This is a genomic window from Streptomyces sp. S6 (assembly GCF_054880855.1).
This window is the reverse complement of record NZ_JBTYMC010000006.1, coordinates 1-54,621: the sequence shown is the minus strand read 5'-3', so window position 1 is coordinate 54,621 and position 54,621 is coordinate 1. Positions and strand designations below refer to the sequence as shown.

At 69.4% G+C, this 54,621-nt stretch carries 58 protein-coding genes and 2 pseudogenes (1 of these 60 only partly in view); 26 read left to right on the top strand and 34 right to left on the bottom strand.

Annotated elements, in window-relative coordinates:
- On the bottom strand, positions 1 to 227 hold the beginning of the coding sequence (locus ACVNF4_RS01880) for an LURP-one-related/scramblase family protein (RefSeq protein WP_461800844.1). It extends 268 nt beyond the left edge of the window; the window shows 227 of its 495 coding nt (coding positions 1–227); its start codon is at positions 225 to 227; the stop codon falls past the left edge of the window.
- Positions 224 to 1,231, bottom strand: a complete 1,008-nt coding sequence (locus ACVNF4_RS01875) for a GlxA family transcriptional regulator (RefSeq protein WP_461800843.1) — start codon at positions 1,229 to 1,231, stop codon at positions 224 to 226. Before ACVNF4_RS01875 ends, ACVNF4_RS01880 begins: the two co-directional genes overlap by 4 nt.
- Before the next feature lie 53 nt (positions 1,232 to 1,284).
- On the opposite strand from ACVNF4_RS01875, the gene ACVNF4_RS01870 reads away from it, so the two are divergent.
- Entirely contained in the window at positions 1,285 to 1,677 is a 393-nt protein-coding gene (locus tag ACVNF4_RS01870) for a cupin domain-containing protein (protein WP_461800842.1), read from the top strand.
- 251 nt (positions 1,678 to 1,928) lie between these two features.
- Here the strand turns inward: ACVNF4_RS01870 and ACVNF4_RS01865 are convergent, their stop codons facing one another.
- On the bottom strand, positions 1,929 to 3,263 hold the full coding sequence (locus tag ACVNF4_RS01865; protein ID WP_461800841.1) for a sugar efflux transporter: 1,335 nt from the start codon (positions 3,261 to 3,263) through the stop codon (positions 1,929 to 1,931).
- A gap of 350 nt (positions 3,264 to 3,613) precedes the next feature.
- On the opposite strand from ACVNF4_RS01865, the gene ACVNF4_RS01860 reads away from it, so the two are divergent.
- The gene (locus ACVNF4_RS01860; protein WP_461800840.1) at positions 3,614 to 4,996 is read left to right on the top strand and encodes a GH1 family beta-glucosidase; all 1,383 of its coding nucleotides are present in this window, start codon (positions 3,614 to 3,616) and stop codon (positions 4,994 to 4,996) included.
- Positions 4,997 to 5,060: 64 nt separating this feature from the next.
- Here the strand turns inward: ACVNF4_RS01860 and ACVNF4_RS01855 are convergent, their stop codons facing one another.
- Positions 5,061 to 6,359, bottom strand: coding sequence for a M18 family aminopeptidase (locus ACVNF4_RS01855; RefSeq protein ID WP_461800839.1), 1,299 nt, complete (start codon positions 6,357 to 6,359; stop codon positions 5,061 to 5,063).
- A gap of 86 nt (positions 6,360 to 6,445) precedes the next feature.
- Positions 6,446 to 6,592, bottom strand: a complete 147-nt coding sequence (locus ACVNF4_RS01850; RefSeq protein ID WP_461800838.1) for a hypothetical protein — start codon at positions 6,590 to 6,592, stop codon at positions 6,446 to 6,448.
- 192 nt (positions 6,593 to 6,784) lie between these two features.
- Between ACVNF4_RS01850 and ACVNF4_RS01845 the strand changes: the two genes are divergently transcribed.
- Entirely contained in the window at positions 6,785 to 7,228 is a 444-nt protein-coding gene (locus tag ACVNF4_RS01845; RefSeq protein WP_461800837.1) for an NUDIX hydrolase, read from the top strand.
- Between the two features lie 213 nt (positions 7,229 to 7,441).
- Entirely contained in the window at positions 7,442 to 8,332 is an 891-nt protein-coding gene (locus ACVNF4_RS01840; RefSeq protein ID WP_461800836.1) for a hypothetical protein, read from the top strand.
- Between the two features lie 54 nt (positions 8,333 to 8,386).
- On the opposite strand, the gene ACVNF4_RS01835 is transcribed toward ACVNF4_RS01840, so the two are convergent.
- The 5 genes from ACVNF4_RS01835 to ACVNF4_RS01815 form a co-directional block, all read right to left on the bottom strand.
- A complete protein-coding gene (locus tag ACVNF4_RS01835) occupies positions 8,387 to 8,698 on the bottom strand; it encodes a hypothetical protein (RefSeq protein ID WP_461800835.1) in 312 nt (103 codons plus the stop codon).
- A gap of 172 nt (positions 8,699 to 8,870) precedes the next feature.
- On the bottom strand, positions 8,871 to 9,998 hold the full coding sequence (tgmC, locus tag ACVNF4_RS01830; protein WP_461800834.1) for an ATP-grasp peptide maturase system methyltransferase: 1,128 nt from the start codon (positions 9,996 to 9,998) through the stop codon (positions 8,871 to 8,873).
- The gene (locus ACVNF4_RS01825; protein ID WP_461800833.1) at positions 9,995 to 10,183 is read right to left on the bottom strand and encodes a hypothetical protein; all 189 of its coding nucleotides are present in this window, start codon (positions 10,181 to 10,183) and stop codon (positions 9,995 to 9,997) included. Before ACVNF4_RS01825 ends, tgmC begins: the two co-directional genes overlap by 4 nt.
- Before the next feature lie 26 nt (positions 10,184 to 10,209).
- Entirely contained in the window at positions 10,210 to 11,334 is a 1,125-nt protein-coding gene (locus tag ACVNF4_RS01820) for a methyltransferase domain-containing protein (protein WP_461800832.1), read from the bottom strand.
- Positions 11,335 to 11,339: 5 nt separating this feature from the next.
- Positions 11,340 to 11,525 carry a hypothetical protein gene (locus ACVNF4_RS01815; RefSeq protein WP_461800831.1) on the bottom strand — a complete coding sequence of 62 codons (186 nt, stop codon included), beginning with the start codon at positions 11,523 to 11,525 and terminating at the stop codon, positions 11,340 to 11,342.
- A 95-nt stretch (positions 11,526 to 11,620) separates the two neighbouring features.
- Here ACVNF4_RS01815 and ACVNF4_RS01810 point away from each other — a divergent pair, with 95 nt between their 5' ends.
- The 6 genes and pseudogenes from ACVNF4_RS01810 (at position 11,621) to ACVNF4_RS01785 (ending at position 13,747) form a co-directional block, all read left to right on the top strand.
- Complete coding sequence (locus ACVNF4_RS01810; RefSeq protein WP_461800830.1) at positions 11,621 to 12,451, top strand: helix-turn-helix domain-containing protein; 831 nt, start codon at positions 11,621 to 11,623, stop codon at positions 12,449 to 12,451.
- Positions 12,448 to 12,702 carry a DUF397 domain-containing protein gene (locus ACVNF4_RS01805; RefSeq protein ID WP_461800829.1) on the top strand — a complete coding sequence of 85 codons (255 nt, stop codon included), beginning with the start codon at positions 12,448 to 12,450 and terminating at the stop codon, positions 12,700 to 12,702. The genes ACVNF4_RS01810 and ACVNF4_RS01805 overlap by 4 nt, the downstream gene beginning before the upstream one ends.
- Before the next feature lie 117 nt (positions 12,703 to 12,819).
- A complete protein-coding gene (locus ACVNF4_RS01800; RefSeq protein ID WP_461800828.1) occupies positions 12,820 to 13,074 on the top strand; it encodes a DUF397 domain-containing protein in 255 nt (84 codons plus the stop codon).
- Positions 13,075 to 13,087: 13 nt separating this feature from the next.
- Positions 13,088 to 13,183: pseudogene (locus tag ACVNF4_RS01795) on the top strand (transcriptional regulator); the annotation flags it as partial.
- Complete coding sequence (locus tag ACVNF4_RS01790) at positions 13,180 to 13,440, top strand: DUF397 domain-containing protein (RefSeq protein ID WP_461800827.1); 261 nt, start codon at positions 13,180 to 13,182, stop codon at positions 13,438 to 13,440. The pseudogene ACVNF4_RS01795 and the gene ACVNF4_RS01790, both read left to right, overlap by 4 nt.
- 58 nt (positions 13,441 to 13,498) lie before the next feature.
- Positions 13,499 to 13,747, top strand: a complete 249-nt coding sequence (locus ACVNF4_RS01785; RefSeq protein ID WP_461800826.1) for a DUF397 domain-containing protein — start codon at positions 13,499 to 13,501, stop codon at positions 13,745 to 13,747.
- 74 nt (positions 13,748 to 13,821) lie between these two features.
- Here the strand turns inward: ACVNF4_RS01785 and ACVNF4_RS01780 are convergent, their stop codons facing one another.
- The 5 genes from ACVNF4_RS01780 to ACVNF4_RS01760 form a co-directional block, all read right to left on the bottom strand.
- The gene (locus tag ACVNF4_RS01780; protein ID WP_461800825.1) at positions 13,822 to 14,304 is read right to left on the bottom strand and encodes an SAM-dependent methyltransferase; all 483 of its coding nucleotides are present in this window, start codon (positions 14,302 to 14,304) and stop codon (positions 13,822 to 13,824) included.
- Between the two features lie 170 nt (positions 14,305 to 14,474).
- Positions 14,475 to 15,005 carry a hypothetical protein gene (locus tag ACVNF4_RS01775; RefSeq protein WP_461800824.1) on the bottom strand — a complete coding sequence of 177 codons (531 nt, stop codon included), beginning with the start codon at positions 15,003 to 15,005 and terminating at the stop codon, positions 14,475 to 14,477.
- Between the two features lie 170 nt (positions 15,006 to 15,175).
- Positions 15,176 to 15,874 carry a WbqC family protein gene (locus tag ACVNF4_RS01770; protein WP_461800855.1) on the bottom strand — a complete coding sequence of 233 codons (699 nt, stop codon included), beginning with the start codon at positions 15,872 to 15,874 and terminating at the stop codon, positions 15,176 to 15,178.
- A gap of 1 nt (position 15,875) precedes the next feature.
- Positions 15,876 to 16,544 (bottom strand): YdcF family protein, encoded by a 669-nt coding sequence (locus ACVNF4_RS01765; protein ID WP_461800823.1) that lies wholly within the window; start codon positions 16,542 to 16,544, stop codon positions 15,876 to 15,878.
- A gap of 15 nt (positions 16,545 to 16,559) precedes the next feature.
- Positions 16,560 to 17,660: a helix-turn-helix domain-containing protein gene (locus tag ACVNF4_RS01760; RefSeq protein ID WP_461800822.1), complete on the bottom strand. Its 1,101-nt coding sequence runs from the start codon at positions 17,658 to 17,660 to the stop codon at positions 16,560 to 16,562.
- 153 nt (positions 17,661 to 17,813) lie between these two features.
- On the opposite strand from ACVNF4_RS01760, the gene ACVNF4_RS01755 reads away from it, so the two are divergent.
- From ACVNF4_RS01755 to ACVNF4_RS01735, 5 genes are all read left to right on the top strand, one after another.
- Positions 17,814 to 18,167 (top strand): recombinase family protein, encoded by a 354-nt coding sequence (locus ACVNF4_RS01755; RefSeq protein ID WP_461800821.1) that lies wholly within the window; start codon positions 17,814 to 17,816, stop codon positions 18,165 to 18,167.
- Positions 18,168 to 18,205: 38 nt separating this feature from the next.
- Positions 18,206 to 19,327 (top strand): adenosylhomocysteinase, encoded by a 1,122-nt coding sequence (locus tag ACVNF4_RS01750; RefSeq protein ID WP_461800820.1) that lies wholly within the window; start codon positions 18,206 to 18,208, stop codon positions 19,325 to 19,327.
- Positions 19,328 to 19,332: 5 nt separating this feature from the next.
- Positions 19,333 to 19,869, top strand: coding sequence for an NUDIX hydrolase (locus tag ACVNF4_RS01745; RefSeq protein WP_461800819.1), 537 nt, complete (start codon positions 19,333 to 19,335; stop codon positions 19,867 to 19,869).
- A 70-nt stretch (positions 19,870 to 19,939) separates the two neighbouring features.
- Positions 19,940 to 20,362, top strand: coding sequence for an NUDIX domain-containing protein (locus ACVNF4_RS01740; RefSeq protein ID WP_461800818.1), 423 nt, complete (start codon positions 19,940 to 19,942; stop codon positions 20,360 to 20,362).
- Between the two features lie 62 nt (positions 20,363 to 20,424).
- On the top strand, positions 20,425 to 20,694 hold the full coding sequence (locus ACVNF4_RS01735) for a hypothetical protein (protein WP_461800817.1): 270 nt from the start codon (positions 20,425 to 20,427) through the stop codon (positions 20,692 to 20,694).
- Here the strand turns inward: ACVNF4_RS01735 and ACVNF4_RS01730 are convergent.
- On the bottom strand, positions 20,660 to 20,797 hold the full coding sequence (locus ACVNF4_RS01730) for a hypothetical protein (RefSeq protein WP_461800816.1): 138 nt from the start codon (positions 20,795 to 20,797) through the stop codon (positions 20,660 to 20,662). The two genes, ACVNF4_RS01735 and ACVNF4_RS01730, sit on opposite strands and share 35 nt — an antisense overlap.
- 198 nt (positions 20,798 to 20,995) lie before the next feature.
- A complete protein-coding gene (locus tag ACVNF4_RS01725) occupies positions 20,996 to 21,382 on the bottom strand; it encodes a VOC family protein (RefSeq protein WP_461800815.1) in 387 nt (128 codons plus the stop codon).
- A 63-nt stretch (positions 21,383 to 21,445) separates the two neighbouring features.
- Between ACVNF4_RS01725 and ACVNF4_RS01720 the strand changes: the two genes are divergently transcribed.
- Positions 21,446 to 22,411: a helix-turn-helix transcriptional regulator gene (locus tag ACVNF4_RS01720; RefSeq protein ID WP_461800814.1), complete on the top strand. Its 966-nt coding sequence runs from the start codon at positions 21,446 to 21,448 to the stop codon at positions 22,409 to 22,411.
- 1,046 nt (positions 22,412 to 23,457) lie between these two features.
- Here the strand turns inward: ACVNF4_RS01720 and ACVNF4_RS01715 are convergent.
- Complete coding sequence (locus ACVNF4_RS01715; protein ID WP_461800813.1) at positions 23,458 to 25,284, bottom strand: acyl-CoA dehydrogenase; 1,827 nt, start codon at positions 25,282 to 25,284, stop codon at positions 23,458 to 23,460.
- A 180-nt stretch (positions 25,285 to 25,464) separates the two neighbouring features.
- Between ACVNF4_RS01715 and ACVNF4_RS01710 the strand changes: the two genes are divergently transcribed.
- Positions 25,465 to 25,941, top strand: a complete 477-nt coding sequence (locus ACVNF4_RS01710) for an SseB family protein (RefSeq protein WP_050371310.1) — start codon at positions 25,465 to 25,467, stop codon at positions 25,939 to 25,941.
- Positions 25,942 to 26,130: 189 nt separating this feature from the next.
- On the opposite strand, the gene ACVNF4_RS01705 is transcribed toward ACVNF4_RS01710, so the two are convergent.
- Both ACVNF4_RS01705 and ACVNF4_RS01700 read right to left on the bottom strand, forming a co-directional pair.
- The gene (locus ACVNF4_RS01705) at positions 26,131 to 27,840 is read right to left on the bottom strand and encodes a DEAD/DEAH box helicase (protein ID WP_461800812.1); all 1,710 of its coding nucleotides are present in this window, start codon (positions 27,838 to 27,840) and stop codon (positions 26,131 to 26,133) included.
- A gap of 90 nt (positions 27,841 to 27,930) precedes the next feature.
- On the bottom strand, positions 27,931 to 28,134 hold the full coding sequence (locus tag ACVNF4_RS01700; RefSeq protein WP_187748369.1) for a cold-shock protein: 204 nt from the start codon (positions 28,132 to 28,134) through the stop codon (positions 27,931 to 27,933).
- A gap of 321 nt (positions 28,135 to 28,455) precedes the next feature.
- On the opposite strand from ACVNF4_RS01700, the gene ACVNF4_RS01695 reads away from it, so the two are divergent.
- Entirely contained in the window at positions 28,456 to 29,427 is a 972-nt protein-coding gene (locus ACVNF4_RS01695) for a pirin family protein (protein WP_461800811.1), read from the top strand.
- Between the two features lie 78 nt (positions 29,428 to 29,505).
- Here the strand turns inward: ACVNF4_RS01695 and ACVNF4_RS01690 are convergent, their stop codons facing one another.
- The 4 genes from ACVNF4_RS01690 to ACVNF4_RS01675 are packed head-to-tail and all read right to left on the bottom strand — an operon-like array spanning position 29,506 to position 34,907.
- The gene (locus ACVNF4_RS01690) at positions 29,506 to 30,474 is read right to left on the bottom strand and encodes a hypothetical protein (RefSeq protein WP_461800810.1); all 969 of its coding nucleotides are present in this window, start codon (positions 30,472 to 30,474) and stop codon (positions 29,506 to 29,508) included.
- Positions 30,475 to 30,494: 20 nt separating this feature from the next.
- Complete coding sequence (locus tag ACVNF4_RS01685) at positions 30,495 to 31,610, bottom strand: AAA family ATPase (RefSeq protein WP_461800809.1); 1,116 nt, start codon at positions 31,608 to 31,610, stop codon at positions 30,495 to 30,497.
- The gene (locus tag ACVNF4_RS01680) at positions 31,607 to 32,791 is read right to left on the bottom strand and encodes a GmrSD restriction endonuclease domain-containing protein (RefSeq protein ID WP_461800808.1); all 1,185 of its coding nucleotides are present in this window, start codon (positions 32,789 to 32,791) and stop codon (positions 31,607 to 31,609) included. The genes ACVNF4_RS01685 and ACVNF4_RS01680 overlap by 4 nt, the downstream gene beginning before the upstream one ends.
- A gap of 13 nt (positions 32,792 to 32,804) precedes the next feature.
- Entirely contained in the window at positions 32,805 to 34,907 is a 2,103-nt protein-coding gene (locus ACVNF4_RS01675; RefSeq protein ID WP_461800807.1) for an ATP-binding SpoIIE family protein phosphatase, read from the bottom strand.
- A gap of 186 nt (positions 34,908 to 35,093) precedes the next feature.
- Between ACVNF4_RS01675 and aspS the strand changes: the two genes are divergently transcribed.
- On the top strand, positions 35,094 to 36,857 hold the full coding sequence (gene aspS / locus ACVNF4_RS01670) for an aspartate--tRNA ligase (protein ID WP_461800806.1): 1,764 nt from the start codon (positions 35,094 to 35,096) through the stop codon (positions 36,855 to 36,857).
- On the opposite strand, the gene ACVNF4_RS01665 is transcribed toward aspS, so the two are convergent.
- From ACVNF4_RS01665 to ACVNF4_RS01655, 3 genes are all read right to left on the bottom strand, one after another.
- Positions 36,835 to 37,122: a hypothetical protein gene (locus ACVNF4_RS01665; RefSeq protein WP_461800805.1), complete on the bottom strand. Its 288-nt coding sequence runs from the start codon at positions 37,120 to 37,122 to the stop codon at positions 36,835 to 36,837. The two genes, aspS and ACVNF4_RS01665, sit on opposite strands and share 23 nt — an antisense overlap.
- A 113-nt stretch (positions 37,123 to 37,235) precedes the next feature.
- Positions 37,236 to 38,951 carry a methionine--tRNA ligase gene (gene metG / locus ACVNF4_RS01660; RefSeq protein WP_461800804.1) on the bottom strand — a complete coding sequence of 572 codons (1,716 nt, stop codon included), beginning with the start codon at positions 38,949 to 38,951 and terminating at the stop codon, positions 37,236 to 37,238.
- Between the two features lie 129 nt (positions 38,952 to 39,080).
- On the bottom strand, positions 39,081 to 41,639 hold the full coding sequence (locus ACVNF4_RS01655; protein WP_461800803.1) for a VWA domain-containing protein: 2,559 nt from the start codon (positions 41,637 to 41,639) through the stop codon (positions 39,081 to 39,083).
- Positions 41,640 to 41,950: 311 nt separating this feature from the next.
- Here ACVNF4_RS01655 and ACVNF4_RS01650 point away from each other — a divergent pair, with 311 nt between their 5' ends.
- From ACVNF4_RS01650 to ACVNF4_RS01640, 3 genes are all read left to right on the top strand, one after another.
- Positions 41,951 to 44,038, top strand: a complete 2,088-nt coding sequence (locus ACVNF4_RS01650) for a PhoX family protein (protein ID WP_461800802.1) — start codon at positions 41,951 to 41,953, stop codon at positions 44,036 to 44,038.
- A 186-nt stretch (positions 44,039 to 44,224) separates the two neighbouring features.
- A complete protein-coding gene (locus ACVNF4_RS01645) occupies positions 44,225 to 44,578 on the top strand; it encodes a hypothetical protein (RefSeq protein WP_461800801.1) in 354 nt (117 codons plus the stop codon).
- Positions 44,523 to 45,536, top strand: coding sequence for an endonuclease/exonuclease/phosphatase family protein (locus ACVNF4_RS01640; RefSeq protein ID WP_461800800.1), 1,014 nt, complete (start codon positions 44,523 to 44,525; stop codon positions 45,534 to 45,536). The genes ACVNF4_RS01645 and ACVNF4_RS01640 overlap by 56 nt, the downstream gene beginning before the upstream one ends.
- Before the next feature lie 52 nt (positions 45,537 to 45,588).
- On the opposite strand, the gene ACVNF4_RS01635 is transcribed toward ACVNF4_RS01640, so the two are convergent.
- Entirely contained in the window at positions 45,589 to 46,446 is an 858-nt protein-coding gene (locus tag ACVNF4_RS01635; RefSeq protein WP_461800799.1) for a hypothetical protein, read from the bottom strand.
- 247 nt (positions 46,447 to 46,693) lie between these two features.
- Here ACVNF4_RS01635 and ACVNF4_RS01630 point away from each other — a divergent pair, with 247 nt between their 5' ends.
- Positions 46,694 to 47,263, top strand: a complete 570-nt coding sequence (locus ACVNF4_RS01630; RefSeq protein ID WP_461800798.1) for an SH3 domain-containing protein — start codon at positions 46,694 to 46,696, stop codon at positions 47,261 to 47,263.
- A 110-nt stretch (positions 47,264 to 47,373) separates the two neighbouring features.
- Here the strand turns inward: ACVNF4_RS01630 and ACVNF4_RS01625 are convergent, their stop codons facing one another.
- On the bottom strand, positions 47,374 to 47,799 hold the full coding sequence (locus ACVNF4_RS01625) for a hypothetical protein (protein ID WP_461800797.1): 426 nt from the start codon (positions 47,797 to 47,799) through the stop codon (positions 47,374 to 47,376).
- Positions 47,800 to 47,918: 119 nt separating this feature from the next.
- Here ACVNF4_RS01625 and ACVNF4_RS01620 point away from each other — a divergent pair, with 119 nt between their 5' ends.
- The 3 genes from ACVNF4_RS01620 (at position 47,919) to ACVNF4_RS01610 (ending at position 51,617) form a co-directional block, all read left to right on the top strand.
- On the top strand, positions 47,919 to 49,067 hold the full coding sequence (locus ACVNF4_RS01620) for a PP2C family protein-serine/threonine phosphatase (RefSeq protein ID WP_461800796.1): 1,149 nt from the start codon (positions 47,919 to 47,921) through the stop codon (positions 49,065 to 49,067).
- A gap of 125 nt (positions 49,068 to 49,192) precedes the next feature.
- Positions 49,193 to 50,659, top strand: a complete 1,467-nt coding sequence (locus ACVNF4_RS01615) for a hypothetical protein (RefSeq protein ID WP_461800795.1) — start codon at positions 49,193 to 49,195, stop codon at positions 50,657 to 50,659.
- Between the two features lie 190 nt (positions 50,660 to 50,849).
- Complete coding sequence (locus ACVNF4_RS01610; RefSeq protein WP_461800794.1) at positions 50,850 to 51,617, top strand: mechanosensitive ion channel family protein; 768 nt, start codon at positions 50,850 to 50,852, stop codon at positions 51,615 to 51,617.
- Between the two features lie 76 nt (positions 51,618 to 51,693).
- Here ACVNF4_RS01610 and ACVNF4_RS01605 read toward each other — a convergent pair whose 3' ends face one another.
- The 5 genes and pseudogenes from ACVNF4_RS01605 to ACVNF4_RS01585 all read right to left on the bottom strand — a co-directional run.
- Positions 51,694 to 52,500: an NPP1 family protein gene (locus ACVNF4_RS01605; RefSeq protein WP_461800793.1), complete on the bottom strand. Its 807-nt coding sequence runs from the start codon at positions 52,498 to 52,500 to the stop codon at positions 51,694 to 51,696.
- Positions 52,501 to 52,614: 114 nt separating this feature from the next.
- A complete protein-coding gene (locus tag ACVNF4_RS01600) occupies positions 52,615 to 52,923 on the bottom strand; it encodes a DUF6401 family natural product biosynthesis protein (RefSeq protein WP_461800792.1) in 309 nt (102 codons plus the stop codon).
- 89 nt (positions 52,924 to 53,012) lie between these two features.
- Positions 53,013 to 53,231 carry a hypothetical protein gene (locus ACVNF4_RS01595; protein ID WP_461800791.1) on the bottom strand — a complete coding sequence of 73 codons (219 nt, stop codon included), beginning with the start codon at positions 53,229 to 53,231 and terminating at the stop codon, positions 53,013 to 53,015.
- A 150-nt stretch (positions 53,232 to 53,381) separates the two neighbouring features.
- A complete protein-coding gene (locus tag ACVNF4_RS01590; protein ID WP_461800790.1) occupies positions 53,382 to 54,146 on the bottom strand; it encodes a hypothetical protein in 765 nt (254 codons plus the stop codon).
- Positions 54,147 to 54,393: 247 nt separating this feature from the next.
- Positions 54,394 to 54,621 (bottom strand): annotated as a pseudogene (locus ACVNF4_RS01585) (IS982 family transposase); the annotation flags it as partial.

The following is a 54,621-nucleotide window of genomic DNA, read 5'->3' as shown; positions in this document are numbered from 1 at the left end:
ATGCGGGCGAGGGGTTCGCCGTCGCGCTCGATGACCATCGTGTCCCGCAGGGCGAACATCTTCTGGTGGATGTCGATGAGGACGCGCCCGCGCGTGTCCTTCAGCTCGAACGTGTCCCGTAGGCGCATCGCCTTGCCGTCGACCAGGAACACCTTCTGGCCACGGTCGTCCTCGATCCAGTAGTCCTCGCCGAAGCCGAGGAGCCGGTCGCGTACCTGGAATCTCATGCCGATACGGCTTCCCCGCCGGCCGGCCCGAAACGCCGCCTGTACGCCGAGGGGCTGAGTCCGGTCGTCCGGCGCACGCGTGCGCGTAGGTTCGCCGCCGTCCCCAGCCCCGCGCGCGCGGCGACGACGTCCAGCCGCATCTCCCCCCGCTCGATCAACCGGCACGCGAGCGCCACCCGCTCCCCCGTCAGCCACGCGAGCGGCGTCGTCCCGAGCTGCGCGCGGAACCGGCGGTGCAGGGTCGCGGGGGACACGGACGCGTGCGCGGCGAGGTCGGCGACCGTCAGAGGGGCGTCCAGGCGCTCCTGGGCCCACTCCAGGAGCGGCGCGAGGGACTCGTCGGGGATGTCGGGGACGGGGCGCTCGACGAACTGGCGTTGACCGCCGTCGCGGTGGGCGGCGAACAGGAGCCTGCGGGACACGGCGTTGGCGATCTCCGCGCCGTAGTCCCGGCGGACGATGTACAGGCCGAGGTCCAGCGCGGCGGCGCTCCCGGCGGCGGTGAGGACGTCGCCCTCGTCGACGAACAGGACGTCCGGTTCGAGCAGCACCTGGGGGTGGAGCTTCCGGAAGGTGTCCGCCCACATCCAGTGAGTGGTGGCCCGGCGGCCGTTCAGGAGGCCCGCCTCGGCGAGCGCGAAGCTGCCGGTGCACAGGCTCACGATGCGCGCCCCGCGCGCGTGCGCGTCGCGGATCGCTTCCAGAACGTCCGCCCCGCGCGGGACGACGTTGTCGGGGCGGCCCGGTACGACGACGGTGTCGGCGCCGTCCACGGCCTCCAGGCCGGCCGCGCCGGTCAGCGTGAAGAACCCGTGGTTCATCCGCACCGCGCGCGTGGGTGCGCACAGGGTCACCTCGTAGAGCCGCTCCGGGAGTCCGAGTTCGGGACGGGGGAGGCCGAAGATCTCGGTGGCGATGCCGACCTCGAAGGGGTTGGTGCCCTCGTCGACGACGACGGTCACCCGGTGCGGCCACTTCTTCGCTTGCGAGGATTCTTGCGGCATGTGCGATTCCTAGCACTCGTGCGCCTTGCCGACCACCCGCCAGCATGATCGTCATGAGCAACGAACCCGTCTCCCTCCCCGCCGCCCTCGCCTCCTTCACCCAGCAGTGGAGCCCCCGGATCGTCACGACCGTCAACGACTACGACATCCGGATCGCCCACGTCGAGGGCGAACACCTCTGGCACGCGCACGACGACACCGACGAGTTCTTCCTCGTCGTGGACGGCGAACTCCACATCGGCCTGCGCGAACCGGAGGGCGAGCGGACGGTCGTCCTCAAGAAGGGCTCCGTGTTCACCGTCCCGCGCGGGGTGGAGCACAAGCCGTACGCTCCCGTCCCGACGGACATCCTGGTCTTCGAGCCGTCCGGCACGCTGACTGTCGGGGACCGGCATGAGGAGGTCCCGGAGTACGTGGACGTGACGACGGGGCACGCGCTGGCGTGACGGTAGCGCTCCGGGGGTAGCTCGCGCGGGGTAGGTCTCCGGGGGTAGCGCTCGGGAGGTAGCTCCTCCGGGGTAGCTCTCCTGGGGTAACTCCTGGGAGGTAGCTCTCCCGGGGTAGCTCTCGGGGGGTAGCCCTCAGCGGGTAGCTCCTCCGAGGTAGCCCTCTGGGGGTAGCTCCCGAGAGGTAGCCCCCCGGAGGTAGCTCTCAGGTCCCCACTGCCCACCACCCACCACGCGAGCGGACCGCATCATCACTCGCCGGCGTCATGGTCACTCGACACCCCCTCGGCGGCAGGGGCGCTCTCGCGCGGAGCCGGAGAACCGACCCCGCTCGATCCCGAACCCCCCTCGCCGCCAGCAGGATTGAGCTTCGGCCCCGCCGGATCCGACTCCCCCGCCCACCCCGGCAGCACCAACACCCCCGCGATCGCGGTGAGTCCGGCGCACAGCCAGAAGACCTGGGCGTAACCCGTCCACGTCGCGACCGTGCCGACCGCGAGGCCGCCGAGGAACATGCCCGCCTTGAACGCGCCGGAGTACAGCGCGGACGCGGTGCCGAAGCGGCCGGGCAGGCTGTCCTGGAGCATGACGACGGGGATGTTCAACGCGACTGCCGCCCAGGCCGAGTTGAGGGGCTGGAGAGCCAGCAGCGCGACCCGGCTGGTGTCGGCGACCGGCAGCAACGCGAAGAACGCGGTCGCACACACCGTCGCCGCGATCAGCAGCCGCCGCTTGCCCAGCCGGTCCGCCCACACGCCGACCAGCACCATCAGCGGGATCTCCAGCGCCGCGCTCACCCCGAGCAGCAGACCCGCGAACTGGCCGCTCATCCCCAACTCGTCGGTGATGTAGAGCGGCAGGTTGATCTGGTACATCGCGTTCGCGCCGAGCAGCAGGACGACCGAGCCCAGCACGAGCAGCGTGCGCGGGCCGACGCCGGTGAACAGGCCCTGTTTGTTGGGGAGTTGATCAGCGCCGGATGTCGTCGGCACCGCCCCCGGATACGGCAGCCCCCACCGGCACAGCACCGCCGCGACCAGCGAGAGCCCCGCCGTCACCCCGTACAGCACCGCGAACGACCACTGCGCGACGACCCAGAACGCCAGCGGCGGCCCGATCACCCAGGCCAACGAGGTCACGGACCGCAGGAACCCGTTGAAGAACGGGGCGTCGACCCCACGATCGTCAGCCAACTCCCGCGTATAGGCGAAGAGTTGCCCGAAACACGCGCCCCCGAGACCGAACAGCACCATCCCGGTGACCAGCAGCAGCGAATAGTCCCGCAGAAACGTGTAGCACAACGCCCCCGCCGCGTTGAGCAGCGCCGTCAGGACGAGGATCGCCCGCCGGTCCCGCAGCCGGTCGGAGACCGCGCCGACGACGACGTCCGTGCCGATCTCCGCGACCGAGCGCGCCGCGAAGAACAGCCCGACCATCAGCGGTGTTGCCGCAACCGCTTCCGTCAGGAAGAGGCTGGTGGTCGGCACGACGAACGCCCCCGCCACCCCGACGGCGCCGGTGGCCGCGATCAGGTTCCGGACGGCCGGGTCGGCGACGAGCCGCCACCGTCCCGCCTTGCTCGTCATTCGGCCACCCCCCGAACAAGCCGACCGTGATGCGACACCCGTGAGCGGACCCGCCCGGCGCAGGCTGAATCACACAGGGTCTCCGGCGATGATCTGGGTGAAACAGGGCTGCGATCTGGCATGTATGTGGTCACTTTCCGGTGAGAAGGCCGAAGGAACCAGCCACTTGGGAGCGCTCCCATGACCCTCCTGGCGGCGACCCGATCTTGTCAACGCCTCCGTGGCGAGAGATCGCCCGGCACTCTCGATTGGCTGGAAAACGGCGACGCTTGACAGGTGTGAGGGATTGAGCAAGCCTGCTTGGGAGCGCTCCCACGAGGGGGTGCGTACGTCGTGGGGAGGCGGAACGGATGACCGCTACGAGCGCGGAGACCGCGGGGAGCGAAGCGGTACGAGGGCTGCCGGCCGACTTCGTCTGGGGGGCGGCCACGGCCGCGTACCAGATCGAGGGGGCCGTCGCTGAGGACGGGCGGGGGCCGTCCGTCTGGGACACGTTCAGCCACACCCCTGGGAAGGTGACGGGGGGCGACACCGGGGACGTGGCCTGCGACCACTACCACCGGATGCCCGAGGATGTGGCGCTCATGTCCCAACTCGGCCTGGACGCCTACCGGTTCTCGGTCTCCTGGCCGCGTGTCCAGCCCGGCGGCAGCGGTCCGGCGAACGCGGCGGGGATCGCGTTCTACGACCGTCTCGTGGACGAGCTGCTCGCCAAGGGCATCACGCCGTGGGCGACGCTGTACCACTGGGACCTGCCGCAGCCGTTGGAGGACGCGGGCGGTTGGCCGGAGCGGGAGACGGCTTACCGGTTCGCCGAGTACGCGGGGCTCATCGCGGGGGCGCTCGGCGACCGGGTGAAGCACTGGATCACCCTCAACGAGCCTTTCTGTTCAGCCATGTTGGGCTACTACTTCGGTAACCACGCGCCGGGCAGGCAGAGTTTCCCGGACTTCACCAAGGCGGCCCACCATCTTCTGCTGGGCCACGGTCTTGCCGTCCAGCAGCTCCGCGCGGCCGTGACGGACGCCCAAGTCGGTATCACGCTCAACCCTGTTGTGGCCCACCCCGCCTCGGACGCGCCGGAGGACGTCGACGCGGCGCGGCGTGCGGATGCGATCGGCACGCGGATCTACCTGGACCCGGTGCTGCTGGGCCGCTATCCGGCCGACCTGCTCACGGACTTGGCCCGGCAGGATGCGCAACTTCCGGTGCTGGACGGTGACTTGAAGGCCATCGCGCAGCCGCTGGACTTCCTCGGGGTGAACTACTACTTCCGCGAGGTGGTCCGCGCGAGCGACGAGCCGCACGGCTATGAGGGTGTCCCGCAGATCGGGCGGCCCGCCACCGCGATGCCCTGGGAGATCTACCCGGAGGGGCTGACGGCCCTCCTCACCCGGATCAGCCACGAGTACCCCGCGCTGCCGCTGTACATCACCGAGAACGGGGCGGCCTTCGACGACAGCAAGTCCCCTGTGGACGCGTCGGGGAGCATCCAGGACGCCGACCGCACGGCCTATCTCGCCGACCACCTCACCGCGGTGGGGCTCGCGCGGGCCGCCGGGGCGGATGTGCGGGGGTACTTCTGCTGGTCGCTGATGGACAACTTCGAGTGGGCGTACGGGTACGAGAAGCGGTTCGGGCTGGTGCACGTGGACTACGAGACGCAGCGGCGGACGCCGAAGGCGAGCGCGTTGTGGCTGAGGGATGCTGCGCGGGCTTGCCGGAAGCAATAAGGCAGTGAAGAGGTAAGGGGACTACGGGTACCCCCCCGTAGTCCCCTTACCTCTGAAGTACGCCCTACCCCTCCAGGAATGCCACCAGCGAGTTCGCCAGCAGATACGGGTCGTCCGCGCCGCACATCTCCCGCGCGCTGTGCATGGAGAGGATCGCCGCGCCGATGTCGACGGTCTGGATTCCGTGCCGGGCGGCGGTGATCGGGCCGATCGTCGTGCCGCACGGCATCGAGTTGTTGGACACGAACGACTGGAACGGAACGCCGGCCTTCTCGCAGGCCGCGGCGAACACCGCGCGCCCCGAACCGTCCGTGGCGTAGCGGTTGTTGACGTTCACCTTGAGGATCGGGCCGCCGTTGATCCGGGGGTGGTGCGTCGGGTCGTGCCGCTCCGCGTAGTTGGGGTGCACGGCGTGCCCGGTGTCGGAGGAGAGGCAGACGGTCCCGGCGAACGCCCGCGCGCGGTCCTCGTACGTCCCGCCCCGCGCGAACACCGAGCGCTCCAGGACGCCGCCGAGCAGCGGGCCGTCCGCGCCGGTGTCGGACTGGGAGCCGTTCTCCTCGTGGTCGAACGCCACGAAGACCGGGATATAGGGGAGTTCGTCGCCGACGTGGGTCGCGACGGCGACGAGTGCGGCGGTCGCCGAGTGGACGGAGAGGAGGTTGTCCATCCGGGGGCCGGCGAGGAACTCCTCGTCCCGGCCGAGGTAGGCGGGCGGCTCCACGGAGTGCGTCATCAGGTCCCACCCGGTGACCTCACCCGCCGCGAGCCCCGCCTCTTCCTCCAGGAACGAGATCAAGTCCCCTTCCCGGGCCTCCCCGAGACCCCACACCGGCTGCAAGTGCCGCTGCTTGTCCAGCTTCAGACCCTCGGAGCTGACGGATCTGTCGAGGTGGATGGCGAGTTGGGGAACCCGCAGCAGCGGACGGCTCACATTCACGAGCCGCGCCGACCCGTCCCGCAGCGTCAGCCGTCCCGCGATCCCCAGATCCCGGTCCAGCCACGAGTTCAGCAGCGGCCCCCCGTAGATCTCGACAGCCACCTGGCGCCACCCGTGCGCCCCCGTGTCCGGCAGCGGCTTCACCCGCAGGTTCGGCGAGTCCGTGTGCGCGCCGACGATCCGGAACGGCGTGTGCGCGCTCGCCCCCTCCGGCACGTACCAGGCGACGATCGCCCCGCCCCGCAGCACGTACACCCCGCCCCGCGCGTCGTCCCACGCGTCGGTCTCCGACAGCTGCCTGAACCCCGCCTTCTCCAACCGGTCCGCCGCGGTGGCCACGGCGTGATACGGCGTGGGGCTCGCGGTCAGGAATGACTTGAGATCGTCGGTGTGGCCGCGGTCGAAGCGGGGGGCTTGGGTCATGGGGTCACTCTAACTAGGGCCGGGACGGGGAGGCGGGGCCAGTATTACGGGTGAGTACCCCCGGAGTACTACGGGGCAGACCCTGTTCAGCGGCACCCGAGCGCCTGACGCATCACAGCGATCACATCCAGCTCCGGGAACCGCTGCCGGATCTGCCGCTGAGCTTGAGCGACCAGTTCGTCGAGCAGGATCGGCGCGGCGCTCCACAGCACGCTGTGCAGGTACGGCACCACCTGCGAAGGATCGGACGGCAGCTCCAGTGCGACGGACAGCGGAACACCCCCGCTCCTGTAGCGCCCGGCAGGCAGCCCGACCTTCTCGGGGTGGACACAGACAGGCGTCCCGTCGCTCAGGTACCGATGTTGGGAGCGTAGTTGTCGCGAATGCCCGCGAACCGGGACGATTCACGCGTAGCCTCGCGACCCGTGCACCCCACCCCCCTGCAAAACGCCTCGATCACCGTCGCCCTCGATAACCGCAAGCACGTAGCCCTGATCACGACCGGCGACGACCACCACCTGTTCCTCCCCGGCGGCCGTCAGGAACCCGGCGAGGACCCCGAGGACTGCGCGCGCCGTGAGGCGAGGGAGGAGGCGGGGGTCACCGCGAGGTCGTGGGTCCATCTGGGGACGTACGTGATCGCTCCGCACTCCACGGCACGGGTGTCCCTGTACCTCGCCCGGGATGTGGACCTGGGACCGCAGGAGCTCACGGGCACGGAGGTGGGATACAAGGTCGAGTGGTGGCCCCTCGGGGAGGCGATCGACGCGGCGGTCGCGGGTCGGTTCCGGCTTCCGGCCGGTCCGCTCGCGCTTCTCCTCGCGGAACGTCTGGTGGGACGTCTGGTGGGACCTCTGGCGGGATCTTGAACAAATCCACGCCGCGTGACGTATGTAGCCGAGTAAAGCCTCCACCCGCATTCCGTGAGAGGCCTATTCGGCGTTCTTTTCGGAATTCCGACTCCCGTCGAGGGTAAATTCTTGGACAGGGATATTTGACCCTGTCGGGATACTGGGACTCCTTGTCAAAGTGGCGGTCAAGCAAAGCTCCCCGCACCGCTGCTCGAAAAGGAGGGCACACCCATGCCCAAAGGTCACGCTCGCAGCAAGAAGCGTTCCAGGACGCTCGTCATCGGTCTCGGCTCGGTGGTCGCCGTGGCGGGCGGCGTGATCGCCGTCCCCGCCGCGATGGCGGCCCTCGTGCCCCCGGCCGCCTCCACGCCGTTCCAGCTGAAGGGCGCGGAGACGTTCGACACGGACAAGATGATGGCGTCCCTGTGCCCGGGTCCGACCTCGGACAAGCCGTTTCAGGATGTGGGGAACTTCTTTATCAATCTGAATACCGGTGAGGTCGGCCCGGATCGGACGAACGGGATCGGGGATATCGGGAACACGACGGCGGGTGCGCCGCCGGTCGCTCGGGTGTCTGTGCACTGCGAGTACCCGGCGACCGATGTGAAGGACTCGGTGGGCGCCCCCACGGACGCGTCGGATCAGATCATCAACTGCGGTAACGCGGTCCAGACCGGCCAGGACATCAGCCACGGCCTGTCGACGAGCAGCAGCGTCACGCACAGCGTCTCCGTCAGCGCCAGCTTCGACCTCGGCATCATCAAGGACGTCTTCTCGCTGGGCGGCGGCGCCGAGGTGACCACGGAGTGGTCGTTCGGCGAGGAGGTCAGCAAGAGCAAGACGGACAAGATCGACGTCCCGCCGCGCACCGCCGCGTTCCTGGAGCGGGTGCCGAGACTGCGTACGGTGACGACGACCCCGATCGCGGTGCTGGAGAACTTCACGCTGGTCACCCCGGACGAGGTCACCGACCAGGACAGTTGGCGGGGCAACGGCAGCATCCGCATCACCTCGTCCGGCTACACGATCTCCGCGACCGGCGACATCCTGGACAAGAACGGGTTCCCGGCGGGAGCGATCCGCGCGAAGGACCGTCCGGTCACGGACGCGGACTGCGCGTAAGCCAAAAGACGGGGGTCCCCGCAACCAGCGAGGACCCCCAAAGGCGCAGCCGGCTCAGCCGTCGTACACCCCCCAGTTCCGTACCGTCCCATGCCCGGCGCAGTTGCCGACGAAGTGCCAGTAGCCGACACCCACCAGCGGACCCCAGATCGTGGTGAGGTCCGAACACTGGGTGTACGAACCGGACCGTCCGTAGTCGACGTTGCAGTCCGCCTCCCACCAACTGCCGTGGTTGACGAAGTTGTTGCAGTAGTTGACGTGCTTGACCGAGGGAGCCGCGCCGCTGCCGCTCGGCGCGGCCACGGCGGAGGTGGCCCCCGCCGCGAACAGCAGCGTGCTGGCTGCCAGTACCAAGTAGCGTTTCACTTTCCCTCCTGAGGGAACGCGTACGTTCCCGTGAGCGGTGGACGAGTCACTTGCTGAACTTGGTTCAGGCATGAAGCTAGGGGCGAAAGTGGGTGGAAGGCATAGTTCCGTCGCGGCATTCCGAAAACGTCTGAAAACGACCCATGAGTGGATGAAATAGGCCCCGGCTCACTCAGTTGGACGGCCAAGTGACGGTCTGGCGCGCGTCCGCGACGGTGATGCCGAAGCGCTCCAGCGGCGGGGCGCCATCAGCTCTCCACCGGCTGACCTGCGCTTCGACGGCGTCCCAGAGCCGCTCGGAACCGCCCTGGCGGACGATCCATGCGGGACCGTCCTGGCAGAGGAGTGCCCACGCTCCGACGGCCACGTCGATCAGCAGATGCTCGGTGCGGCCGTCGCGCCGCAGTGTGACGCTCTGCGCGCGGGGTGCGGCGAGTTGGGCGACGAAGCGGGTGTTCCAGTCGTCCAGGATCCCGGGCGCGTGGTGTGCGCGGCGTTCGTCGCCGTTGTCGAGGTCGGGCAGCAGGCCGAGGGGTGGTGGCTGGTGGGGGCGGGCCAACATGAAGGAGACGCCGCCGCCGAGGAACCGTCCGTGTGCGGTGCCGTCGCCGGTGACGGTGAGGCGGGCGAGTTCGGAGGAGTACATCCAGCCGCTCAGGGTGGCGAGGACGACGCCGCCGGGCCGGGTCTGTTCGAGCCACGCGGCGGGGATGCCGAGGACTCCGCAGGTGGCGACGGTCCGGTCGTAGGGTGCGCCGTCCGGGTGTCCGTCCAGTCCGTCGCCGACGACGAGGCGCGGTGCGTATCCGCAGGCCGCGAGCGCGGCGGTGGCGGCGCCGGAGACCTCGGGGTCGACCTCCACCGAGGTGACGGCGTCGTCGCCGAGCCGATGGCAGGCGAGGGCGGTCGAGTAGCCGGTTCCGGTGCCGATCTCCAGCAGCCGGTGGCCGTCCTCGACCCGGAGGGCCTCCAGCATCCGCACCACCAGGCCGGGCATGGTGCTGGAGGACGTGGGAGCGCGCAGGACCGCGCCACGGATGTCATGGGGGACGATCGTCCCCGCGACCTGCGTGACGAGCGACTCGTCGGCGTAGCAGCGTCGCATCCACTGTTCGGCGTCCGGCATGACAGGCCGCCACCGCGTGGGACCGCCGGCGTCGACGCGCTCGAAGAACCCTCCGCGCAGGAACTCGTGCCGAGGCACGGCTTCGACCGCCGCGCGCCACGGGGTGGTGCTCAAGTACCCGTTGGCGGACAGCTCTTCGGCGAGGCGAAGGCGGTGAGCCTTGTCATCCGTCACTTGGGATGCGCCTGCTTCAGATGCCGCCGCATCAGGACGTTGACGTCCGTCTCCCGGCTGCCGTCGTACGCGGCCCGCGCGGCCCTGCGCTGGTCGATGAACTCGGTGCAGACGGAGCAGCCGGGGACGGGGGAGGGTGGGGTGAGGCCGAACAAGGCGGTGAGGTGGTCGGGGACTTGGGGCATTGCGGGGCTCCTTGAGGTGTGGGGGTTCAGTGGTTGCCCAGGGAGGCTCGCCACCGCCCCCGGGACAGGTGGCACACGCCGTCCGGGGTGATGCGGAGGTCCGCGCCGAGGAGGGGGAGGCTGCCCTCGGTGTTGAGGCGGTTGCGGATGCGGTCGAGGGATTGCCAGAGGCGGCGGGGGCCGCCTTCGTGGATGTCGGGGGCGCCGAGGCCTTCGGCGGTGGCGCGGGCCCAGGAGCCGTCGGGGTGGACGAGGTAGGCGGTGCGGGTCAAGTCCTCGGCTCTGTAGGCGAGTTCGACTCCCGGAGTCGTGACCTCCAGCATCGAGCGGAGCTCCCACGCCTCCGAGACATCGACGACGGGATAGCGGCCGATGCTGCGGTGCTCCCCCTCCGCGTCGAGCGCGTGAGCGAGCAACTCCTCTTGTCCACAGGGGTAGTTGTCACCCGATCGGGTAGACATGAACCCGGCCATACCGCGCTCGACCCGCCCGACGACGTCCCCGGCGAGGTTCTTCCACCCGGTGACGACGAGACACGTCCCCGCAAGGGTCGTGACGAGCCGCCCACCCGGCTCCAACGCCCGCAGCACAGGCCGCAGTTGAGCCCCCGGCGAGAGCGCGACGGTCGACACGATCCGGTCGTACGCGCCAGGCACATGCTCGGTCGCGTCCGCTGTCAGCATCGCCGGATGGTGCCCCAACTCCGCGAGCCGCTCCCCGGCGACGCGGACGACATAGGGGTCGACGTCGAGACTGGTCACGCACCTCGCGCCGAGCCGCCGACAGGCGTACGCGGCGAGTCCGCCGGCGCCGGTGCCGAGGTCGAGTAACGACAGCCCCTGTCCGAGCCGCCCGTGCCGCAGCATCTGGACGACGAGGCTCGGCATGGTGGACGACGAGGTGGGCAACCCCTCAGCCCGAGCCCCGACTTCAGCGTGATCGGCGTGCACCGCACCCACCCGGGTGACCAGCGACCGATCCTCGTACGCGGCGTCCAGGGAACCCACCCGCAGCACCCACTCCTCCCCCGCCAACTCCCACCAACGCGGCACGAGTTGATGCCGAGGCGTCCGAGCGATCGGTGCGAGCCAGCGGGAGTCCGGATCGGTGACCCGGTCCGCGAGGGCGATGGCCCTGTCCTCCCAGTCCACCCCCGTCACCGCCCCGCACTCACCGGCTCGGCGGACCCGGGTTCCACGGTCCACTCGACCCCACCACCCACCGGCCGCAACCACCACAACCCATAGGCGACGGCCCGGAGTTCACCGACATGACCTTGCCGGTCGACCAGCACCGAGCCGACGGCCGGAACAGGAGGTGGGGGGACTCTCTGATCGGACATGATCGTTCCTCTCTGTAGCCATTCCGCTACCGGGAGGCCCTAGAGTGGCCTACAGTCGGGGGCCGAGCAACTGACCAAAGGGGGCAAGCAACTTGGTGAACATCAAGAAGTTGAATCCGGACGCATCGCCCCAAGAAGCGTTCGGAGCGTTCTTTCGCAGCGTGCGGGAGGAGCAGGGGTGGCGGCAGGAGGACCTGTCCGGGCCGATGAACTACTCCGGCTCACACATCTCGGCGGTGGAAACTGGTCGCAAGTGGCCAACTTTGCAGTTCGCGCGGGCCGCTGACACGGTGTTGGGCATGGGGGACCGCTTCGAGAAGAAGTGGAACGAGATCAGGAACGGGATCCTGCTGGAGGGGTTCCCCGAGTACGCGATGTCTGAGGGTAAGGCCATAGAGATCAGGCTCTACAACATCGGCGTCATCCCCGGCCTGTTGCAAACGCCCGGGTACGCAAGGGTGTTGGCTGACAGCCACATGCAGCGCGGAGCGGTCACTCAGCAACAAGCTGAAGAACGGCTCTCGTTCCTCGCGCGGCGCCAGAAGACGGTTTTCGAGCGCGCCCGTCCGCCGATGGTGTTTGTGGTCCTGGATGAGAGTTGCATCCGGCGTCCCATCGGAGGCCCTGAGGTCATGGGAGCTCAGCTCGACTATCTGATCGAGTTTGCCAACAACCCCCGGACGATGCTCCAGATCGCACCGTTCGCGATGGGTGAGCGCCGAGCGTTCGACCTGCCCGTGAACCTGATCACCATGGCGGACCGGACCATGATCTACTACGCCGAATCCCAAGCCCAGGGGAACTTTGACCGCGAATCCCCCGCTGTAACTGAGGCGTTGACGGCCTACCATCAACTACAGGCCGAGGCACTGTCCCAGGCAGAGTCCGTGGCCATGATCAGACAGGTTCGAAAGGGCACACAGTGACTACCGAAGTTTTCTTCCGCTGGGTCAAGTCCTCCTACAGCAACAACGGTGGCGACTGCGTCGAGGTCGCCCTCTGGACCAAGTCCTCGTACAGCAACCCCGGCAACGGCGGCGACTGCGTCGAGGTCGCCCTGAACTTGGCCGTCCAGGGCACCGCCGTCCCCGTCCGCGACTCCAAGTCCCCCGACGGTCCCATCCTCGGCTTCTCCACCTCCGCGTTCACCTCCTTCACGGAGAGCCTCAAGGCCTGACCGCCACAGAGCACAGCAGGGGAAGCCCCACCGCATGAACACAGCGGCGAGGCTTCCCCCGCTGTGGCAGCGGGCAGAGTCTGTGTCCATGGTCAGACGACTTCGAAAGGGCACACAGTGACTACCGAAGTTTCCTTCCACTGGGTCAAGTCCTCCTACAGCAACCCGAGCACCGGCGGCGACTGCGTCGAGGTCGCCCTCTGGACCAAGTCTTCATACAGCGACAACGGCGGCACCTGCGTCGAGATCGCGCTGAACTTGGCAGCCCAGGGCGTCACCGTCCCCGTCCGCGACTCCAAGTCCCCCGACGGTCCCGTAATCGCCCTCTCCACCTCCGCGTTCACCTCCTTCACGGAGAGCCTCAAGGTCTGACCGCCGCAGGGAACCGGCGTTGACGGCCTACCATCAACTACAGGTCGAAGCACTGTCTCAGGCAGCGTCTGCATCCATGATCAGACAGGTTCGAAGGGACATACAGTGACTACCGAAGTCTCCCTCCGCTGGATCAAGTCCTCGTACAGCGACCCCGGCACCGGCGGCAACTGCGTCGAGGTCGCCCTCTGGACCAAGTCCTCCTACAGCAACCCCGGCAACGGCGGCGAGTGCGTAGAGGTCGCCCTGAACTTAGCGGCCCAGGGCATCACCGTCCCCGTCCGCGACTCCAAGTCCCCCGACGGCCCCGTCCTCGGTTTCTCCACCTCCGCGTTCACCTCCTTCACGGAGAGCCTCAAGGCCTGACCGCCGCAGGGAAGGCAGAGTCCGTGTCCGTGATCAGACGACTTCGAAAGGGCACACAGTGACTACCGAAGTTTCCTTCCGCTGGGTCAAGTCCTCGTACAGCGACAACGGCGGCGACTGCGTCGAGATCGCCCTCTGGACCAAGTCCTCGCACAGCAACAACGGTGGCGACTGCGTCGAGGTCGCCCTGAACTTGGCCGCCCAGGGCATCACCGTCCCCGTCCGCGACTCCAAGTCCCCCGACGGTCCCATCCTCGGTTTCTCCACCTCCGCGTTCACCTCCTTCACGGAGAGCCTCAAGGTCTGACCGCCGCAGCGCCCAGCGGGGGAAGCCTCGCCGCATGAACACAGCGGTGAGGCTTCCCTGTTGGGCCTCGGCCCTTACGGCCGCTTCGAGGCGTCGAGCCAGTAGTCGGCCAGCATTTCCCCCGGCCAGGCAGGCTGGTGGACCGAGCCTCGGGGCCCCATCTGTTCGAAGTACGGCGCGATGTCGAGGACGGGGGTCCCGTCGACGGCATCCAGGTCGGTGACGACGAGGTCCCGGCCCTCCACCCCGAGCAACCTCGGGTAGCTGACCGCCAGTTGGTTGGGGCGCCGGTGGTTGCGATGGACGAACGTGCCGGTCGCGGGCCAGACCGGGTTCCCCCGAGGACTGCGCGCGTGCAGCTGGACATCTTCAGACCGCGCCAGATGGAACCGCCAGGTCACCGTCAGGTGGGAGAACTCCCCGATCCCCAACAGCGTTTCGAGCGGAAAGACATCATCCAGCCGGATGACCGACTCGACCCCACCCTGATAGTCGTCCTGCACCCGGCTATGCCCCCCGACGACCGTCCCGACCGACTCGACCTCGTACGTTGCCATCGGCACTCGCTCCTCTCCCGGGTTCCACTTGCCCGGCGGCGGTCAGCCTATGGCGCGCATCATCTCCCGTGCCTGGCAGTCGAGTTCGGCGATATGACGGCCTCCCCGTTGCATCGCCCCCTGACAAGGGAAGCCCCACCGCCTGAACGGCGAGGCTTCCCCTGCTGCCGCTACGCCGAACGCCGCTTCTCAGACGCCGAGTTGGGGATCCCCTCGTCCGCCGTCGGCCCCGTCCCGGCCACGAGAACGCAGTCCGGACAGGCGTGCAGTGCGGCTTCCCCGAGGTTCCGGCAGGGCACCGGGACGCTGGTCCATCGTCCGCAGTGGCAGCAGATGGCTTCGAAGGGGGCGTAGTCGGTGGTGAGGGCCTCGCGGGACATCCTGGGCTGGGGCTTGGGGAAGTCGTCCGGGCCGAAGGGTGCGCCGTCGTAGGTGTACGGGTAGTCCACCCCGACCGTCGCGTACGCCGCCGCCTGTCGCCGTTCCTGTTGGAGGTTCCGTTCGGCCTGCTGCCGGAAGAACTCGGCGACTTCGGCCTTGCTGGGGCTGGTCCACGGCCGGGACCAGGGGCTGACGTACGGCTCGGCCTGGACGGGAGCGGCTGCGAGGTGAGGGGCTCGGCGCTTGCCGGAGGCGGGGAGGAGGAGTTCGAGCAGGGCACGCAGGCACGCCGAAATGGCGCGCGCGATAAAGTGGCGCACGGCGACAGTTTCCTTTCGCGGGATGTCGTCACGGCCCCGTCAGCGGAGTGTTGGTAGCACTCCGAGTCCTGGCGGGGCCACTTTTCTGTTGTGGTGCACCGCACGCTAGCACCAACACCGGTGATCTGTACGGTGTTTGGAAACAACGGAAACAGCGAGGTGAAACTCAGTCAGAACGGCAGACGCTCGGCCACGGTCTGCGGGCCGAGCTTCGCGAGAGCCCACAGGGCGCTGAGCCGACGGCCGGAGGACCAGATGGTGGTCGTCGGCGGCCGGAACGGTGTCACGACGATGTCGTGAGCCGTGAACGGGTCCGGGTCGAGGTAGGTCATGCCGCCGGTCCCACACAGATACGCGCGGGCACCGGTCGCGGCGGCGAGGTCGGCGAGCCTCTGGGATCGGCCCGGCCGGGATGGCAGCCGGCTGCTGGTGAGGATCTTGCCCTGCCAGCCGAGGAGGTCCAGCAGGACGCGGGTGGAGGTCTCGGCGACGGCTGCGGTCCGACCGGTGGCGAACGCGTCCAGCACCGGGTCCAGGGCCTGGGAGAGGGCGGACCAATGAGGGCTGGCACCGTAGTGCTGCCGCAGCATCCCCGAGGTTCGGCGGCGCGCGATGTCCGGCTCGGCGATCACCGCGTCCCGGATGAGGGTGGGGCGCCCGTTCGGCAGGTGGGTGGGGATGGTGAGCCACTGGTGGCGGGCCGGGTTGTCGAGGGCGGCGAGGCGGGCTCGGTGCTGGTAGTCGCGGCGGGCGAACTGGACGTCGTCCAGGACGATCCAGTGGTCCGCCGCGAACAGCTTTGCCAGCGTGGTCAGTCGGGGGAGGAAGTTCGGCTGGTGGATCGTGCAGAGACCGCCGGGCTGGGGCAGTTCACGAATTGATAAGGCGGCTGGTGAAGTTGTCGCGGATGAGGGATTCGTATGCGGCACGCACGTCCTCCGGGACCTCCTGCTCGATGGCGAACCCGAGCTTCGGATATTCGATCACCCGCTGGAGGTCGCCGACGAGCATGTCCAGGACGAGCTTCTCGTCGCCGATGGACTTCAGGTAGTCGTCGAACTCCAGCGGTTCCGACGCGCAGAGGATCTCGACGTCGGGCCACAGCTTGCGGGCGGTCGCGAACGACCGCCTTTCCATATAAGGCTTGGAGACCAGCAGCACCGCGGTCGGGTGGATACCGGAGGCGGCGAGGACCTCGCGGGCCAGGGTGATGTTCTGCCCGGTGTTCGCCGCGTTGGGCTCCAGCAGGATCGCCTCGGCGGGGACACCGAGGTCGATGGCGTGCTCGCGGAAGTGGACGGCCTCACCGCGCGGGAAGACCTTGGCGGTGGTGGGGCTGTTGCCGCCGGTGAACACCAGGATCGGGAAGAGTCCGGAGTGATACAGCGCGGCGGCATGGGTCGCGACGCCGAGGTCGTGGCTGCCCAGTCCGATCGCCACGTCGACGGGCCGCAGTTCATGGCTCATCCGGTGGTGGTCCCAGATCAACTTGGCCTGGCGCCACTGGTCCTCGGTGATGGCCCGTTGGTCGTTGCTCACGCATGTTCTCCCTGGTCACCGTCGCCGGGGCCCGGTCGGCCCCTCGCTCATGGCCTTGACGCCCTCGATGCTGCGCAGTTGGTGTACGAGTCCGTACTGCGCGGCCATCTTGGCGGCCTGGTCGAGGACGAGGAGTCCATCATCCCGGGTCGCCGCGTCGGAGAGCAGGATGTGGCCATGAGCGGTGTTCAGTCGCACGCGTTGCATCGGTGATTCGGCGATCCCGCTGCTGCGGGCGATGTCGATGAAGTGCAGGGCCTGGGTGAGGTCGCCGGCGCCGCGACGGGCGAGGGCGAGTTTCTGGTGGGCCACCGACCAGTCGTCCGGTTCGGTGAGATCTTCGAAGTCGCGGGTCGCGGCCCGCATGACGCGGGTGGCACAGCCGTGTCGGCCGTCCTTGCTCAGCGCGGTCCCCACCCACAGGCGGGCTCTTGCCCGGTCACGCCGGGAGAGTCGGTCGTCGACGGCGAGGCACTCGTAACTGCGGGCGGCGATCTCCAGCTTCCCGGACATCTCGGTGACCACGGCCAGGGAGAGGTCGAGCTGGGCGACGCGGCGGGGGATGCCGAGTCGGGTGAATACCGCGCGGGCACCGGCATAGGAGTACTGCGCGGAGAGCGGGCCGAGCACGGCGCCTTGGTCGCGTTTGAGGTCGCCGAGCAGAGCGGTGGAGCGGGCGAAGAGATACAAGCCCTTCTCGTCCAGTTCGCCGGCCTTGAACCGGCTCAGCCACCGTGTCAGGAGGCTGTCGGCGAAGACGAAGTTCTGCCGGGACAGGGCGACTACGACCCGGTCCAGGTCATCCGCCCAGGACTCGTACTCCCAGGCCCGGGGACCGTAGGCGGTGACACGCCGCCGGGCGTCGGCCAGCGGGCTGACCATCTCGGACAGGAGCGTTTCGAACCGCAAGTGGACGGAGGCGTCCGCCCGGCCGAGCGCGGTGTCGAGGATGGCCTGGGTGTCGGGTCTGGGCTCGGTGTCGGCGAGCTTGCTCTCCCACTTGGAGACGGTTGCGACAGCCAGGCCGAGCTGCTGGGCGAAGGCCCGCACGCTCAGCCGCAGGGCGAGCCGCAGGGCCTTGGCCTCCAGGCCGGTCCAGTGGTGCACAGTCGCCACGCCGCACTCCCTTCCACCGGTCATCGAAGCAGACGGGCGCAGTCGGCGGGACGGAAGTGGAACGGAAGTGGAACGGCCGGTGATTGGCGTGGAGTTGGGATGCGGCGAAGCTCAAGGTGTCACCTTTGTCGAGCCCGTCGGACGGTCCTCAGCATGGAACCCCTCACGGAGCACCGCCAGGTCAACGGCCCCGTCGTGTACGGCTTCCTGCGGCTGGTACGGGTCTCCCGAGCGCGGCAGGCTGCGCTTGTCGTTTCGCTGGCCGAGTACTGCCGCAGCCACGAGTTGCAGCTGTCCGGCGTCTTCAGTGATCGCGAGGTGACGGACGGGTCTGCCTCTGCGGCGTTCACCGAACTGTTGGACGCGCTCGCCCTGCCCGACGTCTACGGCGTGCTCGTCCCGGCCATGTCGCACCTGGGTCCGAAGGCCATAGCCGCCGAGCGCGGGCACCGCATCGAAGGGGCCGGTTCCCGGTTGCTGCTGATCCGCCACCCCCGCACCCGCTGAATCCCGGTCCCTGGTTGGACGGATGAGAGGGAACTGCCATGGAAACCTTCGAACGCGCCCGGCTGGACGCCTACTTCGCTCGGATCGGCGCCCAGTTCACCCCGGACGAGCAGGCCGCTTCGTTCCTCATCACGCATCTGCTGGCGGAGCGTCCCGCCTTCGTCCGTGCGGTCGCCACGATGACCCGGCTCACGGCGGTACTGCCCAAACCGAAGTCCGTCCATCCGGCAGCGAAGCGCGAGATCGAGCAGACCGTTCCGGTCGACACCCTCACCCGCGAGATGTTCACCGACGACGACACCGCACTGGACTACCTCGAATCCCGGGCCTCGGGCGAGACGGTCTGCCTGCTGGACGTCGGCGGCTACTTCGCCCCGGGCCTCGCCGCCGTCCACAGCCGCTTCACCGGCCGCCTCGTCGGGGTGATCGAGGACACCGAGAACGGGCACCGCCGCTATGAGGGCCTCGACAAGCTGCCCTGCCCCGTCATCTCCGTCGCCCGGTCCCCGCTGAAGGACCCCGAAGACTTCCTGGTCGGCCAGTCCGTCGTCTTCTCCACCGAGGCTGTCATGCGCGGACGCGGCGACATCCTCCACGGCCGCCCGGCCCTGGTGATCGGCTTCGGTAAACTCGGCAGCTCGATCGCACGGCTCCTGCACGCCAAGGGCGTCCAGGTGACCGTCTTCGACATTGACCCCGTCCGCCGCATCCAGGCTCTCTCCCAAGGGTTCACCGTCGCCCGCGACCGCGAGGCCGCCCTGACCGGGGCGGGCCTGGTGCTCTGCGCGACCGGCGCCGTCTCCCTGCGCGGTGAGGACTTCGCCCACCTGCGCAACGGCGCCTACGTCGCCACCGTCACCTCCAGCGAGGACGAACTCGATCTCGCAGGACTCCCCGACGTCTACACCCGCACGCAGGTCGGCGACCACGTCACCCGGTACCGGACCACCGGCCACTACTTCTATCTGGCGAACGGCGGCAACGCCGTCAACTTCGTCCACGGCGCCGGCGTCGGGCCGTTCATCTTCCTGGTCCAGGCCGAGATCCTCGCCGCGATCAAAATGCTCACCCGAGGCGACCTCGTACCCGGTATCCATGAGGTTCCCGCCCTCGACCGCGAAGCCATCGCGGCGACTTGGCTCTCCTACTTCAACAGGTGATCACCATGGCCATCACGGCAGACCACATCCGCACCACCGTCGGCGCCTACCTCGACCAACACCCCGAGGACAAGCGCGAACTCAGCGTCGTCCTCGGCCTCTTGGACGACGGCGGCGACCTCACCCACCGCAAGACCCTGCCCGGCCACGTCACCGCAGGGGCGATCCTCGTCCGCCCCGACGGCCGCATCCTGCACATCCTCCACAACACGACCCAGAAGTGGCTGCTGCCCGGCGGCCACCTGGAGCCCTCGGACGAGACACTCCTGCAAGCCGCCGCCCGCGAACTCGCGGAAGAGACCGGTATCCCGCCCCACGCCGTCACCCCACACGGCGAGACCCCCCTCCACATCGACACCCACCCCATCGACGCCAACCCCGCCAAGGACGAACCCGCCCACCAGCACTTCGACTTCCGCTTCCTCTTCCGCACCACCGCCGACATCGGTGACCTCCAGACCGAAGAGGTCAGCGCCGCCGCCTGGCGCGAGAGCCTCCACGACGAACGCCTCAGGCAGCGCGTCGCCCAAGCACTTCGCTGAGCCGCAGAGGGGAGGCCGGATTCTCCGCCGACCGTCTCCACCCGGCACCACCGAGAGGAAGCAGCACCCCATGCGGCACCGCGTCCGAGCCGTCCTCCTCACCCCGACCAACACCCTGCTGCTGATGCGGCGTATCCGTCCCGGCGTCGAGCCGTACTCGGTGGTCGTCGGCGGGAAGGTCGAGGCGACCGACGCCGGGCCCGAGGCGGCGGTGCTGCGGGAGGTCCACGAGGAGACCGGCGGCGAGGCAACGGTCGTCCGGCTGTTCCACACCTTGGAGACCGACGGCGAGCGGCAGGATTTCTACCTCGCGACGATCGAGGAGTGGGACTTCGAGGCCCGTACCGGGCCTGAGTTCAGCCAGGAAGGGCGGGGGGAGTACCTCCTCCAGGAGCTCCCGCTCACCGTTGAGGCGATCGGCGGGGCCAATCTCATGCCGTCGGAGATCGCCGTCGTCCTGCGCGAGGGCGTTGAGAGGGGCGGCCTTCTCTGAGGCTCGGAGCGAGGGCCGGGGAGTGCTGCGAGGGCGGGGCCGATGGGCGGGAAGATCGGGAGGTGGGCCGTCCTGCGGTAGTCGACCCATTCGACGACGCCGACTTCGTGGGTGCCGTCGGGCTGTTCGTCGAGTTCGTGTTCGGCGAGGCCTGCGCGGGTTTCGGGGGTGATGTGGAGGCGGTAGATCAGGTGGAGCTTGCGGGGTGGCGGGGCGGGGCCGGGGCGGGTGACTCGCTGGTCGACGATCCACAGGAGGTCGCCGTCCTCGGCCTGGCCGATGTCGAGGGCGAGTTCTTCAGTGCACGGAGCCGGGGCGGTCGCGGCGGATGAGGGCGACGTCGTCGCCGCAGAAGACGAGGGCGCCGGTGCGGACCTTGATCCGGGAGGACGGGGTCGGGGTCGGGGTCGGGGGCTGGTCGGGCGTGGGGGTCATGGCGGCCAGTATCGGGGGCCGGTGCCGGGGAGGGCTTCGCGCCGGGTTGGGTATCAGCTGACGGTTCTGGACCCTGTCGTCCGCCGGGTTCGGCCACAGCTGACCGCCACCGACCCCGTCGTCCGTCGTGCAGCCTCGCCGCGACCCGCAGCAGGACGGCGGCGAGTTCGCCGCCCTTGCCCGGGTGCGCGGTCATGTTCAGACCAGGGTGGTGATGCAAAAGGGGTGGCCGGCGGGGTCCAGCAAGACCCTCCATCGGTCGGGCTGGGGCTGGGACGGGGGCTCGACAGCACCCAGAGCCAGCAGGTGAGCCTGCGCGGACTCCAGGTCGTCGACGCCCAGTTCGAGGTGGGCCTGCTTCTCCTGGGAAGGGTCCGGCCAGGTGGGACGCCTGTAGTCGGCCAGCCGGTTGAACCCCAGTCCGGCCGAACCCTCCTTGCCGAGCAGGATGAAGTCGTCGCTGGAGTAGGCGACGGGGAGGCCGAGGGCCTCGCCGTAGAAACGGGCCAGTTCAGCGGGGTCCGAGCAGTCGAAGGTGACGGCCGCGTAGCGGATCTCGGGTGCGATCGTGTTTCCAGTACTCATGGGGAAGACGCTATGACGGGACCAGGACAGATTCGGTCCTGGTCATCCGGGACACTTCACGATGTGATCAGCACATCCGCCCGCCTGCTGCGACTGGTCTCACTGCTGTCCGCACGCCCGTCGTGGACCTGCGGCGAGCTGGCCGGTCGCATGGCGGTCACCGAACGCACGGTGCGGCGGGACATCGCCAGGCTTCGGGAACTCGGCTACGGAGTCGAGTCCGATCCCGGGCCATGGGGTGGATACCGCCTCCGAGCCGGATCCCGGGTACCGCCGCTGATCCTCGATGACGAAGAGGCACTCGCCGTGGCCGTCGGGCTGCGCGAGGCCGCGCTCAGCGGCGTTCTCGGCGGTGACCAGGCCGCGCTGTCCGCTCTGCTGAAACTGCGCCAGGTTCTGCCGCGCCGGATCGCGGAACGGCTGGGTGAGATGGATGCCGCATTTGTTCACACCACAAGGCTCGACGCGCCCCAGATCACGCCCGGCATGCTGCTGGAACTGGCCGGCGCGTGTCATCGGGCGGAGCGTTGCCGCCTGTCGTACCGCGATCGGGAGGGGAAGGCCACGGTCCGGGACGTCGACCCGTACCGCCTGGTGCACACGGGACGCCGTTGGTACTTCGTCGCCCGGGATGTGGCACGGGACGAGTGGCGTACCTTCCGCGCCGACAGGGTGAGCCGGATACAGCCGACCGGACGCCCGGTGGAGCTCATCGACCCACCCGACCCGGCTCTGCTTGTCTCCCGTTCCATCGCGACCGGTTCCTACCCGCTCTACGTGACGATCCGCCTCCCGCTGCCCATGGACCAGGCGCTACGGCTGATCCCGCAGACGGTCGGTAGCCACCGCCCGGAAGGCCCCGAAGCCACCATCGTCGACATCGGCGGCCCCGACGCGGACGGGCTCGCCAGGTACCTCCTCAGCCTGGCCACACCACTGCGGGTCCTGTCACCGGACGACGTACGGCAGGCTCTGCTGCGCCGCACCCGGCAACTGTTCGAGGACAACGTGAACGGTCAGACCCGGTAGAGAGACATCGCACCGGGACGCGACCTCGAAGCGAGGCCGACGCCCACCCCCGCACCCCGTGGGATCAACTCGGCGAGGACGAGTGGGCCGTCACCCCCGGCATGGTCGCCCGCCGCCGACGCGTCCCGCGCCGGGCCCGATGGGACGGTTCTGCGGGAGGTCGGCGAGGAGACCTCGGGCGTCCCGCGAGACAGTGTCGAGAAGGGTGTCCTCCTCTGAGGCGATTTGTTCCTACGTCTGCCACTGAGACGGTGTCACTCGTTCGGGTGATTTCCAGTGGTGGGTTTGTTGCCGGGGCCAGCCCCCTCTCTCCGTCGATGAACCCCTCGTTCGGGCATCGGAATACGCGGCCGAGTGCGGCCGGATCCGTACCGTCCGCACGGCGTTCACCGATGACGCCGGGCCGGGGTTCATCCGCCTTGCCGGCGCGTAACTCTTCCAGTTCGGCAAGTTCCAGCGGGAAAAGTGCGCCCATGTGAACTTGTCCCGCTGAGCCGAACTCGTCTGCCCCTCCTCGACAGATCGGCCAGTTCTGAACCGAGCCGTTGGTCACCGACTGCGGGAGAGCGGGGACTCTGGCACCCGGTAGACCCGAAGGGGTACGTGATCCCCGTGGAAGAGTTCGCAGCGGGGTACGACCGGTTGCTCACTCCCCTCGCCGAGGCCGGACCCGGCTACGCCCTCATCGGAGAGAAGGGCGAATCCAGTGGCGCACCGTCCTGGACCCGAAGACCCAGACCGCCCGCAAGGGCGTTGCCCAACTCCCCGACACCGAAGCCGTGTTCACCGAACTCGCCGCGACGACCGAGCCGAAGCACCGGACCGCGGACGGCATACACCCGACACCGGCCGACCACACGACACGCGCGATCGCCCGAGAAGGACCCCCTCCGCTGAGCCGGCCCGCATCAGCCCCGCCGACAGCCGCCGCCGACGACGGAACTGGGCCGAGAACGCAAATGGGCCCCGTCCGACCCCGGACGGGACCCACTCACACACAGTCAACAGGCGTCAGTACAAAGCCCGTTGGGAGAACCGACGATCCGTCAGAACGCCGACTCGTCCAGCTCCATCACATCCAGGTCCACCCCGGAGGCGACCTTACGGGCCAGCGTCACCCCCGGCAGCACCGTCGCTGCGAAGAACTTCGCGGCGGCGATCTTGCCGGTGTAGAAGGGGACGTCCTTCGCGGAGGCGGTCTCCAGCTTCTCGGTGGCGACGGCGGCACCCTTGAGGAGGAGGTAGCCGACGATGACGTCACCGGACGCCATCAGCAGGCGAGTCGTGTTGAGGCCCACCTTGTAGATGTTCTTGACGTCCTGCTCGGTCGCCGCGAGATCCGTCAGCATGAGCCCGACGATGGCCTCCAGCTCGACGGCAGCCTTCGCCAACTGCTCCCGCGCACCCGCGAGTTCCTCGCCACCCGTCCCCAGCGCGAGGAACTTCTTGATGTCCTCGGCGAGGGAGTTGAGCGCGGCACCCTGGTTACGGACGATCTTGCGGAAGAAGAAGTCCTGGCCCTGGATCGCGGTCGTGCCCTCGTAGAGCGTGTCGATCTTCGCGTCCCGGATGTACTGCTCGATCGGGTACTCCTGGAGGAACCCGGACCCACCGAACGTCTGGAGCGACTGCGCGAGCTGCTCGTACCCCTTCTCCGACCCGTACCCCTTGACGATGGGGAGGAGCAGGTCGTTCAGCGCGTGCTCGGCCTTCGCGTCCTCACCGGCCGCTTCCTTCAGCGCGATCGAGTCCTGGACGGAGGCGGTGTGCAGGACCAGCGCCCGCATACCTTCGGCGTACGCCTTCTGGGTGAGCAGGGAGCGCCGGACGTCGGGGTGGTGCGTGATGGTCACCTTGGGCGCGGCCTTGTCGCCGAACGCGGCGAGGTCGGTGCCCTGGACGCGCTCCTTGGCGTATTCCAGCGCGTTGAGGTAGCCGGTGGAGAGGGTGGAGATCGCCTTCGTGCCGACCATCATGCGGGCGAACTCGATGATGCGGAACATCTGCCGGATGCCGTCGTGCTTGTCGCCGATCAGCCAGCCCTTGGCGGGGTGGCGGTCGCCGAACGTCATCTCGCACGTGTTGGACGCCTTGAGGCCCATCTTGTGCTCGACGTTCGTCGCGTACACGCCGTTGCGCTCGCCCAGCTCTCCGGTCTCACCGTCGAAGTGATACTTCGGGACCAGGAACAGGGACAGACCCTTAGTACCCGGACCGGCACCCTCGGGGCGGGCCAGCACGTAGTGGAGGATGTTCTCCTCCATGTCGTGCTCACCGGACGTGATGAACCGCTTCACACCCTCGATGTGCCAGGACCCGTCCTCCTGCTGCACCGCCTTCGTCCGACCCGCGCCGACGTCCGACCCGGCGTCCGGCTCGGTCAGCACCATGGTCGAACCCCAGGTCCGCTCGACCGCGACCTTCGCCCACTTCTTCTGCTCCTCGGTGCCCTCCTCGAAGAGGATCCGCGCGAACGCGGGACCGGAGGAGTACATCCACACGGCCGGGTTCGCGCCGAGGATCAGCTCCGCGAACCCCCAGATCAGCGACGGCGGCGCCGTCGTCCCACCGATCTCCTCCGGCAGTCCGAGCCGCCAGTACTCGGAGTCCATGAACGCCTTGTACGACTTCTTGAACGACGGCGTGACCGGCGCGGTGTTCGTCTCCGGGTCGAAGACCGGAGGGTTGCGGTCGGCGTCCACGAAGGACTCCGCCAGCTCGTTCTCGGACAGCCGCAGCATCTCCGACAGGATGCTCTTCGCGGTGTCCGTGTCCATCTCCTCGAACAGGCCCGTGCCGTACAGCTTGTCGCGGCCGAGTACTTCGAACAGGTTGAACTCGATGTCGCGGAGGTTCGACTTGTAGTGCCCCATGGTGATGGCTCCCGCAAGAGATCGGCGAGGCACTGTGTTCCTCGCGCAGTGGTTTCACGTACCAGCTAGTAGCTACGATGATGCTACCCGCCGGTAATAAGTCGCAACCCCGATCCCCTGTCTGTGACTGGTCACACCGCGAACTCCCGGTCCCCGCCTGACTCTCGATAGGCTGGGGGCATGTACGGATACGGCCAGCCCATGGGCGAGGGCGCCGCTCAGCAGCAGTACGCGCCGCCGCAGCAGCCCGGCGGTGTCGGTGGGTACGGTCAGCAGCCGCCCCTCTATCCGGAGCCGTCGCCTCCGTCGCTGTCGGACGCGGTGAGAGCGTTCACCACCGGGCAGATGGCTGCCGAGGACTTCCAGCAGATCTTCGCGACGTCGAAGGTGTACTGCCCGCGCGGGGACACCCCCGGGTTCCTCGCGCTGCACAACACGCAGCAGCCGGTCATCCCCATGTTCAGCTCCCTCAAGGAGCTGCGGCGCTACGCCGGCAAGGAGTCCAAGTACTTCGTCATCACCGGCGCCGAGGTCATCGACCTGCTCCCCACGGGGTACGGATTCGTCCTCGACATGGAGGGCGAGCACCGGATGGTGTTCGACGCGAAGGCGGTCGAGCAGATGGTGGAGTTCGCGATGCGGAGGATGTACGGCTGAGGGTGGCTCTGCGGGGGTACGGGGCGTACGGGATGTACGGGGCGTACGGAGCGGGGCGCACGAGGGCCGCGCGATCAGGGTCGTACGGGTCGTACGGGTCGTACGGGGTGGAGGAGAGGCAGGGGGGTCGGGGTACTAGGGGGACGATCCCCGTCATACCCCTAGTACCCCCGAGCTCTCCCTGCCCGGCTAGCCGGCCGACGGCCGTCGCGTACCCCGGCGTCCGCCCCCGGCGCTGGCGCTGAATCCGGCAGCCCCGCCGGACACCGTCCCGCCGCCGGTCCGGCGACCGGTCCCGCGTCCGCCCTTCGGGGAGGCGGCACCCGTGGACGTCCCCGTCGTCGCCGTCCCACCGCCGGGACGTCGTCCGGACCCGCGTCCGCCCGACCCACCGGCACCACCCGACGCCGGGCTCGCCGACGTCGTACCACCACGGCCCCGCCGTTCGCCGCCCCGGCCTTCGCCCTTGGGCGCGGCACCGGCCGAGGACCCTGTCCGGGACGCCCCGGACCCGGCACCCGCCCCGCCGCCACCGCGACGCCGACGCCCGCCCCGGCTCCCGGACCCGGACCCCGCACCACCCTGCGGAGCAGCCGGCTGCGGCACTTCGATCACCACCGCGACCCCCGACGGCTCCCGAGCCCCCGTGATCGTGGACAGCTCGGTATCCGTGGAGGAGACCCGAGAGGTACGGGGTCTAATACCCGCGTCGGACATCAGCCGCGTCACCTCCCGCTTCTGCTCCGGCAGGACCAGCGTGACGACGGTCCCGGAACCCCCGGCGCGAGCGGTCCGCCCACCCCGGTGGAGGTAGTCCTTGTGATCTACGGGAGGGTCGACGTTGACGACGAGGTCGAGGTCGTCGACGTGTATCCCCCGAGCCGCCACGTTCGTCGCGACAAGCGCCGTGACCTGCCCGTTCTTGAACTGGTCGAGCGTCCGGTTGCGCTGCGGCTGGGACCGCCCGCCGTGCAGCGCGGCAGCCCGCACCCCCACGGAGAGGAGCCGCTTGGCGAGCCGGTCGGCGGACCGCTTCGTGTCGAGGAAGAGGATGACGCGCCCGTCACGCGCGGCGATCCGCGTGGTGACGGCCTTCTTGTCGGTCTCGTCCGCGACGTGCAGGACGTGGTGCTCCATCGTCGTCACCGCACCGGCGGACGGGTCGACGGAGTGCGTCACCGGGTCGGTCAGGAACCGCTGGACCAGCCGGTCGATGTTCTGGTCGAGGGTCGCCGAGAACAGCATCCGCTGCCCGTCGGCCCGCACCTTCTGGATCAGCTTGGTGATCTGCGGCAGGAACCCCATGTCGGTCATCTGGTCGGCCTCGTCGAGGACCGTGATCCGGACGTCGTCGAGGACACAGTCCCCGCGCTCGACCAGGTCGTTGAGCCGCCCGGGACTCGCGACGACCACCTCGACGCCGCGCCGCAGCGTATCGGCCTGCCGGGTGATGGAGAGCCCGCCGACGACGGTGGCCATCCGCAGGTTGACGGCGGTCGCGTACGGCAACAGCGCGTCGGTGACCTGCTGCGCCAGCTCCCTCGTAGGTACTAGTACCAGCGCGAGCGGCGCCTTCGGCTGGGCGCGCAGCCCCGCCGTCCGCGCCAGGACCGCGAGGCCGAACGCGAGGGTCTTGCCGGAGCCGGTACGGCCACGGCCGAGGAGGTCACGGCCGGCGAGCGAGTTGGGGAGCGTGGCGGCCTGGATCGGGAAGGGCGTGGTGACGCCCTGCGCGGTCAGGGTCTTCAGCAGCCCGGCCGGCATGTCCAGGTCAGCGAAGTCCGCGACGGGGGGCAGCGCGGGCGTCGTGCTCTCCGGCAGCCGGAACTCCCTCGGCTTGGCGGGGGACTGCTGGGGCGACGAGGCGCGGCGGTTCGGCTTCTGGGGCCTGCGGGACATGCGGTGGGTCCACCTTTTCCTGGAAACAGCGCAAACCGGGGCCCGCACCAACGCTGGTGCGAACCCCGGCGAGCGAAAGACGTCCGGCGATTAGGCGGGGACGATGTTCTCCGCCTGCGGGCCCTTCTGGCCCTGCGTGACGTCGAAGGACACGCGCTGGCCCTCCTGGAGCTCACGGAAGCCCTGGGACTGGATGTTCGAGTAGTGGGCGAAGACGTCGGGGCCGCCGCCGTCCTGCTCGATGAAGCCGAAGCCCTTTTCCGAGTTGAACCACTTCACGGTGCCCTGTGCCATGACAATCTCCTTCAGGTAGAGCAGAGGCCCCATCCGGAGATGCCGGAAAACGAATAATGCGCCCGATGGAAGCAATCCCGTCGGGCGCACATAGGTTCATGGGTACCGCAACTGCAACGTAGGAACTGTAACACACCTGCGCGTGATACACGATCGTCTTTTTCCCGAGCCCCTCGGAGTACCCGTAGTACCTGAGGGTGGGGAATGTCCGTCGGGCGCCCGCTGTTCCTGGGGGTGGCAGAAAGTTCAGCGTTCAACTAAAATCGTCGCAAGACGTTGCCGTGCGGTGTTGTGCCGAACGGCGTCCGAGGAGGAACCGACATGCCCGCAGTGACCGTCGAGAACCCGTTGACGCTCCCCCGTGTCACCGCGCCGGCCGACGCCGTCGCGCGCCCTGTACTCGCCGTCACGACCGCGCCCAGCGGTTACGAGGGTGAGGGATTCCCGGTACGCAGAGCGTTCGCGGGGATCAACTACCGCCACCTCGACCCGTTCATCATGATGGACCAGATGGGTGAGGTGGAGTACGCCCCGGGCGAGCCGAAGGGCACCCCGTGGCACCCGCACCGCGGCTTCGAGACCGTGACCTACATCATCGACGGGATCTTCGACCACCAGGACAGCCAGGGCAACGGCGGGACCATCACCAACGGCGACACGCAGTGGATGACGGCGGGCGCGGGCCTGCTGCACATCGAGGCGCCGCCGGAGTCGCTCGTCATGTCCGGCGGGCTCTTCCACGGCCTCCAGCTGTGGGTGAACCTCCCGGCGCGCGACAAGATGATGGCTCCCAGGTATCAGGACATCCGCGGCGGCAACGTCCAGCTCCTCACCTCCCCCGACGGTGGCGCCCTCCTGCGCGTCATCGCGGGCGAACTGGACGGCCACCAGGGCCCCGGCGTCACCCACACCCCGATCACCATGATCCACGCGACCCTCGCACCGGGCGCCGAGATCACCCTGCCCTGGCGCGAGGACTTCAACGGCCTCGCGTACGTCATGGCGGGCCGCGGCTCGGTCGGCGCCGAACGCCGCCCCATCCGCCTCGGCCAGACCGCCGTCTTCGGCACCGGCACCTCCTTGACGGTCCGCGCCGACGAATCCCAGGACTCCCACACCCCGGACCTCGAAGTCGTGCTGCTGGGCGGGCAGCCCATCCGCGAGCCCATGGCCCACTACGGCCCCTTCGTCATGAACACCAAGGCCGAACTCCAGCAGGCGTTCGAGGACTTCCAGAAGGGGCGGCTGGGGACGGTGCCGGCGGTTCATGGGATGACGGAGAACGGCATCTGAACCCAGGGTTTTTGAGGGTTCGTCAACTAGACGGCCCCGCACGGCACTTCACGGTGCTGTGCGGGGTCGTTCCTCACGTCACGTGCCCAGATGGTTCGTGAAGATTCCGACCAGCACTCTGCCGTCACGCTCGGCGATCGGCAGGGAGAAGTGGACGCGGTCGCGGTCCCACAGGCGCTTTCCGTGCCATTCGCATCGGTAAGTCGCCTTCTGGTGGACGACGTTGCGCTGTTCCCACGCCTTCGCGTTCTTCTTCGTGTTCGAGTTCTCGGGGGAGATGTCCAGGCCCAACGCCGAGAACCTGTCCATGACCCGTTTCTGGTCGCCGCCGCATTCGGCCAAGGTGCGGGCGAAGTGGTCGTTCAGTGCGGCGAGCAGCTTCAACAGCCAGGGGAGCACCTCGGCGTAGGTTCCCTTGAATTGGTTCAGGCGGAGGGATTCGGTGAAGATCAGGTCGGGGAAGGCGTCGGCGGTGAGGGTGAAGAAGCGGTCCGCCGGGACCCGTTCGTGGTCGTAGACACCCCGCCAGAAGGTGAGAGTGTCCTCGGGGATGCGCAGGACGTGCAGGCGGACTTCGTCCTGGGCGCCGTCGGTGGTCCGCTCGACCGTGTGCCAGCCGGACGGCCAACCGTGCGAGGGCGGGAGCAGGCAGGACATGGCCCGGCCGGTCGTCGCGCGGGACAGGGCGTGGGCTGTTCCCCAAGAGGGTTCGCACCAAGGGGTGTCGGGGACTCGGGCCTGCGATGTCAGGTCCGCATCGGTCACGTCCATGCTCCGGCATTTGTCCAACAGCCGTTGCAGGAGCCGTCGTTCATCGTGCGGCAGGTCGCCGTCCGGTGAGAACAGCGCGTCGGCCAGGGTGTTGGACGGCAGGCACTCCGCGTCGTACGCGGTGTTCATGAGCGCCACCTTGCGGCCGTCCACCAGCGGTTGGAGGACATCGCCGAGTGCGTCGAGCGCGTCACGCCGGGCTGTGGCCGTCAACTCCCGCCAGTCGAAGCACTCTTCTCCGATGACGACACGGTAGTCGTCGTCGAGGTTCTCCAACTCGTCCCCCTTTGGCGCCGTTACCGGCCGCGTCGCGCTCGCGCCAACCGCCCCAGGTCGGTCTCGATCTGGTCGAAGAACCCGCCGGGCCAGTGGTCGAGTTCGCCCTTGTCGTTGATGCCGATGGCCGTGGGGCCGTCGTGGTCGAAGTAGTGCGTGATCATGTCCGACGCGCGGATGGAGCGGTCGACGGCCACGGCGAGCCGAGCCCCGTTGAGGACGTGGTCGCTGTGCGTCTCGACCACGACCTGGACGCCGCTGCCCGCGACCCGCGCGAGGAACCGGCCCAGCTTCGACTGGCCCGCCGGGTGCAGGTGGGCCTCCGGGTTCTCGACGATCAGCAGATCGCCGGGTTCGGTCAGCAGGCCGGCGACGATGACGGGAAGGGCGTAGGAGACGCCGAAGCCGGTGTTGGCGGGGCGGAGGACTTCCTCGCCGGTCGGGCGGGTTTCCGCGAAGCGGATCGTGCTGGCCATGACGCCGCCGGCGAGCTGGGCGGTGATCTGCACGGGGCGGATGATGTCGGAGGCCCAGGCCTCGGCTTGGAGCCGGGGCTGAGTGGCGGTGCTTCGCGAGTGGTGGAGCGCGGGGCGGACCTTGGAGCGTCGGCTTACGGAACGGGTCTCGCGCAGGGCCAGTACCTGAGCGGTGTACTCACCCTGCACGCCTACCCCGATGCTCTCGGGCTCCTCGGCGGAGAGCGACAACATGTCCCGAGGGCCAAGGCGTTCGGCGCACAAGTAGGTGAATCCGGGAGGCGCTGCCCCCACGCCGGGGGCGGTGGAGGGCGGAACCGAGAGCACGTCCAGATGCAGGGCTCGCTCGGTGCCGGGGAAGCCGAACTCGTACCGCCACTGTTCGTCGGCCTCGTGGTCGTGCAACCGCACTTCTATCGTGTCGCCCTCGTCATGGTCCCAGTGCAGGACGTCACGGGCTTCACCGAGTGCCAGCCCCAGGGGGCCGTTGAGCTGGACGCTGCGGGGGCCTTCGACGGTCGCCAGTCTGGCCAGCAGAAGCGACTGGATCAGCGAGCTCTTGCCGCCGCCGTTGACGCCGGTCAGGACGGTGAGCGGGCGCATGTCGAAGGACGCCGAGGCGAAGCACTTGAAGCGCTTGATCTCCAGGGCGCTGATCACAGACCGGCCCTCACGTCTTCGCGCGCCGCCTCGAACCGGGTCTCCACCCGGGCTCGGTCGGCGGTGGAGGAGGTGATGGCGTTGAGATACGTGACGTCGTACGTCATACGGTGACGGGCGGCCAGCACGATGTCCTTACGGCGCCTGCGCAGATCCTCCGTGGTGAAATCCAGGTCCGACAACGCGATGGACCAGGTCTCGAACAGGGCCCGGTTGATCGGGCTGCGTGACTCGGTGTTCTTCGGCCACTTCCGAAACGCGTGCTCGCCGAAGACGAGAAAGGCATGGGCCATTGCTCGTTCGAAGTCGGACTCCAGCTCCGCCACCTGACCGTCCGGGACTTCCTTCGGATCATCGAGCATCTCGGTGGCGTTCATCAGGAACTCCTCCATCACCGGACGCGCCAGATATCCGCGCAGCCCGCGCAGCCAGAATGCCGCGAACCTCAGCGCCATCTCCCGGTCGTTCATCCGGATGTGATCGGTGAGGCGGCCGCCGGTGGCACTGGCGAAGGCGTCCGTGTGGGTCATGCGCTTGAGGATGTCCCGGCTGCGTGACCGGCTCATACAGTGCCGGATCTCCTGCGCGTTCAGCGGAGTGCCACCGGTGTTGATGCGTTTGAAGATCTCGTACGTCACTCCGCGTGGCGTCATCGGATCGATCACGTTGACAAGCAACTGGGTGTTGTTGATGCGCCGTTGGAACGGCACAGGGAGATCGGAGAAGCGCCGGTTCCGCAGGTCGTGCAGATGATCGAGTTTGCCGAGGGCGAAGCTCGTCGCGCCGCCTCGCACGAACTCGTGCAGTGTGGACAGTCGTTGGAGGCCGTCGACGACGCGGAACGTGCTGTCCTGGTCCTCGGCGAAGTAGAACGCGGGCAGGGGGATCTGCAACAGAAGGGATTCCACCAGCAGTGACTTCTGATCGTGGCGCCAGACCCTCATGCGCTGGAAATCCGGGGCGAGTTCGATCGAGCCCTCGTCGATCTGGTCGAGGATGTTGCGGATGGAGAACTGGTTGGTGTTGACCCGGATCTGTTCCGGTTTCCAGGGCCGCTCGATGAGGGCCGTGTCCTCTCCGGCGCTCTCCACCTCCACATCGGTGGCGATCCCCTCGAACACGTCCTCCACCACGTCGGGAGCGGCCTGTGCACCCTCTCCTGCTGCGTCCTCGGTCGTCATGAGGCCATCCTAGTTACGCTCCCGGCCCAGGCCCTTCGAACAGCTCGAACCAGATGCTCTTCCCCTCCCCCCGAGGGTCCACCCCCCACGCGTCGGCCAGCAGGTCCATCAGGACCAACCCCCGCCCCGAGGACGCCAGTTCGCCGGGGCGGCGTTTGTGGGGGAGGTCGTCGGTCGTGTCGGTGACCTCGATGCGGAGGCGGCGGGTGCCGGGGGTGCCGGTGATCTCGGCGAGGAGGAGGGCGTCCGCGTCGGTGTGGACGAGGACGTTGGTGAGGAGTTCGGAGAGGAGGAGGACGGCGGAGTCGAGCTGGTCGGCGGAGGGCCAGTCGTGGAGGAGGTCGCGGAGCTGGTGGCGGGCCTCGGCCACGCGCTCCGGCTCCGACTGGGCGATGGTCAGGAGCGTGCGGCGGGGGACGGCGGGGGTGAGGGAGGTGCCGGGGGTGTCGGGGGCTCGGGAGAGGAGGACCAGGGCGATGTCGTCCTCGCGGCGGTCGGCGAGCGGGCCCGTGGTGTGGTGGGAGGAGGGGCCCAGGACGGTCTGGACGAGGGAGTCGGCCAGCTCCTCCAGGGTGCCCCGGTGCGTTTCGAGGGTCGCCCGGATCCGCTTCCAGCCCGTGTCCAGGTCGTGCCCGCCGGTCTCCAGGAGGCCGTCCGTGCAGAGCATCAGGGTCTCGCCGGGGTCCAGGGTGATCCGCGAGGTCGGGTAGTCGGTGTCAGGGTCGATCCCTAGGGGGAGCCCGCCCGCCGTCGAGCGGAGCAGGACCGTGCCGTCGGGCATGAGGATCGTCGGGTCGAGATGGCCGGCGCGAGCGGTCTCCAGGACGCCGGTCTCCGGGTCGACCTCCACGTAGAAGCAGGTGGCGAAGCGCGGGGAGTCGTCCGTGTGGGTGAGGCCGTAGAAGAAGCGGGACGCCCGGGAGAGGACCGCGTCCGGGCGGTGCCCCTCGGAGGCGTAGGCCCTGAGAGCTATCCGGAGCTGGCCCATCAGACCTGCGGCGCGTACGTCGTGGCCCTGGACGTCCCCGATGACCAGCGCGAACCCGCCGCGCGGCAGCGGGATCATGTCGTACCAGTCACCCCCTACCTGAAGGCCACCCCCGGTGGGGATGTAGCGCGCCGCCAGGGTCATCCCGGGTATCTCCCCCAAGGTCGGCAGCATCGAGCGCTGGAGGCCGTCCGTCAGCTCCCGCTGCGTCTCGGCGGCACCGGCCCGGCTCAGGGCCTGCGCGAGCATGCGGGCGACGGTCGTCAGCACCGACCGCTCGTCCGGCGTGAACGCCACGGGGTACGTGAACGCGGCCATCCACGCCCCCATCGTCCGCCCGGCGACCGTCAGCGGCAGGAACGCCCAGGACCGGCGGCCGAAGTGCGCGGCGAGCGGCCAGGTCAGGGGGTAGCGGTCCTGGTACTTCTCGGGCGAGGAGAGGTACACCGCACGCCCCGTACGTACTACCTCCGCGGCGGGATAGTCGGTCCGCACCGAGAGCTGCGTGAACGGCGCCTCCTCACCCGGCTGCTGCCCGTGGTGGCCGATCACCGTCAGCCGCTCACCCTCCACCCCGAAGACCGCGAGCCCGTCCGGCGTGAACCCCGGCATCGACAACCCTGCCGCTACCCGTAGTACCTCAGCGGTAGACCGCGCCTCCGCCAGCGCCCGCCCCGCGTCCAGCAGGAACGCCTCCCGCGAGCGCCGCCAGTCCCCGGTCACCGCCCGCCGCCCCGCCGGGGTGCCCGGCTCCGGCTCGGTCACCTCCTGAAGGGTGCCGATCAGCTCGTACGCCCGCTTCACCGGATCGAACGACGGCTTCGACCGGCTCCGTACGACCCGTACGACCCGCCCCTGATCGTCCATGATCCGGATCCGGACCTCCGCGAGCGTCTGCTCCGCGACCGCGAGCTGGATCACACCGGTGATCTCGTTCCAGTCGACCGGGTGCAGCCGGGCCCGGGTCTGTGCCTCGGTGAGCACCGCCCCCTCCGCGGGCAGCCCGAGCAGGCGGGCCGCCTCGGCGTCGACCGTGACCAGACCGGACGCCGTGGACCAGTGCCAGACGCCGGTCGAGAGAGCGGCGAGGACCTGCTCCACCGCGGGCAGGGGCTCACCAGTGCGCATTGCCCTACTTTAAGAATATTTGGCGGCGCGGCGCTAGTGATGTTGTACGACCGGCCCCCGCACCCGGATATCTGTAGGGACGGTTTCGAGGCGGCCGGTACCCTTGACGGGTCCGGGCCCGGTGGCCCGTTCCCGCCAGGGGAGAGCAACCCCGGCAGACCCAAAAACGAAGGACGATGAACGAAGATGCATCGGTACAGGTCCCACACCTGCGGCCAGCTCCGCGCCTCTGACGTCGGCACCGACGTCCGGCTGAGCGGCTGGCTGCACAATCGGCGCGACCTGGGCGGCATCCTCTTCATCGATCTGCGCGATCACTACGGCATCACGCAGCTCGTCGCCCGCCCCGGCACCCCCGCCTACGACGCGCTCGACAAGGTCAGCAAGGAGTCGACCGTCCGCGTCGACGGCCGCGTTGTTTCACGTGGAACAGAGAACGTGAACGCCGACCTGCCGACCGGCGAGATCGAGGTCGAGGTCGCCGAGGTCGAACTGCTCGGCGCCGCCCAGCCGCTCCCCTTCACCATCAACGCCGAGGACGGCGTCAACGAGGAGCGCCGCCTGGAGTACCGCTTCCTCGACCTGCGCCGCGAGCGCATGCACCGCAACATCATGCTGCGGACGGCCGTGATCTCCGCGATCCGGCACAAGATGGTCGCCCTCGGCTTCAACGAGATGGCCACGCCGATCCTGACGGCCACCTCCCCGGAAGGCGCGCGCGACTTCGTCGTCCCCTCCCGCCTGCACCCGGGCCGCTTCTACGCGCTCCCGCAGGCGCCGCAGCAGTTCAAGCAGCTGCTGATGATCTCCGGGTTCGACCGCTACTTCCAGATCGCGCCCTGCTTCCGCGACGAGGACGCCCGCGCCGACCGCTCGCCGGGCGAGTTCTACCAGCTCGACGTCGAGATGAGCTTCGTCGAGCAGGAGGACGTCTTCCAGCCGATCGAGAAGCTCATGACCGAGCTGTTCACCGAGTTTGGCGGCGGTCGCGAGGTCACCTCGCCGTTCCCGCGCATCCCGTTCCGCGAGTCGATGCTGAAGTACGGCTCCGACAAGCCGGACCTGCGCGCCCAGCTCGAACTCGTCGACATCACCGACGTGTTCGAGGGCTCCGAGTTCAAGGCGTTCGCCGGGAAGCACGTCCGCGCGCTGCCGGTGCCGGACGTCTCCGCGCAGCCCCGGAAGTTCTTCGACCAGCTCGGCGACTTCGCCGTCTCGCAGGGGGCGAAGGGTCTGGCGTGGGTGCGTGTCGCCGAGGACGGTTCGCTGTCCGGGCCGATCGCGAAGTTCCTCACCGAGGAGAACATCGCCGAGCTGACCAAGCGGCTCTCCCTCACCGCCGGGCACGCGATCTTCTTCGGCGCCGGTGAGTTCGACGAGGTCTCCAAGATCATGGGCGCGGTCCGCGTCGAGGCCGCCAAGCGCGCCGGGCACTTCGAGGAGAACGTCTTCCGGTTCTGCTGGATCGTCGACTTCCCGATGTACGAGAAGGACGAGGAGACCGGCAAGATCGACTTCTCGCACAACCCGTTCTCCATGCCGCAGGGTGGCATGGACGCGCTGGAGAACCAGGACCCGCTGGACATCCTCGCCTGGCAGTACGACATCGTCTGCAACGGCGTCGAGCTGTCCTCCGGCGCGATCCGGAACCACGAGCCCGAGATCATGCTCAAGGCGTTCAACATCGCCGGCTACGACAGTGAGACCGTCGAGCGCGAGTTCGCCGGCATGCTGCGCGCGCTGCGCTTCGGGGCGCCGCCGCACGGTGGGATCGCCCCCGGCGTCGACCGCATCGTCATGCTGCTGGCCGACGAGCCCAACATCCGCGAGACCATCGCCTTCCCGCTCAACGGCAACGCCCAGGACCTGATGATGGGGGCGCCGACGGAGCTGGAGGAGACGCGGTTGCGGGAGCTGCACCTGAACATCAGGAAGCCGCAGCCGAAGTAGTACCCGTAGTACCCGTAGTACCCGTAGTACCCGTAGTACCTGTGTAGCCCTTAGGGGCCGGGGATCCTGCCTGGATCTTCGGCCCCTTCGGCGTTTCTTGAGGGCCGTGCGAAAAAAAATCTGATGGTGCGGCAACCTTCTTGTGTCCGGCGGCCACTGATGGGGCGTAAGCACCGGCCGACGCCTCCTCCAGCAGCGGGTCCCGCAGCCCGCCCCTGGAGACGCTGGCCTCGGCCGGTCGCGCGGACTCCGGGTGGAGGGACACGGGGGCCGCGCAACGAAGGTGGCCGACCGGTCCGGGTGTTCCCCGGGGCCGGTCGGCCACCTTTCGCACGTAGCTCTGCTCGCGCGTAGCTCTGCGGTATTACTCCGCCCGCGTTACTCCGGCTGTCCGCCGAACCGCTCCTTGTACGTCTCCAGGTCCTCGTCCGTCAGCTTCGCGAACAGGACCGGCGGGACGGTGAAGGGGGCGCCCGCGGGGACGGCGTCCAGGGACTTCGCGGCGTCCGGGGTGATCCAGGTCGCCGTGTCGTCGGCGAGCGTGAAGGCCTCGCGCATCGTCTTCGCCGTCGCCGGGATGAAGGGCTCCGAGACCACCGAGTAGAGGTGGATCAGGTTCATCGCCGTGCGGAGGGTCAGGGCCGCGCCCTCAGGGTTGGTCTTGATCTCCAGCCAGGGCGCCTTCTCCTCCAGGTAGGAGTTGCCGGCCGACCACAGCGCACGCAGGGCCGCCGCGGCCTTGCGGAACTGGAGCGCGTCCAACTGCGCCTCGTACTCCGCGAGGAGCGCCGCGATCTCCGTACCGAGCTTCGCCTCCGCCTCACCGGGCGTGCCGCCCGCCGGGACCTCGTCGCCGAACCGCTTCTTGGAGAAGGACAGGACACGGTTGACGAAGTTGCCGAGCGTGTCGGCGAGGTCCTTGTTCACCGTCGCCGTGAAGTGCTCCCAGGTGAACGAGGAGTCGTCCGACTCGGGGGCGTTGGCGATGAGGAAGTAGCGCCAGTAGTCGGCGGGGAGGATGGCGAGCGCCTGGTCGGTAAAGACCCCGCGCTTCTGGGAAGTTGAGAACTTCCCGCCGTAATACGTCAGCCAGTTGAAGGACTTGACGTAGTCGACCATCTTCCACGGCTCACGGACGCCGAGTTCGGTCGCCGGGAACATCACCGTGTGGAAGGGGACGTTGTCCTTCGCCATGAACTCCGTGTAGCGGACGGTGTCCTGGGACTCGTACCACCACGACTTCCAGTCACGGTTCGCCGGGTCCTCGTCCGACCACTCCTTCGTCGCCCCGATGTACTCGATCGGCGCGTCGAACCAGACGTAGAACACCTTGCCCTCGGCGGCGAGTTCGGGCCAGGTGTCGGCCGGGACGGGGATGCCCCAGTCGAGGTCGCGGGTGATCGCACGGTCGTGCAGACCCTCCGTGAGCCACTTGCGGGCGATGGACGAGGAGAGGTGCGGCCACTCGTCCTCGTGGGCCGCGACCCACTCCTCCACCTCGCGCTGGAGCTTCGACTGGAGGAGGAACAGGTGCTTCGTCTCGCGGACTTCGAGGTCCGTGGAGCCGGAGATCGCGCTGCGCGGGTTGATCAGGTCCGTCGGGTCCAGGACGCGCGTGCAGTTCTCGCACTGGTCGCCGCGGGCCTTGTCGTAGCCGCAGTGCGGGCAGGTGCCCTCGACGTAGCGGTCCGGGAGGAAACGGCCGTCCGCCGGGGAGTAGACCTGGCGGATCGCCCGCTCCTCGATGAAACCGTTCTCGTTCAGTTTCCGCGCGAAGTGCTGGGTGATCTCCACGTTCTGCGGGCTGGAGCTGCGGCCGAAGTAGTCGAAGGCGAGCGCGAAGCCGTCGTACACGGCCTTCTGTGCGTCGTGCGCCTGGGCGCAGAACTCGTCGACCGGCAGGCCCCGCTCCTTCGCGGCCAGCTCGGCGGGGGTGCCGTGCTCGTCCGTCGCGCAGATGTAGAGGACGTCCTCGCCGCGCTGGCGCAGGTAGCGGGAGTAGACGTCCGCCGGGAGCATGGACCCCACCATGTTGCCCAGGTGCTTGATTCCGTTGATGTACGGAAGGGCGCTGGTGATGAGGTGTCGAGCCATCGGGGGCTGCTCCCTGGTCGGGTTGTCGGTCTTTGGGTTCTTGAAATCGTAGCTGACGTATGTATGCCGCCCCGGCTCCTTTTATCGGGGGGAGCGGGGGCGGCATAGGGGGCCGGGGTACTACGGGTATTACGGGCGCCAGTTCTTCAGGACGCCCTCGTACAGCTCGTCGTCCGTGAGGCCCTTAGGGGTGGGGCCCGCGTGGAAGAAGGACGTGTTGTCCGTCTTCAGCTTGCGGAGGTAGTCGAACGCCTTGTTCTCGTGCTCGCCGAACGCGACGAACGAGAAGAAGAGGCGCGGGTGCGTCTTCGCCGCCTCCGTCAGGGATTGCGTCGCCGGGGTCTTCGCGTCCGGGGCGCCGTCCGTCTGGAAGATCACCAGCGCCGGGGTGTCCGCGCCGCCCGCCGCGTCCAGGTGCTTCGTGATCTCCTCGACCGCCGCGTGGTACGTCGTCCGGCCCATCCTGCCGAGCCCCGCGTGCACGTCGTCCACCTTCGTCGCCGCGTCCTCGTCCGTCAGCGCGAGGTCCGTCGTGCCGTCCACCTCCGTCGAGAAGAACACGACGTGCACGGTCGGGTCGGCCGGGGAGAGGTGCGTGGCCAGGGCCAGCGTCTGATCCGCCAGTGCCTGCACCGAGCCGTCCTTGTAGAACGGGCGCATCGACGCGGAGCGGTCGAGGACGAGGTAGACGGCGGCGCGGGCGGTGGTGAGGCCGAGGTGGGCGAGGGTGAGGGCGGAGGCGGTGTGGGCGGTGGTGAGGTGGGTGGGGAGGGCGGGGAGGGGGGTGTTGGTGGGGGTGGGGGTTTCGGTGGCGTCGGCCTTGGGGGCGGCGTCGAGGGGGGTTGGCTCGGCTTCGGGCTCGGTTTCGGCCTCGGTTTCCGGCGTCAGCTCCGGGGTGGGCTCCTCGGTGGGTTCCGGGGTTGCCTCGGAGGTGGGGGCTTCGGGGGCCGGGGTTTCGGTGGCGTCGGCTTCGGCCGTGGGCTCGGGCTTGGCGTCGGGCTCCGCGATTACCTCGGCCTCGGGCTCGTCGGCCACCAGTGTCTCGGTGGGCTCGGCCTCAGTCTTGGCGTCCGCCTCGGCGGGTTCGGGCTCAGCGCTGACCTCGGTCTCGACGTCGCCCGCGCCCTCGGTCAGCTCGGTGGTCTCGGTCTCGTCCGGAGCCTTTTCGCCCCCTACGGGAGCCCCCGTAGTACCGGCGCCGCCCTCGGCAGGAGCCTCGGTGGCAGCCGTAGCTCCCGTAGTACCCGAGACGGATGCCTCGGCGCCAACCTCGGTCCTGGCGTCGCCCTCGGCCTCGGGGGCCGGGGTTTCGGTGGCGTCGGCCTCGGGAGCGTCGTCGAGCGGAGCCGGCTCGGCTTCGGGCTCGGCCTTGGCCTCTGTCTCCGCGATCGCCTCGATCTGGGGCTCTGCCTCAGCCTTGATGTCGGTCTCGGCTCCCTCGGCCACCGGCGTCTGGGTGGGCTCGGCCTCCGCCTCGGCGGGCTCGGTCTCAGCGGTCTCGGCGCTGACCTCGGCCTCATCCTTGGCCTCGGCCTCGACCGTGGCTTCGTCCGCCCTCTCGGTCAGCTCGGTGGCTTCGGTCTCGTCCGGAGCCTTCGGGTCCCCTACGGGAGTCCCCGTAGTACCGGCGTCGTCCTTGGCGGGAGCCTCGGTGGCAGCCGTAGTCCCCGTAGTACCCGAGACGGATGCTTCGGTGTCGGTCTCGGTCTCGGCGTCGGCCTGGGGAGTGTCGTCGAGCGGAGTCGGCTCGGCTTTGGGCTCGGCCTTGGCAGTGGCCTCGACCGTGGCTTCGTCTGCCCTCTCGGTCAGCTCGGTGGCGTCGGTCTCGTCCGGAGCCTTTTCGCCCCCTACGGGAGCTCCCGTAGTACCGGCGTCGTCCTCGGCGGGAGCCTCGGTGGCAGCCGTAGTCCCCGTAGTACCCGAGACGGATGCTTCGGCGTTGACCTCGGTCTCGGTCTCGGTCTCGGTCTCGGTCTCGGTCTCGGCGTCGGCCTGGGGAGCGTCGTCGAGTGGAGCTGGCTCGGCCTCGGGCTCAGCCTTGGCGTCGAGCTCGGCCTCTGTCTCCGTGATCGCCTCGTCCTGGGGCTCTGCCTCAGCCTTGGTCTCGGTCTCGGCTTCCTCGGCCACCGGCGTCTCAGTGGGCTCGGCCTCGGTCTCGGCCTTGGCAGCGGCCTCGACCTTGTCCGCACTTTGGCTCAGCTCGGCCGCGTCGGTCTCTTCTGGAGCCGGAGCCTCCGCGTCCCCTACGGCAGTCCCCGTAGTACCGGTGTCGCCCTTGGCAGGTGCCTCGGCGGCAGCCGTAGCCCCCGTAGTACCCGAGACGGATGCCTCGGCGTCAACCTCGGTCCCGGCGGCGACCTCGGCCTCGGCTCCGCTCTCCGCCCCCTTCGGCGCCGTCTCAATCTCGCCCTCGTCGCCGCCCTCAGGGGACCGCGTCGGTGCCGGGACCTTCACATTGTCGAAGGCGGCCGTGACGAGATCGTGCTCGGAGGTGTCCGACTGACGAGGCTCGGGGACCGGCGAGGGGGAGGGGCCCGACGCGGGCTCGACCGCCTCCACGGGGGACTCCACCGCGGACTCCTCGGCCGGCGCCTGCTGGGAAGGGACCTGGTCCGCACCCTCTGCTTCGGCGGCACGCTCCTTGCGTGACCTGCCGAACGCGTTTCGCAGGAGAGTGAGAATACCCATGTGCGCAACCCTTCGCGTGAGTTGAAGCCCGTCAATCCCTGGCCAGGACGGACACGTAAGGTTAGCGGCCCCACATGGCGTTGTCGGGCAGGGGTGAGGCGGAAAAGGGGTTGGGTGTCAAACACCCTGCACCGATGCCCGACCGCACAAACCGGCCAACTCCGAAGCCCCGCCCACCTGTCCCGCACGGGTGCCCTCAACACCCTCTGATCCCCCACCAGTTCATCTGCTGTTCACCCATCAGCCCCGCCCCCGCACAAACACCCCCCTACCGTCACGCCCATACCAAGGGCAAGCAAGGGGAGAGTAAAGTGCGCAAGCTGTTGCCGATCATCACCACGCCGAACGATTCGCACCCGGGTGGTCGATCCGCCATGACCTGCCGTTTCCGCTGCGGCGACGCCTGCTTCCACGAGGTGCCCAACACCAGTGGGAACGAGTACGTCGGCGACGTGATCGCGGGCGCCCTCAGTCGCCGCTCGATGGTGCGGGCCGCCGCCGTCGTCACCGTCGCCGCCGCGGCGGGAGCGACCGTGGTCAGCAACGCGCCGTCCGCCGACGCCACTCCCCTTACGGGCAACCCCGTAATACCCGGCACCCCCGGCAAGCCCGACACCCAGGCGGCCCGCGGCCTGCGATACGGCGCCGTCGCCCCGAACGTCACCGACGCGGTCGTAGTACCCGAGGGCTACGAGCAGAACGTCGTCATCCGCTGGGGCGAGCCCATCGTGAAGGGCGCCCCCGCGTTCGACCCGGAGAACCAGACCGGCGCCGCGCAGGCGGGCCAGTTCGGGTACAACAACGACTTCCTCGCCCTCCTCCCGCTGCCGGGCGAGTGCGACCGCCAGCTCCTCGTCGCCAACCACGAGTACACGGACGAGATCCTGATGTTCCGCGGCTACGACCCCGCGAACCCGACCCGTCAGCAGGTCGAGGTCGCCTGGGCGGCGCACGGCCTCGCCGCGGTCGTCGTCCAGGAGGACCGTAGGACCGGCAAGCTCACCGCTGTCCCTCGCCACCACCTCAACCGGCGGGTCACCGCGACCACCGAGTTCCGCCTGACCGGCCCCGCCGCCGGCAGCGACCTGCTGAAGACCTCCGAGGACCCGACCGGCCGCAAGGTGTACGGGACCCTCAACAACTGCTCCGGAGGTACGACACCCTGGGGTACGACCCTGCACGGCGAAGAGAACTTCAACCAGTACTTCGCGAACGCGTCCCGTAGTACCGACAAGCGGTACGGCATCGGCACCGGCGCCACCGAGCGCAAGTGGGAACGCTTCGACAAGCGGTTCGACGTCGCGCAGGAGCCCAACGAGGTCCACCGCTTCGGATACGTCGTCGAGTTCGACCCGTACGACCCGGCCTCCACGCCCCGCAAGCACACGGCGCTCGGCCGCTTCAAGCACGAGGCCGCGACCGTCCGCCTCACCGCCGACGGACGCCCGGTCGTCTACTCCGGCGACGACGAACGCTTCGACTACTTCTACAAGTTCGTCAGCAGCAAGCGGATGAAGCGCGGTTCGTCGCGGTCCGTGCGTGAGCACAACCTCTCGCTCCTCGACGAAGGCACCCTGTACGTCGCGAAGTTGACCGGCGACTCGCCCGCGATCGAGATCGACGGCACCGGAAAGCTGCCCTCCGACGGGGAGTTCGACGGCAGCGGCGAGTGGATCCCGCTGGCGACCGCGACCGCGAAGGGCGCCGTCTCGCACGTCCAGGGCATGACCGCCGAGGAGGTGTTCGTCTTCACGCGGCTCGCCGGGGACAAGGTCGGCGCGACGAAGATGGACCGCCCCGAGGACATCGAACCCTCCCCCGTCACCGGCAAGGTGTACGTCGCGCTCACCAACAACTCCAACCGCGGCGTCGGTTCGAACGCCAAGGCGGACGAATCGAACCCGCGCAACGCCAACAAGCACGGCCACGTACTGGAGTTGACCGAGCACCGTAGCTGCCCGGAGTCGCTCAAGTTCGGCTGGACGCTGTTCCTCGTCGCGGGCGACCCGAACGACCCGGGCACCTACTTCGCCGGTTTTCCCAAGTCCGGTGTGAGCCCCATCTCCTGCCCGGACAACGTCGCCTTCGACCCGCACGGCAACCTGTGGATCTCCAGCGACGGCAACCAACTCGGCTCCCACGACGGCCTGTTCGGCGTCGCCACCAAGGGCGCCCGACGCGGTGAGCTGAAGCAGTTCCTCACCGTCCCGACCGGCGCCGAGACCTGCGGCCCGCTCATCCAGGACCGCCGCGTCCTCGTCGCCGTCCAGCACCCCGGCGAGATCGACGGCGCCTCCGTGGAGAAGCCCGCCTCCACCTGGCCCGACGGCCCCGGCAAGATCGTCCGCCCCGCCGTCGTCTCGGTCTGGCGCAAGGACGGCCGCGACATCGGCGTCTAACTCTCCTTCACCCGGCCGGAGTTGTCCCACCCGGCCGCGAACGCCCAGCTGACCCCCGACCCCGCCGTGCACCGCAGCGTCGCGACGGGGTCGGCCCGGCTCACCCCGGCCGCTCCACAGGCCACGCCTCACACTGAGCGAAACCGTGTCGCTCACTCTCAGGGTCTACGACTACGGTCGTCACCCATGAGTACCCCTACCCCTACAACCACCCTCTGGCGGCCCACCGGCCCAGAGGAGCTGGCTCTGGTCGAGGCCGCAGGCTGGACGGCGTGGCCGCCCCGGCTGCCGGAGCAACCGATCTTCTATCCTGTACTCAATGAGGACTACGCCGTACGGATCGCGCGGGACTGGAACGTGCCGGCCTCGGGAGTGGGGTACGTGACGCGGTTCGAGGTGGAGAGCGCGTTCTTGGAGCGGTACCCGGTGCGGCAGGCTGGTGGGGAGACCATTCTGGAGTTGTGGGTGCCCGCGGAGGAACTGGATGAGTTCAACGAGCACATCGTCGGACGCATCGAGGTCGTCCGCGAGTTCCGCTGAACCGCCCGCCCGACCCTGGGGAAGGGTGGCCGGCGCGTGGTGCGCAGGGCTGGCGCTCGCCGGGGTGAGCGTGGTCGTCGGATGCCGGACCGCCGATGTCGACGCCGTCACCCCGGTCCCCCAACTCCTCGCGTTCCTCCCCTGGTTGCTCGTCCCCGCAGTCGGGGCCGCCCTCCTCGCCCTCCTCGTCCGCTGGTGGCCGGGACTGCTCTGGGCCACCGTCGTCCTCGGCGCACTGGCCTGGCACCTCCAGCCCTACGGCCCCGCCGCCGAACCAGACGGCCCGGTCGCCGCCCGCCTGAAGGTGCTGACCTCCAACGTCGAGTTCGGCTGGGCCACCGGCGCTCTCCTGAAGGCCGTACGCCGAGAGAGCCCCGACATTGTCTTCGTGCAGGAGTGCGAGTACGGCTGTCAGGCCACCCTCCGCCGCGAATTCGCCGCCCCCTACCCCTACCGGCGGGCGGTCGAGGGGGATACCTCCGTAGGGTCGGTCATCCTCAGCCGCTTCCCCCTCACCCCCGCCGCGACGATCCCAGCCGAGATGGGCATGCCGGGCGCGGTCGCCGACGTCGACGGGACCGCCGTCCACCTCCAGCTCGCGCATCCGATGCCGCCACTTCCCGACCAGGTGGGGCTGTGGAAGAGGGAGCTGGGACGGATCAGGGCGTGGGCCGAACGCCAGGCAGGACCCGTAGTACTCGCGGGGGACTTCAACGCCTCCCAGGACCACGCCGCCTTCCGCCGCATCCTGGACACGGGACTGCGGGACGCGGCCCGGCTCGCCGGGAAGAGCTACGAGCCGAGCTGGCCCTCAAGTACCACCCCCACCTTCGGCACGCAGATCGACCACGTCCTGCTGAGTGAGGACTTCTCGGCGTCCCGCGCCCACTTCCTCGACCTCCCCGGCACCGACCACCGCGCCCTCGTAGTGGACGTCACCCTGCACAAGCTGCCCTGATCCAGGGCCACTTGTGACTCGGTCCGCGTCCGCCTCGGCGCCACCCCTGCCCTCAGGGCCGTACCCGTACCACCCCGGTCCGAGCCGCCCCCTCCCGCACCGCCCGTGCCCGCACCACCTTGGCCAGCCGTACCGAGCCCGCCACCGCGAGGCCACCGGCCAGCAGCAGCCAGGACGCGGTGCGCAGGGTCTCGGTCAGGGCGTCGTACACGGCGGCAGCGGCGATGCGGTGGGCCGGGTCGGCGAGGCCGTCGAGGGTGAAGTACCGGGCGATCACGACCGACAGACCCAGCAGCGCCCCGCCCAGCGCCGTACCCAGAGCGGTCGCCGTCAGTGCCCGGCGGCGGCACGCGGCGAGCGTGATCCCCGCCCCCGCGAACACCACCGCCGCGACCGGCAGCCAGAACCCGGCCACGTCCATCGCGCGGTAGCTCCGGCGCAGCACGTCGAGGTTCGCGCGGGGCAGCAGGGTGACCGGGGTGCGGGTGAACGACGCCCGCACGGCGGTCAGTTGACGCACCGCCGGGGGTGCGGGCGCCACGGCGGCGACCTCCTGCGCCGGGTCCTCCAGGGCCCTCATCACCGCCGCGTACGTCCCCCGGTTCCCCTCGTCCCAGGCCGCGCGATAGGCGGGCGTCTCGGTGAAGCGGAGCACCTCGTCCTCGACGATCCGCCGGGGCACCTCGGGTGCCTCCCGGGCCACGCCGTCCACGATCGTCCGCCGCACCGCCGAGTCCGTGGCGAGCGGCGCCAGCGCCTGGACGTAGCGCTCCTGGTCCCGCAGCCCGTGCGACGCCCAGAGCGCGAGGGTCGCGAGGGGGGTGAGGAGGCAGGCGAGGGCGACGAGCACGGCGGAGACGGTCGTACGGGTACTACGAGGCGGGCCGGGTGTACGGGTACTACGGGGCATGCGGGTAAGGGGCACGCTTCCAGGCAAGGGGGTACCTGAGAGGTACGCCAGCGGGTCGCCGCCATGTGGGTGCGGGCACCGCGGGCCCGGCCCGTAATACCCGTAGTACCCGCGGCGTCCCACCCGCGACCGGTCCCGAGCCGACCCCGAACCGGCCTTTCCCCCCTCCGGTGGAGGGTTCACCCGAACGGGTGTTTCCTGGTGCTGGGGAGAAACGGGGACGTTCAGGGGAGAAGGAGGCCGAATCATGCGCAGTACTCCGGTCCTGCGGACCCTGGCCGCGGCCCTGCTCACCGGTGGCACGCTGGCCGTGGCCGCGGTGGGCACCCAGGCGGCGGCAGCGCCATCGACCGCTCCACCGACCTCGTCGCCGGCCTTCGCCGACGGACGCGGCGGTGGTGGAGGAGGCGGCGGCCCGATCTGGGGCACCGTCGTCTCCCGCACGGAACTCAACGTACGGTCGTCGCCCACCACGCACTCGGGCGTCGTCACCGCGCTCTCCCCCGGCAGCCAGGACCGCGTGCAGTGCATGGTCCAGGGGCAGAGCGTCAATGGGAACCCCTACTGGTACTGGCTGGTCGGCGCCCAGGGCTGGGCCAGCGCCGCGTTCGTGAACAGCGGCGGCGCCTGGGTGCCGACCTGCTCCGACCCCTGCCCCCAGTGGAAGAACGGGAACTGGAGCAACTGGGACAACCCCTACGGCACGAACACCTCCAACGACCCCTACGGCACCTCCTGGAGCGCCTCCGGCGCCGGGGCGTGGAGCGCGTCCGGGTCCTGGAGCTGGAGTTCGGCCGGGTCCGCGGGCTGGTGGTGAGCGGATGGACGAGCTGACGGCGTGACCGTGACAGGGCCGGGCCCCGGCGGAGGAGCTACCTCCTCACCGGGGCCCGGCCCCGTAGTACTACGGGTACTACGGGTACGACCTCAGCGGATGCGGTGACCCTCTCCGTCCTCGCGGGTGTAGTACCGGTAGAACTGGACGACGAAGACGCCCGCTGCGACCCCTAGGGACATCATCACCGAGCGCCAGATCGTCGCGCCGGTCTGGCTGTAGACGAAACCGAAGGCACAGCCCGCGAAGGCCGTCCACAGCAGTGCGTGCGACTCGCGCTTCATACGCGGGGCCAGAGCACGCACCGCGACATAGGCCGCCGCGAGAGCGAGCGCGCTGACGAAGCCGAGCAGCAGGTTCCAGCCGGTGATCGGGCCGCCCGAGCGGCGGATGGCCGCCACCCAGTACCCGTAGACGAGCCCTAGTACCACCGGGACCGCCCAGGCCGCGATCCGGTGCGCGCGGGGGCTGAAGACATCGTTCGAAGCGTCGTGTGGTGCGGGTGCCGCGTGAGCCATTTGGAGTACTCCTCTCCTGGTCTCCCCACCCTGACTACCAGGGCACACCTAGGGGGAGGCGGAGGCAAGTCGGTCGCCGCGCGGATGCCGGCGGTCGCGGAACGTGGTTGCCTCACCCCATGCGGCACAGGCTCGTCGGCGTACGGGGGCACAGGCTGACCTGGCTGGTCCCGTTGGTGCTGCTCACCGGGATCACGCTGCTCGACGTGGGGACCGACGTCTCGTTCCACATCGAGTCGTTCTGCGTGTTCGTCGCGGCGATCGCGGCCGTGCTGTGCGGGGTGCGGACGACCGCGCTGTTCGCGGTGCTGTCGTTCGCCGCGTTCGTCCTCACCGAGCTGCGGGAGCCGGACCAGTACAAGGCGGGCACCGTCGACCTGCTGCTCGTCGCCGTCGGCGGGGCGCTCGCCGTGCTGGCCTGCGCGGCCCGTCTACGGGCTGAGCGGCGCATGCTGCGGATGGCGGACGCCGCCGAAACGACCCGGCGCACCGTGCTGCGCTCGCTGCCCCCGGGCTGGGGCGGGCTGCGGCACGCGGAGGTGTACCTCGCCGCCGACGCGGACGCCCGGGTCGGCGGCGACTTCTACGACATCCAGCCCGGCCCGCACGGGACGCGGGTGCTCGTCGGGGACGTGCAGGGCAAGGGGCTCGCAGCGGTCGAGGCCGCGGCGGCGCTGCTCGGGACGTTCCGTGAGGCGGGGTTCCACGAGGCCGACCTCGGGGTGGTCGCCGCCCGGCTGGAGACCCGGATGCTGCGGCACTGGGCGCACGCGGCGGCAGTCGGGCGGGAGGAGGGGGACCGGTTCGCCACCGCCGTACTCCTCGGGTATCCCCCTAAGGGTGCGGTGGCGGGTGTCGCGGTCGTCGAGATGGTGGTGTTCGGGCACGAGCCGCCGTTGGTCGTGGGTACCGGGGGTGTACGGGGACTGGGGGACGGGGGTGAGGGGGAGGACGGAGGCGGGGTCTGGCTGCCGCTCGGGCTGGGGGACCTGGGGGACCTGGGGGGTAGCTCCGAGGTCGTACGGGTCGAGGTCGGGGTGGAGGAGACCATCCTGCTCGTGACGGACGGGGTCACCGAGGCGCGGGACGCCGAGGGGCGGTTCTATCCGCTGGCGGAAGCGGTGATTCAGGCCCTGAGCAGGGACTCCGGGGTCGCGGAGCCGGAGCGACTGGTGGCGTTCGTCGAGGAAGGGGCGCTGCGGCACAGCGGGGGCCGCCTCGGGGACGACACGACGGTCTTCGCCGTACGGATGTTGCCGGAGGGGTGAGCGGGGGTGAGCGGGGCGGGGGCGCGGCAGGTGCGCGGGAGCCGGGGTTTGCTGGACCGGGGCTTCCCTTCGCAGTCGTAGCGGCTACGGTGCTGAGGTACGTGATCCATCAGGGGGAGGGACCCATGCCCGGAACGGTGCTGCTGCTGGCGGCTTCACCTGTCGGCAAGGGCTGCCTGGTGGACGCCACGTCCGCGCTGTCGGTGCTGGCCGCGGTGCCGCCCGCCGTGCTGTCCGGCACGGACACCGCCAACGTCGTCGAACTCGCCGATCCGCTGGAGCCGCAGGCCGTCCTGACCAGGCTGCGGGCCGCCGCGGCGGCACCCGGACCGCTGACTCTCTTCGTCGTCGGCCAGCTCCAGCTCGACCGCCGCCAGCGCCTCCCGCACCTGGCGCTGGCCCGCACCACCCCCGCGACCGTCCGCTACACCGGGTTCCCTTGGCACTGGTTCCGCGAGGAGCTGCGCCTGCGGGCACCGGGCGCCACCACCGTCCTGCTCGACCTGCACGCCGACGCCGACTCCTGGGAGTGGCTCCGCGACAACCCCCTCGACTGCGGCCTCCACGTCACCGTCTACGGCAGAGTCGTGCCGCCCGGCGGGCGGCGGGGCACCGGGACGCCGTCCTACATGAAGGCCGTGGGGACGATCCTGCGCAGCGGGGGCCGCCCCAGCACCGACCAACTGCACGGGGCGGCGCTGACCCGGGTACGGGGCGAGGGGGAGAACGCGGATCTGGTGGTGGAGCCGGGGACGGGGTGGGGGGTCGGTGGCGGCGGTAGTACGGGGCGTATGGGGGTTGTGGGGGCTGGGGGTGCCGGGGATACGGCGAGAGCTAGGGGTATTACGGGGCGTGCGGGTGCCGAGGACCTGAGTACTACGGGTATGACGGGGGTCGCGGGCCGCGCAGATGTCGGAGGTGCGGGTACTACGGGTACTACGGGTACTACGGGTACGACGCCGACTGCGTCCGCCACGCCCCCGCCCACGCCCTCCCCGCCCACCCCCTCCCCACCCCCCACCTTCGTAGTCCCCCCACTCCCGAAGACCGCCCCCGTCATCCCCGCCCAGCCCGCCCAAGCTCCGCCCGCCGACGATCCGCACGCCGCCATCACCGCGGCCGTGCAGAGCGGGCGGCACCGCGAGGCCGAGGGGATCGCGGCGAGGTGGCAGGAGACGGCCGTGGAGGCGTACGGGGCCGGTTCGGACGAGGCGTTGCACTGGGCGGAGGTGCGGGCCGACCTCGCGATGTTCGCGGGGGACGCGGAGCGGAGCTGCCGTACCTGGCTGGCGGTGGCCGCGCTGCGGCTGGCCGCCGGGCAGCCGGTGGACGCGCCCGAGGTGGAGGCGGCCGTGGACCGGGCGCACCACCAGTGGGGCCGTATCGACACCCTGTCCCCGGCCCGTGAACTGGCCCCGACGCTCACGGACCTGCGTACCCGTGTCCCCGGCCGCCGGGAGGGCGCCCTGGACCACATCCAGCAGCAGTTGCGGCACCTTGAGAACGCGGGGAACGCCGAGAACGCGGCGACCCCGGAGAACGCGGAGAACCGGCAGACCGAGGCACGGGCGACGGCCCCCGCGGCCCGCTGACCGAGCGAACGCCCCGCACCCCACACCCTGCATCCCGTACCCCGCATCCCGTACAACCCCTACCCCTTCGGTATCACCCGAACAGCCCCACCCCACGGGCCCCCGCCACCCCACCCTGCTATCCACGAAAGGTAGGGGGGCGTAGCACCGCTGGTCCGAGCTTCGGGAACGAACGAAGGATGTGCCGCCCATGGCCACCACCACGCTCGCCGTCAACTTCACCCAGGGACTGAACGACGCCTGGTCCAAGGTCGCGCAGTTCGTGCCGAAACTCGTCGGCTTCCTGGTCATCCTCGCCATCGGCTGGTTCGTGTCGAAGATGATCGCCCGGGTCCTGGACCGCGTGCTGCGCAAGGTCGGCTCGGAGAGGCTCGCGGACCGGGCCGGGGCGGACCGGTTCCTGCGGGACTCGAAGTACGACATGACCGGGATCATCTGCAAGATCGTCTACTACGCGCTGATGCTGGTCACGCTCCAGCTCGCGCTCGGCGTCTTCGGCACCAACCCGGTCAGCACGATGATCAACGGCATCGTCGCCTGGCTGCCGCGCGGCATCGTCGCCGTGGTCCTCGTGGTCGTCGCGATGGCGATCGCCAACGCGGTCCGGTCGATCGTCGGGAGCGCGCTGTCCTCGATGTCGTACGGCCGCACGCTCGCGACGGTCGTGTGGGCCTGCATCCTCGCGCTCGGCGTGATCGCCGCGCTCGGCCAGGCGGGCATCGCGACGACGGTCACCCAGCCGGTGCTGTACGCGGCACTCGCGGCTGGGGCGGGCATCCTGATCGTCGGGGTCGGCGGCGGGATGATCGGCCCGATGCGCCAGCGGATGGAGCGGCTGCTGACGACCGCCGAGCGCGAGACCACCCGGGCCCGGGACAGCGTCACCGCGTACCAGTCCGGGCGGCAGGACGCGATGACCAACCAGCCGGTCCACGAGCGCACCGACCAGGACATGTGAGCCGGGACATGTGAGCCGGACGAGGGTCGGCCGGTACCTGAGTACTACGGGTACCGGCCGGCCCTCACGCGTGTGTTCAGCCCGCCCCGTAGGGGTCGAAGGGGATGCCGCTCGGCTTGGCCTTCTCCAGGTGGCCGTTGAACTTGCTGTCCTGGAGGGGGAAGTTGGCGTTGCCCCAGTCGGAGTCGTTCAGGATGGTCTGGAGGTTCTTCGCCGGGTCCTTGCTCGCCGGGTAGTGGTCCCAGCTGACCAGCGCCGGGTGGTCCCAGCCGCCGTCGCTCCAAGCCTCCGGCACCTCGCCGGACTTGGCGAAGCGGAAGGCGTGGGTGGAGGCGCCGTCCTTGTGATAGACGATCTTGGCGTGCGCGCCGTCCATCGGCGCCTGGTCGACCGGGATCGTGTTGAACCCGCCGTGCCGCGAGGCCGAGACGTACGACGGCTGGTCGGCGCCCTGCTTCACCCAGACCACCACGCACTCCCAGTCGTGGCGGTGGCCGAGCCCCGAGATGCCGGTCGGGTCGGCCTGGTCCTTCTCGAAGTACAGGGTGTAGACGATCCCGCACCAGCCGTTGTTGCACTTGGCCCGCGCGTAGGTGTTCGCGTTGCCGAGGTGGTCCGTGCGGCAGCCGCCGGCTATCGAACCGGTGGGCTTCAGACCGCCGTTGAGGTTGCCCCACAGGTCGATCGCAGCCGCCGGGAGACAGCCGTCCGAGTCATAGTCGAAGTACGGCTGGAAAGTTCGCTGGAAAGGCGTCGAACTCTCGGGAAGATTCGACAAGTTGGGGGCGGCGGAGGCTGATCCGGCGGTGAGGCCGACCGCGAGGGACGTGGTCGCGGCGGCGACGAACGCGGCCTCGGCGAAGCGCTTGTACTCCTGGAACACGGGTGGTTCTCCATGCGCTCGGGGGCGTTTCAGCGGGTGCTGAAGTGACCCTGGCAGCACAGAAGTTGAGCAGCCCGGAGGTGGAGGGGGCAAGCGCTCGCTGTGAATTGTCCCTTACGGGTTTTCCACGAGCAGACGGTGCTCCCGGACCAGCCAGGTGATGGCGGTCAGCCGGCACACCGCGTAGTCGTGGCCCACGGGTTCGCGCCAGTCGAGTTCGTCGAGGGCGTCCAGGAACCCCAGGGCGTAGTCCGCCAGGTCCTCGCGGTGCGGCGGGCGGGGGACCAGACCCGAGTGGTTCGCCTCCAGCCGGTCGCGCAGTTCCGCGACGTGCTGGTCGACCGCGGCTGCGAAGGCGGGCTCGAACGCGAACTCCGCGAAGCGCGGGGCGTACGAGCTGCTGATGCGGGCCAGAGGGGACATTTCTCCACGGTAAGGGTGGAGAGGGTGGATTTCGGAGGGGGTGGCGGCGTGATTCCGACCACCTGGCAGCGGCCGTCCGGCTGCCCCGCTCAGCGGTCCGTCAGCCGGTCCGCGGTCTGCGCGGCGGGACGCTCGTCCCCTGTCCGGGCCTGCCCCGTGGTGGACGCGAGGACCAGGGCGGTCACGGCGATCAGCGCGGCGGCGAGGCCACGGGCGAGAGTGGTGGTTCGGGGCACGGAGACCTCGCAGGAGGTGGTGACTACAGCGGGGGAGGAGGCGCTGTACGACGTGCGTGTGCGGAGTGTCACGCGGCGTTCGGGGTGTCGACCAACCTAGGGGTGTACGGGTATGAGGGCAAGGGGGGCGAGGGGGAGTTGTGCAAGCGGTTTCTGCATGGGGTGTGGAGGGACATGCCTGCGTCCCCCCTCGCCTGGACGGGCCCCACCTCTCCGTGCCCCTTACACCTGCACCCGGCCCTGCTTCCGTACGTCCGCCAGCCGCAGTGCGCCGAGCTGTACGGCGATCTGAGTGGCTTCGTTGGCGACGTCGCCGAGACCGCCGTTGGTCAGGGTGTACGCGTCGTCACCGGCGCGGACGGCCGCGACGTCGAGGGTGAGGGTGGAGGGCTCGCCGTCCTCGTTGTGGCTCGTGAGGGTTACGTGGAGTCCCTGACGTACGTCCCCCGCCTCAGGCAGGGGCGCCTCGGTCACCATGACGTCCTGGACGACGTTCTTGGGGGAGGTGGCAGTGAAGCGGGCGCACACCTGGGGGATCGTCCTCAGCCAGGCCAGGGTCCGGTCCACCTCGGCGACAGGGCGCTGGGCGGTCACCTGGAAACGGAGCTGCGCGCCGGTGTCGGCGTCGTCGAGACCGACGACCGCGCGGGCGGGGGCGCCGAGCAGTTCGTCGGAGTACAAGGCGTCCAGGAAGCGGGCGCACTCCGGGACCGTGCTGGTCGCCTTCAGCACCCCGTCCCGCCAGGTCGCCGCGCCCCTGGTGGCCGTCCAGGGAGCGCCCAGGTCGGCGACGGTGAGCAGGGCGGCCCGCGCCTGCGCCTCGCTGAGCACGCCGGGGGCCTGCGGACTCGGCTTCGCGGAGGGGGACTTCGCGATGGTCGGCGTGGGCTGCGGGGCGACCGCCGGATGCTCCAGACCGAGCGCCGCGCACCCCGCCAGCGCCCCCGCACACACCAACGCCACGCTCACACCCAGGGTTCGACGCACCGCACCCGCCTCCTGCCGCAGGGACACCTGCTCCCACGCCAGCACCCCGCCCCGGGGCCGACCACCGTGGCGGTCCGTCCGGGGGACGAGGTTCCTGCGGGTGGGTGCGCGGCGCGGGGTACTCGGGGGTGACGTACTTCGGAGGTAGGGGAGGGGCCCGGGCCACGCTCGGCAGTGGGCTGAGGCTCGTCCCGCGGAGCCGGCGGGCTCTGGCTCTCAGGTACTAGACGAGTCTTTCCAAATACGGTCAGTGGTCATAGGCGGTCAGTGAGCGGCTGACCGCCTGGCCGGTCTGGAAGTTGTGCCAGATCGCGGCGGCCAGGGCCAGCATGCGCTGAGCGACCCGGACAGCGACGCCCTCGATGGTGCGCCCGCCGTGTTGTTCCAGGTCGAGCTGGCCCTTGAGGGTGTCGTTGACCGACTCGATCAGCTGGCGGACCTTCTTGAGCATCGGCTCACCGGGCCGCAGGATCTC

Excerpts from the sequence above, each read along its gene's own strand:
- ACVNF4_RS01875 (WP_461800843.1), bottom strand. The coding sequence starts at position 1,231 with ATGCCGCAAGAATCCTCGCAAGCGAAGAAGTGGCCGCACCGGGTGACC.
- ACVNF4_RS01870 (WP_461800842.1), top strand. The coding sequence starts at position 1,285 with ATGAGCAACGAACCCGTCTCCCTCCCCGCCGCCCTCGCCTCCTTCACC.
- ACVNF4_RS01865 (WP_461800841.1), bottom strand. The coding sequence starts at position 3,263 with ATGACGAGCAAGGCGGGACGGTGGCGGCTCGTCGCCGACCCGGCCGTC.
- ACVNF4_RS01860 (WP_461800840.1), top strand. The coding sequence starts at position 3,614 with ATGACCGCTACGAGCGCGGAGACCGCGGGGAGCGAAGCGGTACGAGGG.
- ACVNF4_RS01855 (WP_461800839.1), bottom strand. The coding sequence starts at position 6,359 with ATGACCCAAGCCCCCCGCTTCGACCGCGGCCACACCGACGATCTCAAG.
- ACVNF4_RS01840 (WP_461800836.1), top strand. The coding sequence starts at position 7,442 with ATGCCCAAAGGTCACGCTCGCAGCAAGAAGCGTTCCAGGACGCTCGTC.
- ACVNF4_RS01825 (WP_461800833.1), bottom strand. The coding sequence starts at position 10,183 with ATGCCCCAAGTCCCCGACCACCTCACCGCCTTGTTCGGCCTCACCCCA.
- ACVNF4_RS01815 (WP_461800831.1), bottom strand. The coding sequence starts at position 11,525 with ATGTCCGATCAGAGAGTCCCCCCACCTCCTGTTCCGGCCGTCGGCTCG.
- ACVNF4_RS01780 (WP_461800825.1), bottom strand. The coding sequence starts at position 14,304 with ATGGCAACGTACGAGGTCGAGTCGGTCGGGACGGTCGTCGGGGGGCAT.
- ACVNF4_RS01755 (WP_461800821.1), top strand. The coding sequence starts at position 17,814 with ATGGAACCCCTCACGGAGCACCGCCAGGTCAACGGCCCCGTCGTGTAC.
- ACVNF4_RS01750 (WP_461800820.1), top strand. The coding sequence starts at position 18,206 with ATGGAAACCTTCGAACGCGCCCGGCTGGACGCCTACTTCGCTCGGATC.
- ACVNF4_RS01745 (WP_461800819.1), top strand. The coding sequence starts at position 19,333 with ATGGCCATCACGGCAGACCACATCCGCACCACCGTCGGCGCCTACCTC.
- ACVNF4_RS01740 (WP_461800818.1), top strand. The coding sequence starts at position 19,940 with ATGCGGCACCGCGTCCGAGCCGTCCTCCTCACCCCGACCAACACCCTG.
- ACVNF4_RS01730 (WP_461800816.1), bottom strand. The coding sequence starts at position 20,797 with ATGACCCCCACGCCCGACCAGCCCCCGACCCCGACCCCGACCCCGTCC.
- ACVNF4_RS01725 (WP_461800815.1), bottom strand. The coding sequence starts at position 21,382 with ATGAGTACTGGAAACACGATCGCACCCGAGATCCGCTACGCGGCCGTC.
- ACVNF4_RS01715 (WP_461800813.1), bottom strand. The coding sequence starts at position 25,284 with ATGGGGCACTACAAGTCGAACCTCCGCGACATCGAGTTCAACCTGTTC.
- ACVNF4_RS01710 (WP_050371310.1), top strand. The coding sequence starts at position 25,465 with ATGTACGGATACGGCCAGCCCATGGGCGAGGGCGCCGCTCAGCAGCAG.
- ACVNF4_RS01705 (WP_461800812.1), bottom strand. The coding sequence starts at position 27,840 with ATGTCCCGCAGGCCCCAGAAGCCGAACCGCCGCGCCTCGTCGCCCCAG.
- ACVNF4_RS01700 (WP_187748369.1), bottom strand. The coding sequence starts at position 28,134 with ATGGCACAGGGCACCGTGAAGTGGTTCAACTCGGAAAAGGGCTTCGGC.
- ACVNF4_RS01695 (WP_461800811.1), top strand. The coding sequence starts at position 28,456 with ATGCCCGCAGTGACCGTCGAGAACCCGTTGACGCTCCCCCGTGTCACC.
- ACVNF4_RS01680 (WP_461800808.1), bottom strand. The coding sequence starts at position 32,791 with ATGACGACCGAGGACGCAGCAGGAGAGGGTGCACAGGCCGCTCCCGAC.
- ACVNF4_RS01675 (WP_461800807.1), bottom strand. The coding sequence starts at position 34,907 with ATGCGCACTGGTGAGCCCCTGCCCGCGGTGGAGCAGGTCCTCGCCGCT.
- aspS (WP_461800806.1), top strand. The coding sequence starts at position 35,094 with ATGCATCGGTACAGGTCCCACACCTGCGGCCAGCTCCGCGCCTCTGAC.
- metG (WP_461800804.1), bottom strand. The coding sequence starts at position 38,951 with ATGGCTCGACACCTCATCACCAGCGCCCTTCCGTACATCAACGGAATC.
- ACVNF4_RS01655 (WP_461800803.1), bottom strand. The coding sequence starts at position 41,639 with ATGGGTATTCTCACTCTCCTGCGAAACGCGTTCGGCAGGTCACGCAAG.
- ACVNF4_RS01645 (WP_461800801.1), top strand. The coding sequence starts at position 44,225 with ATGAGTACCCCTACCCCTACAACCACCCTCTGGCGGCCCACCGGCCCA.
- ACVNF4_RS01640 (WP_461800800.1), top strand. The coding sequence starts at position 44,523 with ATGAGTTCAACGAGCACATCGTCGGACGCATCGAGGTCGTCCGCGAGT.
- ACVNF4_RS01635 (WP_461800799.1), bottom strand. The coding sequence starts at position 46,446 with ATGCCCCGTAGTACCCGTACACCCGGCCCGCCTCGTAGTACCCGTACG.
- ACVNF4_RS01630 (WP_461800798.1), top strand. The coding sequence starts at position 46,694 with ATGCGCAGTACTCCGGTCCTGCGGACCCTGGCCGCGGCCCTGCTCACC.
- ACVNF4_RS01625 (WP_461800797.1), bottom strand. The coding sequence starts at position 47,799 with ATGGCTCACGCGGCACCCGCACCACACGACGCTTCGAACGATGTCTTC.
- ACVNF4_RS01620 (WP_461800796.1), top strand. The coding sequence starts at position 47,919 with ATGCGGCACAGGCTCGTCGGCGTACGGGGGCACAGGCTGACCTGGCTG.
- ACVNF4_RS01615 (WP_461800795.1), top strand. The coding sequence starts at position 49,193 with ATGCCCGGAACGGTGCTGCTGCTGGCGGCTTCACCTGTCGGCAAGGGC.
- ACVNF4_RS01610 (WP_461800794.1), top strand. The coding sequence starts at position 50,850 with ATGGCCACCACCACGCTCGCCGTCAACTTCACCCAGGGACTGAACGAC.
- ACVNF4_RS01600 (WP_461800792.1), bottom strand. The coding sequence starts at position 52,923 with ATGTCCCCTCTGGCCCGCATCAGCAGCTCGTACGCCCCGCGCTTCGCG.